Origin of the sequence: Rathayibacter caricis DSM 15933 (assembly GCF_003044275.1) — a bacterium.
Classification (GTDB): Bacteria; Actinomycetota; Actinomycetes; order Actinomycetales; family Microbacteriaceae; genus Rathayibacter; species Rathayibacter caricis.
In genome coordinates this window covers 1,756,149-1,811,406 of record NZ_PZPL01000001.1, presented here as the reverse complement: position 1 = coordinate 1,811,406, position 55,258 = coordinate 1,756,149, and the positions used below count along the sequence as shown (strand labels likewise).

The window sequence follows — 55,258 nt, the reverse complement described above, 5'->3', positions numbered from 1 at the left end:
CCCCGTCGGCGGGATGGGCTCCGTCTCGGGCGCCCTGGACCGGGCCGCGCGGGACGCCGGAGCGAGGATCCTGACCGGCGCCGAGGTGACCGCGATCGGGGCCGACGGCGAGGTCGTCTACCGCCGCGGTCCGCGCAGCCGCCGCGTCCGCGCCCGGCACGTGCTCTCGAACGTCGCGCCGTTCGTGCTCGACGCCCTGATGGGCGGCACGTCCGGAGTCGGAACGGAGCGCCCCGAGGGATCGCAGGTGAAGGTCAACCTGGTGCTGCGGCGCCTCCCGCGGCTGCGCGACGAGAGCGTCGCGCCCGAGGCGGCCTTCGGCGGCACCTTCCACGTCAACGAGGGCTGGGACGCGCTCGAGACCGCTCACCGGGCCGCGGCGAAGGGGCGCACCCCCGAGCCGATCCCGTGCGAGATCTACTGCCACTCCCTCACCGACCCCTCGATCCTCTCGCCCGAGCTCGCCGCCTCGGGCGCGCACACCCTCACCGTCTTCGCCCTGCACACCCCCGACCGCTGGCTGACCGCCGAGAACAACGCAGCGACCCGCGAGCGCCTGCAGGAGGAGATCCTCGACTCGATCGACTCGGTGCTCGCCGAGCCGATCCGCGACCTGCTGCTGCGGGACGCCGACGGCGAGCCCTGCATCGAGACGCGCACCACGCACGACCTCGAGCAGAGCCTCGGCCTGCCCGGCGGCAGCATCTTCCACGGACCGCTGTCGTGGCCCTTCGCCGAGGACGACGACCCGCTCGACACCCCCGCGCAGCGCTGGGGCGTCGCGACGGCGCATCCCCGCATCCTCGTCTGCGGAGCGGGAGCGCGTCGCGGCGGAGGAGTCTCGGGGCTCGGCGGGCACAACGCGGCGATGGCGGTGCTGGAGGAGCGCGGCGCCTAGGCGTCCCGGCCCGGTCAGTGGCCGCGGTGGTCCTGGATCGTCATCCGCGGGCCGTGGCGGGGCTTCCTCGCACCGCTGCAGCCGATCAGCCGGATGATGCGCTGGCGGTGCCCGCGCCACGGCTCGAGCAGCTCCAGCATCCCGTCGTCGTCGACGCCCAGCCGCCCCGTCAGGGCGAAGCCCACGGCGGCGGCGAGGTGGTAGTCGCCGACGCTGACCGCGTCGGGATCGCCGTGCGCCCGCATCATGACCTCGGCCGCCGTCCAGGCGCCGATGCCGGGGACCGAGCGCAGACGCGACTCGACCTCCGCTCCCCCGCGGCCGAGGGAGAGCGTGCGCTCGAGGCCCGGAGCGACGAGCGCGGCGGTCAGCAGCGTGCGCGAGCGCCGCGGATCGACACCGGCCCGGTGCCACTCCCACGACGGGATGCGGCGCCACTGCTCGGCCGTGGGCGCCGCGTGCAGGGCGACGGGGCCCGGAGCGACCTCGCCGTAGCGGCGCACGAGCGTGCGGTAGGCGCGCCACGCCTCCGTGCTGGTGACCTTCTGCTCGAGGATCGAGGGCGCCAGCATCTCGAACACCAGCCCGGCGCGGGCGAGCCGCAGGCCCTCGACGCGGCGCAGCACCTCGGCGAGCGGGCGGTGGGAGGAGAGGTCGAGGCCGCTCCAGTCGTCGCCGTGCCCGAGCAGCTCCGGCACCTGGTCGATCAGCCATTCGGCGCCCTCGCCCCAGGCGCGCGCGTGCACCGCGCCGTCGGCCGCCTGCACGAGGTGCAGCGTGCCTGCGCCCCGCGGCGTGCGGAACGCCTTCCAGAACCCGGAGGCGTCGATCAGCATCGTCGGATCGCCGGTGCCGCGCAGCAGCGTCCGCACGGTGAGCGCGAGGCTCACCGGCACGGCCGGCGCGTAGACCGCGGCCCGGGCGGGCACGGGAGCGGGAGGGGCGGAGGTCACGCAGCGATGGTAATCGCGCCCTCCGACAGAGCCTCCGGGAGTGCCTCCGGCCACCCCGCCCGGCGTTCCTCCGGTGACAGGTCTTCGGAGCCGCGGCCCCGCCGGATTGGACCAGGACCGATGACCACATGCGCAATCTTTTCTCGCCGATTCCGCTGGTCAGCGCCGCATTCGCGGGCGTAGCTTCACGCTGTCGCGACGACGCGTTGAGTCGTCCGGCATCCCGCCTATCACTGGAGATGCGCACATGTTCGACACTTCCTTCATCCGCAACGCGATCGTCAAGAGCTCGGAGACCGCTCTCGACCGTCGCCGCTTCTTCGAGGCCACCGGCATCGCCGGCCTGGGCATCGGAGCGGCCGCCCTCGCCGCCCCCGCGGCCTCCGCCGAGGAGGTCGCTGCCAGCGGCCCCAGCGACGCCTCGATCCTCAACTTCGCCCTCAACCTCGAGTACCTGGAGGCCGAGTTCTACCTCCGCGCCGTCTACGGCACCGGCCTCGGCGGCTCGGACGTGACCGGCAAGGGCACCCCCGGCGGCGTCATCGGCGGCCGTCCCGTGCAGTTCAAGACCCCGTGGCTCAAGAGCTTCGCCACCGAGGTCGCGAACGACGAGAAGGCGCACGTCAAGTTCCTCCGCGCCGCGCTGGGCACGGCCGCGGTCGCGCGCCCCGCGATCGACCTCCGGTCCAGCTTCAACGCCGCCGCAGCCGCGGCCGGCGTGATCCCGGCCGGTGGCACGTTCGACCCCTTCGCGAGCGAGGCGAACTTCCTGCTCGGCGCCTTCGTCTTCGAGGACGTCGGAGTGACGGCGTACAAGGGTGCCGCGCCGCTCATCCAGTCGAAGACGTACCTGGACGCCGCCGCGGGCATCCTCGCGGTGGAGGCGTACCACGCGGGCGCCATCCGCTCGGCCATCTACGCGGCGGACCTGTCCGACCCGGCGAACAAGCTCTCGAACGCGCGCGACAGCCTCGACGGGAAGAGCGACCTCGACCAGGGAGTGAAGGTCGACGGACAGACGAACATCGTCCCCACCGACAAGAACTCGATCGCCTTCAGCCGCACCCCCGGCGAGGTCCTGAACATCGTGTACCTCACCCCCAAGGCCTCGCGCGTCGGCGGATTCTTCCCCCGCGGCGTCAACGGCACCCTGAACACCAGCAAGGCCAACTAGTTCCCCACGCGACGGGCCCTTCCTCGAGGCGGCGAGGAGGGGCCCGTCGTCGCGTCCGGGACCCGGACCGGCGAGCGGGGTGCGCCGGTCGCTCCGTCGTCCTCTACTCTGAGCGGGTGAAGATCGGGATCCTGACCTCCGGGGGCGACTGCCCCGGCCTCAACGCCGTCATCCGCGGTGCCGTGTACAAGGGCATCAAGGTGTACGACCAGGAGTTCGTGGGCTTCCGCGGCGGCTGGCGAGGAGTGGTCGACGGCGACCTGATGCCGCTCGAGCGCTCCGACATCCAGGGCATCGCGAAGCAGGGCGGCACGATCCTCGGCACGAGCCGGACGAACCCCTTCGAGGGCCCGAACGGCGGCCCCGAGAAGATCGCCGCGATGATGGAGAGCAACGGCATCGACTCGATCATCGCGATCGGCGGCGAGGGCACCCTCGCCGCGGCGAAGCGGCTGACCGACGCGGGCCTCAAGATCGTCGGCGTCCCCAAGACGATCGACAACGACCTCGGCGCCACCGACTACACCTTCGGCTTCGACACCGCCGTCGGCATCGCGACCGACGCGATGGACCGCCTCCGCACCACAGGCGACTCGCACGGCCGCTGCATGGTGGCCGAGGTCATGGGCCGCCACGTCGGCTGGATCGCGCTGCACTCCGGCATGGCCGCGGGCGCGCACGTCATCCTGATCCCCGAGAAGCGCACCTCGATCGACCAGATCGTCGAGTGGGTGCAGAGCGCGCAGGACAGAGGGCGCGCCCCGCTCGTCGTCGTCGCCGAGGGCTTCTCCCTCGACACCATGGACGACGCCCACTCCGAACGCGGACTCGACGCCTTCGGCCGCCCGCGCCTGGGCGGCATCGGCGAGATGCTCGCCCCGATGATCGAGGAGCGCACGGGCATCGAGACCCGCGCGACCACGCTCGGCCACATCCAGCGCGGAGGGACGCCCACGGCGTTCGACCGGGTCCTCGCGACCCGCCTGGGCATGGCCGCGATCGACTCCGTCGTCGCCGAGCACTGGGGCCGCATGGTGGCCCTGCGCGGCACGGACATCTACCACGTCGGCTTCGCCGAGGCCCTCGGCACCCTCAAGACCGTGCCGGACTCCCGGTACGAGGAGGCGCGCACGCTCTTCGGCTGAGCGGCGCGCCCCTCGGGCGGCTCAGCCCTTCGCGCCGTCCGGCGTCGCCGTGGCGACGATCTGCGCGCGGCCCAGCGTGTGGAAGTGGACGTTGAAGCCCAGGATCGCGGGCGTCGACTCCGGATCGAGGTCGAGCCGCTCGACGTCGAGGGCGTGCACGACGAAGAAGTAGCGGTGCTCGCGGTCCGGCGGCGCCGCTCCGATGAACTGGCGCAGCCGCATCTCGTTGGGCAGCGTCTGCGCCCCGGGCGGCAGGAGCTCGAAGCCGGCGGCGCCGGCGCCGGTCGGCAGCTCGGCCGTGTCGGCGGGCAGGTTGTAGAGCGCCCAGTGCCAGAAGCCGGAGCCGGTCGGCGCATCGGGATCGAAGACCGTCACGGCGAAGCTCTTCGTCCCCTCGGGCGCTCCCGACCAGGCCAGGTGCGGCGAGACGTCCTCGCCGCCCGAGCCCTCGCCGTAGTGGCGGGCGTCCAGCGGGGCGCCGTCGGCGATGTCGTCGCTGGTCAGCGCGAAGGACGGCACCTCCCCGAGGCGGGCGTAGGGGTCGTAGTTCCAGTCGGACATCCGGTTCTCCGTTCGGACGGGGCGACCCGCGATCGCGGGCCCTCTCCAGCGTACGAACGCCCGCGACGAGGGCCAGGGCTTGCGGAGCGGGTGCTCAGGAACCGAGGTAGCGGCCGGGCCGGTGGTTGAAGGCGAGCACGAGGTTGAGCACCACGACGCCCGCGGCCGAAATCAGCACGTTCACCGGGGGCACGACGAGCAGCGCGGCGACCACCACGCAGGCGTCCAGCGCCATCATCACGTAGCCGGCCCGCCAGCCGAGCCGCTCCTGCGCGATCAGCGCGACGATGCTGAAGCCGCCCAGGCTCGAGCCGTGCCGGAAGAGGATCAGCAGCCCGATGCCCGCGAGCACGTCGCCGGTGATCACTCCGTAGACCGGCTCGATGCTGAGGGAGCCGAAGGCGAGCGGATGCAGCCCCGCCAGCACCGAGACGAGCACGATCGAGAACATGGTGCGCAGGGTGAAGCGCCAGCCCTTCTTCCACAGCGACAGCGCGAGGAACGGGATGTTGACGACCACCAGGATCACGCCGAACGGGATCGGCAGCGGATAGCCCAGCAGCAGCGCGAGCCCCGCCGTGCCGCCCGTGACCGCCTCGCTCGCGCGCAGGAGGAACAGGCCCAGCGAGACGACGAACGCCCCGGTCACGAGTCCGAAGACGTCCTCGATCCGGGAGTGCGGCACGGTGGCGGAGGCGTCGGTCACCCGCCGATGCTGCCACAGCCGTGTTGCGGCGCCGTTTCGCGCGGTGCCAGCGCCTCGTAGGATGTGCCGGTGCTGCCGAAGATCCTCCTGTTCTACCGCTTCGTGCCGCTCGCCGACCCCGAGGCGATCCGCCTGTGGCAGCGCGAGCTGTGCGAGTCGCTCGGGCTGCGCGGGCGGCTGATCGTCTCGAAGGACGGCCTGAACGGCACGCTCGGCGGCGAGATGGGCGCGCTGAAGAAGTACGCGCGCCGGACGAAGGAGCATCCCGCGTTCCGCGGCATGGACGTGAAGTGGAGCGCCGGCACCGGGCTCGACGAGGACGGCGCCAGCCTCGACTTCCCCGGTCTCTCGGTGAAGGTGCGCGACGAGATCGTCTCGTTCGGCGCACCCGACGAGCTGCGGGTCGACGCGGACGGCGTGGTCGGCACCGGGACGAGACTGCAGCCCGACGAGCTCGACGCGCTGGTCGCCGAGCGCGACGACGTCGTCTTCTTCGACGGCAGGAACTCCTTCGAGGCCGAGATCGGCCGCTTCGACGGCGCGGTCGTCCCGGGGGTCGCGAGCACGCGCGACTTCGTCGAGCAGCTCGACTCCGGGGTCTACGACCACCTCAAGGGGCGGCCGATCGTGACGTACTGCACCGGAGGCATCCGCTGCGAGGTGCTCTCGAGCCTGATGACCGCGCGGGGATTCGGCGAGGTGTACCAGCTCGACGGCGGGATCGTCCGCTACGGCGAGGCGCGACGCGACTCCGGACTCTGGCGCGGAGCGCTCTACGTCTTCGACGGCCGCGGCTCGCTGACCTTCTCGCCCGACGCCGAGGTGCTGGGCCGCTGCGCGGGCTGCGCCGCGCCGACCAGCCGGATGCGCAACTGCCTCGATCCCTCCTGCCGCACGCAGCTGGTGGTGTGCGGGGAGTGCGACGAGCTCGTCTGCGCGGTGCACGGAGGCACCCCTAGTCTCGGGGCATGAGCATCGAAACGCGCGGACGCACCCTCGTCGACCTCCACACCGACCCCGAGCTGCTGAGCGTGGTGAACGTCTGGGACGCCGTCTCGGCGACCACGATCGCCGCGCTGCCCGCGACCCGGGCGCTCGCCACCGCGAGCCACTCCATCGCCGCGTCGTTCGGCTACGAGGACGGCGAGCGGATCCCGCTGGACCTGCACCTGGGCATGATCGCGCGCATCGTCGCCGCGGTCGAGGTCCCCGTCTCGGCCGACCTCGAGGCGGGCTACGGCGACGCCGGCGAGACCGTGCGCCGGGCGATCGAGGTGGGCGTCGTCGGCGCGAACCTCGAGGATCAGGCGAAGCCGCTGCCGGAGGCTCTGCGCGCCGTCGAGAAGGCGGTCGCGGCGGCCGAGGCCGAGGCGGTGCCCTTCGCGCTGAACGCCCGGACCGACGCGTTCCTCCGCGCGGGCGAGCGGGACCGCTCCGAGGTCCTCGCTGACGCCGTCGAGCGCGGCCGTGCCTACCTCGACGCCGGGGCCACCTGCTTCTTCGTGCCGGGTCTCCTCCAGGACGCCGAGATCGAGGCGCTCGTCGCCGCGCTCGGTCGACAGCGGATCAGCGTGATCGGCATCCCCGGGTCGCAGTCGCCCGCCCGCTTCGAGGAGCTGGGCGTCGCCCGGATCTCGTACGGGCCGTGGACGCAGCGCGTGGCGCTGACCGCCCTGCAGGACGCGGCGAGTGCGCTCTACGAGGGCGGCTCCCTGCCCGAGGGGACGCGCGCGCTGAACTGAGCGATCGGGCGGACTGAGTGATCGGGCGGGACGGCGACCGCGTCCCGGGCGTAGCGTGGGCCCATGTACCGAGCCATCGTCGTCGAGCAGCATGACGCCTCCGACACCGACACCCCGAACCGCGCCGCGCTGATCGAGCGCGACGAACCCGATCGGTCGCACGGCGACGTGGTGATCGCGGTGGAGTACTCGAGCGTCAACTACAAGGACGCCCTCGCGCTCGCCGGGCGGCCCGGAGTCGTCCGGCGACCGCCGCTGGTGGCCGGGATCGACCTCGTCGGCACCGTCGAGTACGCGGACGGCGCGGCGGCCGAGCGCTTCGACTCCGGCGACCGGGTCGTGCTCACCGGCGCCGGCCTCGGCGAGCGCGTGGACGGCGGGCTCGCCGAGCGCGCCCGGGTCGACTCCGCCTCGCTGCTGCGTCTGCCGGGGGCGATCTCGCCGGCCCGGGCCGGCGCGATCGGCACGGCCGGGTTCACCGCGATGCTGGCGGTACTCTCACTCGAGAAGCACGGCGCCCGCCCGGGTTCCGGTCCCGTCCTGGTGACGGGCGCGGCGGGAGGGGTCGGCTCCCTCGCCGTCGCCCTGCTCGCGCGCCTCGGCCACGAGGTCGTGGCGTCGTCGGGTCGAGCGGTCGAGGAGGGCGACTTCCTGCGCCGCCTCGGGGCCGCCGAGGTGATCGACCGCGCGGAGCTGCAGGAGGCGGGGAAGCCGCTGCAGTCCGAGCGCTGGGCCGGGGCGGTCGACTCCGTCGGCTCGCACACGCTCGCGAACGTGCTCGCGCAGACCCGCCGGGGCGGCGCGGTCGCCGCGTGCGGACTCGCGCAGGGGGCCGACCTGCCGACGACGGTGATGCCGTTCATCCTGCGCGGAGTGACGCTCGCGGGGGTCGACTCGGTCGAGGCGCCGCGGAAGCTCCGCGAGGAGGCCTGGCGCAGGCTGGCGCACGACCTCGACCTCGAGCTGCTGGACGGGCTCACCTCGACGGTGTCGCTGAGCGGCGCGCTCGACATCGCCGGGGACGTGCTCGCCGGGAAGGTGCGCGGGCGCACGCTCGTCGACGTGCGGGCCTGATCCGCCGGCTCCCGATCGCACCGCGGCCGGTAACCGCGTCGAAACAGCGTCTGCGTAGGGTCGGCCCATGACTGCAGTCGACAAGAGCGCCGCCGGACTCGGCGAGCGCCAGTACCACATCGGGATCGCACCGGGAGAGGTCTCGACCGTCGCCCTCCTCCCGGGCGACCCGTTCCGCGTCCCGATGATCGCCGAGTTCCTCGAGGACGTGCGCGAGATCGCGCACAACCGCGAGCACCTCACGATGACGGGGACCTACAAGGGCCATCCGATCACCGCGACGAGCACCGGGATGGGCTGCCCCTCGACCGCGATCGCGGTGGAGGAGCTCGCGCGGGTCGGAGTGACCTCGTTCATCCGCGTCGGGAGCTCGGCGGCGACGCAGCGCGGCATCGAGCCGGGCGCGCTGCTGGTGAGCGAGGGGACGCTGCGCAACGACGGCACGAGCGCGGCGTACGCGCATCCGGGCTTCCCCGCGGTGCCCGATCTGGCGCTCACCTCGGCGCTGCTGGAGGCAACGCGCGAGATCGCCGACCGGGAGGGAGTGCCGGTGCACTCCGGCATCAACGCGAGCGACGAAGCGTTCACAACTGACACACTCCCGGCGCTCGCCGCGTAAAGTCACCCGATACAAACCGTGACCAGGGGTTTCCCCTCCTCCTGGTGGAGTCCACGCGCTCCCAGGTAGGTTCAGAGGGTGATTCAGGACCCAACTCCGGAGTACCAAACGTTCCTTGACTCCACAGACGACTGGAAGCAGAAGGAGAGAGCGCGAGAGCGTCGGGTGATCCATGAGCACATAGGAGCCTTCGTCGCGGCATGGACCTATCTGGATAACCAGATCATTACTACTCTGGCCTTTTGGACAGCACCGGACAAGCTTCCTGAAATGAAAAAGAAGTTTCGGTCAATGCGGATGTATGACAAGATTGAAACGCTTAGAAAGCTTTTCCCGAAAGATTGGATAGACGGTCAGTGTCTTCTAGAACAATTGGTAATAGTAAACCGCTATAGAAATACCATGGCCCACGAGGACTTAGTTCCCGGAGGAGTACATGAAGACGATTACTTCTTATGGGCCTTCTATTCAGCAGGAGCCGGAAAGAAGCCCACAAAACTGGACTTATCTGACCTGAATAATCGAATCCTAGAAGTTAAAGTCACTACCGCAGCAGCGCAAATGGCAGCCGCTCCGCCCTATATCTATACGGTAGATACGCCTTTGAGAAATATCAGTGATCCAGCGACTTTCAACGATCACAGTCTCGCATGGAGGCTGATCCTGTGGCCGAACGTATGGGAGTCGAAGAGCGAGCGGCAGGACTACATCAATAAAGCGTTCAAGATGTTTCCGCCCGCTCCCGGGGTGACGCTGCCCTCTCCCAAGAAGAACCTCTAGTCACCCCGCGCGATCCAACACGCCCGAGATGCGCCCTAGTCTTTCAGGGCCCGGAAGACGCTAGCTCGGCTGACTCCTGTCGCCTCCACGATCTTGGGGACCGTCATGCCCCCGGCGCGCATGGCCCTGATCTTCTCAACGTTGTCAGGAGCAGTAGCAGTCTTAGAACGGCCTGTAAGGGTACCTACTGCCTTCCTCGCAGCCCTGGCGTCGGCTGCACGCTCAGCGGTGTTCTCCCTCTCCCACTGAGCAATGCTCGCCATAAGATTCCTGATCAGTCTGCCGGTGACACCTGAGAAGTCCTCACCCGGCTTCAAGCTGCGAACGGTGATCCCCTTTTCCTCTAGCGACTCCATCGTCTTCAAGGTGTCGAGCACAGTCCTGCCGAGCCTGTCGAGTGAGGAGACGAGGATCACGTCACCCCTGCGAGCTACCTTCAAAAGGTTATTGAGCCCGGGCCGGTCCATCCTGGCACCCGTGATCTTGTCCTCAAAGATTCGATCCTCAGGGACCCCAGCAGCAAGCAGGGCAGAGGTCTGCCTCTCGTATGACTGCTTGACCGAGCTGACACGACGGTAACCGAAGGTGTAACCGGTCTCAGTGGCGGGGGTGTTGTTCTCCATGCGGAAACAGTATCAATTGCTGCTCCTGTGACGCAACATCTGACACCCGTCTCAGGTGCTGAGATTGTGACGTGATCCGCTTCCGGCTGAGACTGATTCTCCTCCTAGTAGGACCGTCTCAACTGGCATGCACTTGATACTCCCCGAATGGGGGACGGTGACCCCCTCCCGGTGATCGAACAGAGAGAGGGTCACCCCCGTGGAGGTCCGGACCCCCCGACAACATCGCGCACCCCGGTGGAGAGGCCAAAGCCCACGGAAAGGTGGATGAGTGCGCGATGTTGACGGCAGGACCGGGGCTCACCGGCGACGGAGACTGAGAGGGACCGAGCTAGCTAAAGCTTTCTCATCGGAGCTAGTCAGGCGTACTGGCCCCTGTGGCCCGAAGAGACGGGCTCCACCGTTGGGAAGCGCAACGATCACGCCGCGCGGGCTAGTTCTGAAGCGAGAACCAACAGGTAGAGCAACGGTGTACTTCTCATAGAAGACAACTGCCCAATGGTGCCTCCTGTAGCGCTCAGGCTTCTGAGTGATCTTCCAGGGCTCGACGTGAGGAGTCTCCTCTACGGGCTCAGGATCGACCTGCACGCCGAACTTCTCCAACATGCTGAGGGCGATTCCCTGAGGAACGTCCACTTCATGCACTTGTGAGAAGGCACGAATATTATTACCGGGCTCCATAATCCACAAAAGACGAGCCTCAGGATCGACCTGCCCGACACTCCCCGCGGCAACCTCGAACTTGACGCTTCCCGGTGTCGGATAGACCGCAATCACTTCTCCGCAGCTTCCAGACGGGCGGCAATCTCCGCAAAACTGTCCAGGCTCATCGTCACGTGCGATCCGCTGAGAGGGGCGTCAGGGGCCTGCTGGATATAAATCCCGTATCTCTTGCCGTCGAGACGTGCTGTCCCTGTTGCCAGGGGTACGTAGGTCCCCGGGCGAAATCGTCTCACTGCATTTACTATAAAACTAAAGTTCTTTAGGCCGTAAATATCACCTAGTTCGGCCAGCTCTTCCTCTAAGAAAGACTTTGCTAAGGTGCCCTGTTTCTTCTTTTGGCGTGCAGTTACCGGCAATCCAAAAGCAGAAAGATATGTAGCTACGGCGTCAGCGAATCGAGTATTTTGTATCTCTAAGTTCGGACTAGTCATCATCGTCCTTTAGTAATTGTAGACGTTGTGGTTGTCAGGAACGGCTAGACCCAGCTCGCGGTTGATTGCGACAACTGCCTTTTGCCTCTCAATGGGATCGGCAATATCTAAAGCTGCACCCAAACGGCGGCGGCGCTCGTCTAGCCAGGCAAGCTCCCCGCGGATAAATGGGCTCTTGTCCTCCGGCCAACTCCCTAGGGCCGCGATAGGCTCTTCTTCTGCAAAAGGATCAGGCTCTGCAAGATTCTCGACCCACGCAGGGAAGTTCCCGAATCTATCTTTAAGCTCGTCCAGTAGGTCTGGAGTAAGAACTACTTCTTGTCCACGTCCAAAAGTAAGAGGCTTTCCCATTGGGCTAGCGGGATTGGGAATCGAAACTCCCTGATAGAAGTGGACAAGGATTTCATCTGAAACATCTTCTACGAGAACCTCTTCAACTGCCTCAGTCTCGATATCTTCTACAGGGGCGACCTCTAGATTCTCGTTTATGTCTGTCTTGCTCATTCTAATTCCTTGGTGTTGTTGGTGAGGGTCTTGAATGCTTCCACTAGGTCTTGGGATGCATCCTGTTGGTCGAGCTTTGACGCTATTTCTAGTATCAATTCATTAGGTAATTGTGGTGCGACGGATAATAGGACGCCTGCAAGCTTTTGAGCATCCGAGACGAGTTCAAGCGAGTCCGTATCCCTAATTCCTAAACGGGTCAAAAGAAGATTCAAGAGCTGAGCTTCCGCAAGAGAAGCTTTAATTGACGCTGAGAAATTGTTTTGCTCCTGCGCTGCTTCCCGTGTTTCCGCGAGATTGTCCGCAATGCTGAGGAGTCTTGTTCCGAAGTCACCGGGTCCATTTGTATTACTGATCCGTCTAGAACTTCTTATGTCCGCATGGAGATGGTTACGAACGTGACGGCGGAGAGCAGCCTCAGAAAAATCATTTTGCGTCGCTATGCGTCGGTATGAATCTGTCTGGTCGAGCACGGCATTATTGATGTTGTCCCTGTTCAGTGAGGAACATACGGAACATCTTCTGCCTAAACTCATAAGCTTTCTCCTTTCTTCTCTATTACTATCGACACATCGAAAACTCAATGGTGTTTCTGGTCACAGCCGCTATTTCTACTTTTGGGTCTCCTGGCGTAGCTGAGCACGTAAGCGCTTGACGGTGGCCGTGGAACATCCCACAGCCTGGGCCTGAGCGGCCACAGATAGCCCCAGGAACGGTCGTAAGTGCTCAGGGGTGTACTGGGGCGGTCTGACGCTCTTCAAGCCTCCTAGACGCCCTCTAGCGGGTGCCTCGCTGACGTAGGTGGAGGACCAACGGAGCATTACCTTTTCGGAAGCATCCCGGATCATCTCGTCCAGTTTGCTGTAGCTAATGCGGTGATACTTGTCTGAGCCTGCAGAGTTGTGGTCGTAGTCAGGGAAGAAGTCTTTGTAGCCTCTGTGCATGCAGACCTCAAAGAGCATCCCTTCAAGGTCGTGAATAGTAGAAACAAGTTCTGTGTTATCCAAGTCGTACATAAGTCTCTCGTTGAGGTAATGGAGTCCGGTGCTCAGAAGGAAGCTAAAGAGTTGATTGTTAAATTCAGAGGACTTTGCTTTAGCTGTGTAATCTCTCCGAGTAGGCCAGTCTTCTCTAAAAGTAGAAGAGAGAGTAGCTACATCAATCTTCTTACTGAGTGATACGGAGGAAGAAGAGGAGAGAGAAGGATCAGTGGAGGTAGTATCTGGGATAACTAGGTTATTTGATCCCTCTACTTCCACTCCATTTAGGAAGAAGTGTCCACCCTCTAGAAGGTCTTGAAAGTCGTTCTGTATCGTCTGCATGAGGTTCTCCAACCCATTGTTTACTTGTAACTAATGTTCTGCTCACGCAGGATGCGACGGTACCTAAAGACAGTGGCTTGGCTCAGCTTCAAGACTTTCATTGTCTTTGAAACCGACAAGCCGAAAATATCAGGTCGAGTAAGTACCTGGGGGTCGTAGATGGGTGTGCGTGCCATTGAATATCCTTTCGCTACTTGTACCATCGGCATAACGAGAGGATCGCACTAAAGTATTCCCAACGATGAGAAGATACTTTCTCGCTGGAGCCACTATTTTTAGAAATGACAAAGGCCCCGCTTCTGGAAAAGAGTGAACAGAAGCGGGGCCTTAGCTTTGGTGGAGAACCACATTTATTCTAACATAAAGAAGGCCCCCGGATCAGAGACTATGAAAAACTGATCGGGGGCCTCGCGTCAATAGTGCTGTGCTCTACTCCTACGAAAACCACAGCACCACTAACACGTTAATACTATCGGTTGTGGCAGGGTGTCAGTTCACGGCGAACTTTCCATTGACTCTCCGCCGCTCAATAGCCGCGGTTCTCCGAGTCTTAAGTTTTCCGGCGTCTCGTGCCACCGCAATAACGTAGCTCGGGTCAATCGCTACAGCCCCGTAAAAGGCTTCCAAAAGGTTTAGGTCAGCCTGTGTCGGGCTATATTCCTGCAGAACGTCATCCATGAAGCCAGTTTAACATGAGAGTCTCTCTAAAACAGGCGTTATCGGCCCTGTGTGGCGATCTGCGGGCCGAAGGGGTCGATCTGACACAGATGCTTACCGAATGGCAAAAAGTCTCTTACGTGGCATCCTGAGACTTCCACTTTTCTGCATGGAGATCAATTTCTGGCAGATCGTCCGGATACTTTTCTTCACCGTTTAGGGTCTTCACGATCTTGTGATGCACCTGCACTCGACTAGCACCCTTACCAGAAAGAGAAACCTTCACTTCTAAGAACTGGCGAGCCAGTTCCCGCTGCGTCTCAATCGGTAAGCCTTCAAGCCGCTGGATAAGTTTCTTCTTAGTGTCCGCGACCTCAGATATTTTGATCGTGCCCGGCTTAAAGAGTCCTTCTCGAAGGTCCACTAGGAGAACACGGCTCGCGGACTCCCTCTGCTGTTCGGCTATTTTTACTTCTAGCGCTTGCTCCTGCGCTGCGAGCTGGTTTAGATACACTAGGGAGTCGGCTCCGGTATTTTTGAGCTGAACGGCGAACTTGAATGCTTCTTGATACTCCTCGCGTACCTTCGAAAGCTCAACAGTAAGATTCTGAGTGCTGGCATCTTCGGACTTCGGTAGCAACTCCTTTGATCCGAAGAGGAACGCGGCTGCGATAGCTTCTCGTCCAACCCGATCAGCAATATGTATCTGTATAGCGGTGTGCTTACGAGTGTCGCCTGCCGCATGAGAGCGGCATCGGTACGTTCCAATCTTGGCTGTCTTGTCGGCATTGGTTGTACTATTCGAGGATCGGAGGGGTGCTCCACAAGTGCCACAACGGATGATCCCCGCGAGGAGGTACCTCGGCTTGCTCCCCGGTCCCGTCTTCCGCTTCGGGTCCCCCAGGATCGCCATTACGGCGTCGTACTCGTCCTTTGACACGATGGGCTCCCAGGCACCGACGATGCCCTCGACGTAACCGGGCTGAGGAATCTTCCTACGCCTGTTGTCCGTTGTCCTCTCGATCTTGTCGGGGAGACGGACCAAACCGGCATTCTTAGGTCTACGGAGGACGGATACGACGGCGGCGTGACTCCACCTGTCGGCCTTCCCTGCTGTAGGGACTCCGCGACTGTTGAGGTCGGTCAGAATGCTGTAGATCGTGCCGCCCGACAGGATCGTCTTGTACATCTTGCGTATCTCGTCTGCCTCCACGGGATCGAGGGCGAGGCCGTCGGCGGCGTACCCAAATACCTTTTGAGACGCAGTGAGACGGCCAGCGGATCGCAGACGGTCGTAGTGGTTGAGTAGACGCTCTGACTTTAGAACTGACTCGTACTCGGCAACGGCGGCTGTCATCTTCGCGACGAGTCCACCTGACGCCGTCCACGGCTCCACCAGGGTTCCCCCCTGAGTGACTACCGGCACCTTCGCCCGTGTCAGTGCGTAGCGGAAAAGGTCAGCCTCCTGCTCGTTGCGGGCAGGGCGGTCCATGTGTCTCGTCGCGACTAGATCAAGTTCTCCGCAGTCGAGCGCGGCGAGAAGAGCCGAAAACCCAGGACGACGACCACCAGAGAAGCCACTGACGCCGGAGTCCACGAACTCCTGCACTTCCGTTGCTCCGTGGCTCGAAGCTAGGCCCCTGCATACCGCTAGCTGACTCTCAATGGAGCCGGAGGAGTCGTACTCGGTCTTACCGTCCTTCGCCTTGACGACGGAGACGCGGGCGTAGATGCCGACTCGAAGAGTGCTCACTGTCAGATGCTAACGCGAGCGACGACGCGTTCTACGCCGAGACTCCGGAGTGGATCGCGACGCTCGAGCGGCACGGGGTCCTGAACGTCGAGATGGAGTCGAGCGCGCTGTACGTCGTCGCGCGGCTGCGCGGGCTCCGGGCGGGCATGGTCTGCGCGTGCTCCAGCAACCTGGTCGACGGAGCGAGCCTCTACTCGGGCACGAAGGACCGGCTGGCGCAGGGCTGGCGGCTGAGCATCGAGGCGGCACTCGAGACGGCGGTGCGGCTGAAGCTCTGAGGGCCGCTCGCGAGGCCGGAGGCGCTACTCGGCGGCCTCGGTGGCTCCGCTGGGCTCGGCGGAGGCGTGTCCCATGGAGGAGTCGGGGCGCGGGGTGCGGGCGCGGGGCTTCACGGCGGTCGCCTCGGGTGCCTCCGGGGCGGGGGTCTCCGCGGACGCCTTCGCCGCCGGCTTCTTCACAGCCGGCTTCCTCTTCGCGGCGGGCTTCTTCGCGGGCGCCGGGTCCTCCCCGATCGCCTCGGCCACGGCGGACGTCTCGGCCACCGCCTGCTCCGTGTCGAGCGACGCGTCCTCGGCGGGCGAAGCGGGTGGCACGGCGGGACGGTCCGCGTCGGCCGCGCCGACGGCCTCGGTCTCGCGGGCCGTGGCGGCGTCGTCGGTCGCGGCGAGCCGGGCCGCGGCCTGCTCCGCCACCTCGGGCACCACGACCAGGTCGTCCGTCTCGATGATCGGGATCGCCGCCGTCGTCGGCCCGAGCTGCAGGGCCGCGATGAGCTCAGGGGCGTGCTTCGTGCTGATGATCAGGCGCGACCAGTCCTCGTCGACGAGGTCGAGCACGACGGCCGACGCGGTGCGCTTGATGAGCAGGAAGTCCTTGCCGCCGTGGAACTTCCACGTGCCGGCGGCGATGGTCAGCGGCACGGCGGTGCCCGGGGCGCGGATGCCGCGGACCCAGATCCAGGGATCCTCGGTGACGGTCGCGGAGCGGATGCTCGATCGGTCGATCACGACGTCGCCGCGGTGGAAGGCGAGCAGTCGCTCGGCCCTCGTCAGGCGCAGTTCGAGGCGGTCGGGGAGCACGGTCACGACGGGCATGCCTCTAGTCTGCCCCGAGTCGCGGTGCCGTCGGGGGAACGGATCGTGCGGCCGGTGCGACCATGGTGGGATGCCGATGGACCAGGAGGAGCTGCGCCGGCTCGACGCGCTGCTCGCCGAGCGTCAGGCCGAGGCGCGCAGCAAGGCCGTCCGGCTCGACGAGGCGCTGGCCGAGCTGCTGCTCGCGCGCGGCGACGGCACGGCCGACGACGAGCACGATCCCGAGGGCACCCCGCTCTCGGCGGAGTGGTCGCGGATGGCCGGGGTGCGCGACGCTCTGATGCGGTCCGAGCGCGAGCTGGCCGACGCCCGCCGCCGGGTCGGGCAGGGGGCCTACGGCGACTGCCTCCGGTGCGGGCGCCCGATCGGCGCCGATCGACTCGCCGCCCGCCCGACCGCCGAGCTCTGCATCGACTGCGCGCGCCTCGCCGAGCGCGCCCGCTGACCCTCGCGCGCGGGCCACGGATCTGAGGGCGTGCACAGACGGCGGCTCGGGGAAGCGCGGCTGCGTCTGCGAGAGTTCGCAGGTTGTGCCGCCGTGCCCCCGCGGCCCGTCGCTCCCCTCCGCGCCCCCCCTCCGCTCGAAAGGCCCCTCCCATGACCGAGACGTCGACCGACCGCGGCGCGACGGGCGCCCATCCCGCCCCCGACCGGCGCGCGTGGCGCTCGCTGGTCGTCCTGCTGGCGGGCATGTTCATCGCGCTGCTCGACACCACGATCGTCAACGTCGCGCTGCCGACCATCCGCACCACCCTCGACGCCTCCGAGTCGACGCTGTCGTGGATCATCTCGGGCTACGCGCTCGCGTTCGGGCTCGCCCTCATCCCCTCCGGGCGCCTCGGCGACCGCTTCGGCCACAAGTGGGTCTTCGTCAGCGGAGTCGCGCTGTTCACCGTCGCGAGCTTCGCGTGCGGACTCGCTGCCGACGACCTGCAGCTCGTCGTCGCGCGCGTCGTGCAGGGCCTCGCCGGCGGCATGTTCGTGCCGGCCGTCAACGCGTACATCCAGCTGCTCTTCCGCGGACCCGCGCGCGGCAAGGCCTTCGCGATCATGGGCGCCGTCCTCGGCGTCTCGTCGGCGCTCGGGCCGATCATCGGCGGACTCATCATCCAGGCGTTCGGCGACGAGAACGGCTGGCGCCTGGTGTTCTGGGTCAACCTGCCGATCGGCATCGTGACGCTGATCGCCGCGGCACGCCTGCTCCCCGCACGCCGCGAGCTCGAGTCGGGCGATCGCGCACCGAGCGGCGGTGTCGACTGGCTCGGCCTCGTGCTCGTGTCGGGTGGTCTGGTCGCCCTGCTGGTGCCGCTCATCCAGGGGGAGGACGAGGGCTGGCCGCTCTGGACGATCCTCTCGATCGTCGGCGGAGTCGTCCTGCTCGCGGCGTTCGGCGCCTGGGAGGTCCTCTACGTCCGCCGCGGCCGCACTCCCCTCGTGCCTCCGTCGCTGTTCCGCCACCCCGCCTTCACCGGCGGCGTGATCCTGGCGCTGGTCTACTTCGCGGCCTTCACGAGCATCTTCTTCACCATCTCGCTGCTCTGGCAGTCGGGCCTCGGGCACACCGCGCTCGAGTCGGGGCTGGTCTCGATCCCCTTCGCGATCGGCAGCATCATCAGCTCGTCGCAGAGCAACCGGATGACCGCGCGGCTCGGCCGCAACGTCCTGGTCATGGGCAGCGGGCTCCTCGCCATCGGCCTCGCCTGGGTGTGGCTCGTGCTCCTCACGGCGACTCCCGACTCGATCACCAACTGGCAGCTGCTCGCTCCGCTGCTGATCGCCGGGCTCGGCAACGGCTTCTTCATCGCCCCGAACGTCCAGTTCATCGTCGCGACCGTCGATCCGCAGGACGCCGGAGCGGCCAGCGGAGTGATCTCGGCCATCCAGCGCATCGGCTCGGCCGTCGGCATCGCCGTGATCGGCAGCGTGCTGTTCGGCGGGCTCGTCATCACCGGGCCGGACACCGTGGCGTCCGGATTCCTCGACGCCGCGGCGCCCGCGATGCTCCTCAGCACGCTGATGGCGGTCGCGGCCTTCGCCCTGGTGTTCGTGCTGCCGAAGTCGGTCTCGCGCCGCTGAGACCGGAGGGGGCGGCTCGCGCCGTCCCCTCTACGCGCGTGCTGCCGCCGCCGCCTTCGCCGCGGCCGGCAGCGCTCCGACGATGCGGTCGATCGCCGCGTCGTCGTGCGCGGCCGAGACGAACCACGCCTCGAACACCGACGGCGGGAGCGAGACTCCGGAGTCGAGCATCGAGTGGAAGAACGCGGGATACCGGAACGCCTCCTGCGCCTGCACCTCGGCGTAGTCGCGGACGGGCCGGCCGAGGTCGGTGAAGACGAAGCTGAACAGGTTGCCCGCCGTCTGGACCGTGTGCGCCACGCCCTCGGCCGACAGCGCCGCCGACACCTCGCGCTGCAGCGTCGCCGCGGTCGCGTCGAGAGCGGCGTAGACCGCGTCGTCGGCGAGCTGCAGGGTGCGGATGCCCGCCGCGACGGCGACCGGGTTCCCCGACAGGGTCCCCGCCTGGTACACCGGGCCCAGCGGAGCGAGATGGTCCATCACGTCCGCGCGGCCGCCGAGCGCGGCGACTGGCATGCCGCCTCCGATGACCTTGCCGAACGTGTAGAGATCGGCGCGGTACGGCGTCTCGGACGCCCGGTTCTCGAGCCCCCACCAGCCGCCGGCGCTCACTCGGAAGCCGGTGAGCACCTCGTCCATGATGAGCAGCGAGCCGTTCGCGTGCACCAGCTCGGCGAGGGCCGCGTTGAAGCCCGCCTCGGGAGCGACGACGCCCATGTTGGCGGCCGCGGCCTCGGTGATCACCGCGGCGATCTCGGAGCCGCGCTCGGCGAGGACGGCGCGCACGGCGTCGAGGTCGTTGTAGGGCAGGACGATCGTCTGCGCGGCCGTCGCGGCCGTCACTCCGGCCGAGGCGGGCAGCGACAAGGTCGCCAGACCCGAGCCCGCGTCGGCGAGGAGGCCGTCGGAGTGGCCGTGGTAGTGGCCCGAGAACTTGATCAGCAGGTCGCGGCCGGTGACGCCGCGAGCGAGTCGGATCGCGGTCATCGTGGCCTCGGTGCCCGTCGAGACGAGCCGCAGCTTCTCGATCGGCGATACTCCGCCGGCCGTGATCCGCGCCTCGACGAGCTCGGCGAGCTCTGTCTCGGCGGGCGTCGACGCGCCGAAGGAGAGGCCGCGTGCGGCCGCCTCCTGCACCGCCGCGACGACCTCGGGGTGCGCGTGGCCGAGCACGGCCGGCCCCCAGGAGCAGACGAGGTCGACGTACTCGCGGCCGTCGGCGTCGGTGATGTGCGGGCCCGACGCCGAGACCATGAAGCGCGGGGTGCCGCCGACCGAGCGGAAGGCTCGGACGGGCGAGTTCACGCCGCCGGGGATCGCGTGGCGGGCACGCTCGTACAGGGTGTCGTTCGCCGAGGTGGTCACGGATCCAGGGTACGCGGGCGGCCCGGGGCGCTCGGGCCGAACGCTCCCGTTCGGACGAGATGCCGAGCTTCGGCGGGCGGATCGCTCGCGATCAGCGCTCGAGCAGATCCCGAGCGATCAGCGCTTCAGCAGATCGCGAGCGATCAGTTCTTCAGCAGATCGCGAGCGATCTCGACCGCCCAGTACGTCAGCACGGCGTCGGCCCCCGCGCGGAGGATCCCCGTCACCGACTCCAGGATCGCCGGCTCGCGCGAGATCCAGCCGTTCGCGGCGGCGGCCTCGATCATCGCGTACTCCCCCGACACCTGGTACGCCCAGACGGGCACGTCCGAGACGGCGGCGACATCGGCCAGCACGTCGAGGTAGCTCATCGCGGGCTTCACCATCACGACGTCCGCACCCTCGGCGAGGTCGAGCGTCGCCTCACGGAGTCCCTCGCGGCGGTTGGCCGGATCCTGCTGATACGTGCGGCGATCGCCCTCGAGGGTCGACTGCACCGCCTCGCGGAAGGGCCCGTAGAAGCTCGACGCGTACTTCGCCGAGTAGGCGAGGATCGCCGTGTCGAGATGGCCCGACTCGTCGAGCGCCCCGCGGATCGCGCCGACCTGGCCGTCCATCATCCCCGAGAGGCCGAGCAGGTGGGAGCCCGCCTCGGCCTGGGCGAGCGCCATCTCCTCGTAGCGGAGGAGAGTCGCGTCGTTGTCCACGCGGCCGTGCTCGTCGAGCACCCCGCAGTGGCCGTGGTCGGTGAACTCGTCCAGGCACAGGTCGGTCTGCACGACCAGCGCGTCGCCGACCTCCTCGACGACCGCGCGGGTGGCGGCGTTGAGGATCCCGTCGGGGTCCGTCGCACCGGATCCGACCGCGTCCCGTGTGGTGGGCACGCCGAACAGCATGACGCCGCCGAGACCGGCGTCGGCCGCCTCCGTCACCGCGCCGCGGACGCTGTCCAGCGAGTGGTGCATCACCCCGGGCATCGACCCGATCGGTCGAGCCTCGGTGATGCCCTCCGCGACGAAGAGGGGGAGGACGAGCTGGGCCGGGTGGATGCGGGTCTCCTGCACGAGCCGGCGCATCGCCGGGGTGGTGCGGAGTCGCCGCGGACGGATGGCGGTCATGCCTCCAGCCTAATCCGGCGTGGAGCGGCGGCCGCTGGAGCAGGACATCGGCCGGAAGAGGTCTCAGCCGTCATCGTGGCCGTCGAGGTGGTCCAGGTCCTGTGCCGCTCCTTCCCAGCGTCGAGGGCGCCCGGATCCTCCCCTGACGACGTCCTAGCCGACTTCTGCAGCACACCGGATCGGCAAGGTACCCGCATGCACGAGCTCATACTCCCTCTCCGCTCCGGCGACGGGTTCGCCGCCGCATCCGCCATCGTCTCCGCCGGGATCCCGCGATCAGTTGTCCAGCGCGCTCTCGACGATCGCGCGGTACTCCGCGTCCGGCGCGGCTGGTACGCACTCGCCGATGTGCACCCACTAGAGCTCGCGGCCGTGCGAGCTGGAGGGGTGCTCACGTGCGTCGCCCTCCTCCGGCACCTCGGCCTCTGGACGACGGAGCGACCCCGCCTGCACGTGGCCCTCGGGAGTTCGTCGGTGCACGACCTCCGCCCCGGCGAAGTCGGCCACTGGAGGACCTGGCCCGGACAAGGCCGCCGATCCGCCTCGCAGGACGGGATCGGAGCTGCGATCCTGCACGTCATGACCTGCGCGAGAGAGGACGACGCGAACGCGACCATCGACTCCGCTCTGAACAGCGGCCTGCTGCCTGCGGCGGAGCTCCCTTCGCTCCGGGCGATCGCGCCGATAGGCAAGCAGCTGCTCCTCGACCGGGTCGACGGACGGAGCCAGTCAGGACTCGAGACGAAGACCCGCGTGAGCACTCGCCGGCTCCGGGTCCAGGTCCGCTCGCAGGTCGCGATCCCTCGGGTCGGCCGCGTCGACACCGTCGTCGGTGAACGCCTCGTCCTCGAGAGCGACGGCCACCGCTACCACTCCTCGCTCGAGCAGTTCCACGAGGACCGCCGACGCGATCTCGAGCTCGCCGCCCAGGGCTACCTGTGCCTTCGGCTCGACAACCACCAGATCATGCACGACTGGCCACGAACCGAAGCGGTGATCGTCTCGCTCATCCGGCGACGAGAGCACTTGTGGACCCCGGCACAGAGGCGGCGGCACGACCTCAGCTGAGATCACTCCTCAGCCACCATCATCGCTGAGCACCGCTTCTGGCTGAGGTTCTGCAGCGGTGCCCTCGAAACGGACCACTCGGCGCCCCAGCAGGAGCCCCGGGCTCAGCGGCTCGCGCGCTCCGTGGCGACGCGGGCGACCGCCTCGATCAGGGAGGACGCCGAGCGCTCGTCGGCGACGACGTCGACGCGCAGGCCCGAGGCACGGGCGTCCTTCGCGGTCTGCGGGCCGATCGCGGCGACGAGGGTCGACTCCGGGACGGGGCCGAGCTGCTGCTGGACCTGCTCGGCGACGCTGCCCGAGGTGACGAGGATCGCGTGGACCGCTCCGCTCGCCACGTCGTTCACGACCCGGTCCTCGACCGGGACTCCCACCGTGCGGTAGGCGACCACCGAGCGGACGTCGTGGCCGATGCGCTTGAGGCCCTCGGTGAGCAGGGGCTTGGCGATCTCGGAGCGCAGCGTGAGGACGCGGAGCGGGTGCTTCCCTCCGGTCGCCTCCTCCCACTCGGCCAGGAGACCGCGGGCGGAGTTGTCCTCGGACGGCACGAGGTCGACGGCGTAGCCGGCGGCGACGAGGGCGGCGGCGGTGGTCTCGCCGACCGCCGCGATGCGGGTCGACGGCGGCACCGTGGTGCGCAGGAGGGACAGGACGTCGACCGTCGTCGCACTCGTGACGGTCATCCAGTCGAAGGCGCCGCCCTCGAGATCGGCGAGCGCCCGCTCGAGCGCGGGGAAGTCGTCGGTCGGCGCGAAGTTGATCATGGGAGCGACGACGGGCGAGGCTCCCTTGGCGCGGAGAGCTGCGGCGACGCCGTCCCCCCACGGGCCTCCGCGGGGGACGAGGACGCGCCAGCCCTGCAACGGCTTCTCCCACTGGGAGTAGGCGGCGGGCACGATCACGAAGGGGCTCCCAGGGGTGCGAGTTGGGCGGCACCCGCACCGAGAAGCGCGTCAGCGAGCAGAGAGCCGCAACGGAACGCGGCTTCGACGACGGGCAGTTCGCGACCACCATACTGCGAATCCGCCACATGTCGACCTCCGCCGGAGGAACCGTTACCGACCCGCTCCCTCACCTCGCGGGCGAGGGACGCCGATCCGTCCGTCGCGAAGACGACGCCGCTCAGCACGACCTCGTCCCCCTCGACCGCGGCGGTGGCCCCGATCGGAGCGGCGCAGCCGGCCTCCAGCGCGGCCAGGAGGCTGCGCTCGGCGGTGATCGCGGCTCGCGTGGGAGTGTGCTCGACGGCCGCGAGGGCCGCGCGCAGCTCGTCCGACGGCTCCTCGTCGCGCACCTCGATCGCAAGCGCGCCCTGACCGGGCGCGTGCGGCGAGACGCCGAAGTCGAGCAGCTCGGTGATCGCCTCCGTGCGGCCCAGGCGGCGAAGCCCCGAGTAGGCGAGGACGATCGCGTCCAGTGCGGAGTCGCCGTCCTCGGTCACCCGGCGCAGGCGCGTGTCGATGTTGCCGCGGATGTCCACGATCTCGAGGTCGGGGCGGGCGGCGAGCAGCGCGGCGCGGCGGCGCGGCGATCCCGTGCCCACCCGTGCGCCCGGAGGCAGCGTCGCGAGGGTGCGCCCGTCGCGCGCGCACAGGGCGTCGCGCGGGTCCTCGCGTTCCGGGACGGCCCCCAGGAGGAGGCCGTCGACCGGCGCGGTCGGCAGGTCCTTGAGCGAGTGCACGATCGCGTCGCAGCGCCCCGCGAGCAGGGCGTCGCGCAACGCGCTCACGAAGACCCCGGTGCCGCCGAGGGACGCCAGGGAGCCCTTCATACGGTCGCCGTCCGACTCGATCCGCACCAGCTCGACGGGCACACCCGCCGCAGCCGACATGAGGTCGGCCGTCATGCTCGTCTGCGCGACCGCGAGAGCGCTCGCGCGCGTGCCGATCCGGATGCTCATCGAGGGCCTCCCGTCACGGGGCGACTCCCGCGAGCGCGGGCTTGAAGCCGGCGCGGACGTTCTCGCAGCAACCGGGACGGCAGACGTCGTACCAGGGGCCGAGCGCCGTCATCGACGGCCGCTCCTCGGTCGGCGTGCCGTTGACGCGCTCGAGCACGAGGTCGACGAGCCCGGCGACGTAGACCGGGTCGGTGCCGGGGGTCGCCACGCGGATCGCGACGAGCCCGTTCTCCTCGGACGTCTCGAGCGCTTCGTTGTCGAGGTCCCACATGACCTCCATGTGGTCCGACACGAAGCCCAGCGGCACGATGAGGACGGCCTTGCGGCCCCGGGCGGGCAGCTCGGCGATCGCGTCGTTGATGTCGGGCTCGAGCCAGGGCTGCGTGGGCGGGCCGGAGCGCGACTGGTAGACGAGCTGCCACGGCACGTCCTCGGTGGTGGCGGCCGCCATGACGACCTCCGCCACGGCGAGGTGCTGCGCCTCGTAGGCGCCGCCCGCGCCGAAGCCGTGCACGTCGACGACGGTGCCGTCGTCGTGGCGCTCGTGCGGCCCGCTGCGCTCGGCGTCGGCCATCGGGATCGAGTGCGTCGAGAACAGCACCTCCACCTCGGTGGTGAGGTCGATGCCCGGCAGGCGCCCCTGCAGCTCCTCGAGACCGTCGTGCACGGCCTTGACGAACGGCATGACGAAGCCCGGGTGGTCGAAGAACTGGCGCACCTTGTCGATCCGCAGCTCGCCCTCGAGGCCGGTGGCGTCGAGCGCCGCGGCGTAGTCCTCGCGGTACTGACGGCAGGACGAGAAGGAGGAGTAGGCGCTGGTCGCGATGGCGATCAGGTTCGAGAAGCCGCGCTCCTTCGCCTCCGCCACCGCCTCGCTCATGTAGGGCGCCCAGTTGCGGTTGCCCCAGATCACGGGAAGGTCGATGCCGCGCTTCTCGAGCTCGACCTCGAGGGCCGCCTTCAGCGCGCGGTTCTGCGCGTTGATGGGGCTGACGCCGCCGAAGTGCCGGTAGTGGTGGGCGACCTCCTCGAGGCGCTCCTCCGGGATCCCGCGGCCGCGGGTGACGTTGCGCAGGAACGGGATGACGTCGTCCTGCCCCTCCGGTCCACCGAAGCCGGCGAGCAGGATCGCGTCGTACGCGACGGGCACCTCGACGTGCTCCGGTCCGGATGCGGCGGCCGGGGTGGCCCCGCGGACCAGGACGCCGGAGTCGCTCATCGGGGAGTCGGGAATCGTGTCGCTCATCGGAGCACCTCTGCGATCTGGTCGGCCTCGATACGCCGACCGGTGAAGAACGGGACCTCTTCGCGCACGTGACGACGCGCCTCCGTGGCGCGCAGGTCGCGCATCAGGTCGACCAGATTGACGAGCTCCTCGTCCTCGAGCGCGAGGATCCACTCGTAGTCGCCGAGCGAGAAGGACGCCACCGTGTTCGTGAGGACGGAGCGGAAGCGCGAGCCCTGACGGCCGTGCTGGGCGAGCATCGAGCGGCGCTCCTCCTCGGGGAGGATGTACCACTCGTAGGAGCGGACGAACGGGTAGACCGTGAGCCAGCGCGCCGGCTCCTTGCCGCGCATGTAGGCGGGCAGGTGGTTCGAGCTGAACTCGGCGTCGCGGTGCACGCCCATCGCGTTCCAGGTGGGCAGCAGGGCCGACAGGAGGTCGGTGCGTCGCAGCACGCGGTAGCCGCGCTGCAGCTCCTCGGGCTGGGAGCCGACGAGCCAGAGCATGATGTCGGCGTCGGCGCGGAGGGCCGAGACGTCGTAGGTGCCGCGGACGGTGACGCCCTCGCTCGCGAGCTGCGCGACGACGCGCTCGTACTGCTCGGCGGCCGGGGCGGCGGAGTCCTCGGAGAGGCTGAGCGGACGTGCGGGATCCCTGCGGAGGACCGCCCAGAGCGTGTATCCCAGAGGCTGATCGGCGGGAGCCTGATCGGCGGGGGGCTGCGGCGAGGAAGCGGCAGCGGTCTCTTCGCGGGCGGACTGAACGGGACCCGCCGTTCCGGCGGTCTGATCGGTCATTGATCCATCATCCCTCCGCTCGTGCGGATGCACAAAAGCGGCGACGGCTCTGGCGCCGGGGGCTCCGGCGCGCTAGCGGACGACGAACGGCCGCCCCCGTGGGGACGGCCGTTCGGAGAGGGGGTTCAGTCCTCGGTGATCTGCTTGACGACGCCCCAGGCGATCAGCCCGACGGCGGCGGCGACTCCCGCGGCAACGGCGATCAGCGCCGACGGGTTCTGCCGGCCGACGACCCGGAACTTCCGCTGCAGGGTGCGCTGCGCGTTCTTCACCTTGCGCGGCACGTTGATCTTGAACTCGATGGCGTCGAGCGTCGCGGCCAGCTCCTGGCGGGCGCGCTCGATGTCGGCCTTCAGCTGGTCGGGCTTCAGCTGGGCCGGGTCGACGAAGCGGGGGGTGGTGGTGCTCACGTCAGTGGTCATAAGTGCCGACTCCCTTGAACGCCTGGACGTCCTTCTTGATGCTCTCGATCGAGTCCTGCGGAACGGGCGGGACGGCCTTCTTGATCGACTTGACGCCGACCAGCGCGAGCACGACGGCCACGACGAGGAAGAACACGGTGACGATCAGCGCCGACAGCCACGCGGGCAGCCACGACGAGATGCCGATGATCGCGAAGGTCACCAGGGTGGCCCAGGCGGTCAGGAGGAGGAAGGCCGCGACGGCGAACAGGGCGACCGCGAGGCCCGCGCTCTTCGCCTTGCCGGACAGCTCGTTCTTCAGGGAGGCGAGCTCGGCCTTCACGAGCTCGATGACGAGCCCCGGGAGGTCGCCGACGAGCTCGCCCAGTGATCGGGCGTTCTTCGGATTGCGTTCGTTCACCACGGGGGCTCCTCGAGGTCGGGACGTGCCGGCCCGGCACCGGTCGATGGGGCCGAGCGGATGAGAACTACGCCTTGCTCGTGGAGGTCGACGACGCCGATCCTCCCGAGCCGGCCGAGGCCGCGGCCTCGTCGACCTTGGCGGCCGCGCGGCGTGCTGCGGCGGTGGCCTCGGCGTCGCTCGCGCCCTGCGACTTCTTCCCGCCGGCGACGGCCTTCGAGACGACCGTGCGCACGATCTCGTACGCCTTGTCCGAGACGGTGCCGAGCTGCTGCTTCGCCGCTCCGCCGACCGCTCCCGCGACATCCTGCACCGGCTGGGTCTGCCAGAACCGGTTCGCCGCCGCGGCGATCTGCTCGTACCGCTTGCGGCCCGCGCGTGCTCCCAGCACGTATCCGGCTGCGGCTCCTGCCACGAAGATGATCTTGCCCTTCACGCCTACTCCTCGTCCTGGGCCGCTCTCGCGGCTCGTTCACGCGGTCGATGACCACTCGTGTCGGGGCGCACCGCACTCACGCGGGCGCCTGCGACCCAGAGTAGCCGCCGCCGTCGGGTTCTTCGCGCGGGAGCCCGACGCCTTGACGCACCAGGCGGCGGCGGACTAGGGCGGCGGTCTCGGCCGCGTGCGGCAGCACCGATGCGAGCCCGGTCCCGGCGATCCAGGTGCCCGTGACGGCGAGGCCGGGCACGGGGGCGAGGGCTTCCCGGAACGCCTCGAGGTGGTCGCGCCGGCCGAGGGCCGCGGCGGGACGCACGTTCGCCCAGCGCACCCGGGCGGAGGCGACGAGCGCGGCGGGGTCGAGGTCGACTCCCAGCAGGATCGACGCGTCGCGGAGCGCGGTGGCGGCGGCACTCGCGTCGTCGGCTCCCGCGAGCGGCGGCGCCTCGCCCGGCCTGCCGTAGGAGAGGCGGAGCACGTGGCGGCCGCGCGGCAGCGTGTCGGCCAGCCAGGACCACTTCGCGGTCGCGTGGGTGAGCGCCTTCGCCACGACGTCGTCGGCGGTCGGGGCGACCAGCACTCCGGATCCGCGCGGCGCCGCGTCGAGGCGGGCGTCGTCGATCACGAGGGTGACGAGCTCGACGGTGTCCTCGCCCGGCTCGTCCGCGTCGCGGGCCGCCGGTACCAGATCGGCGAGCAGCGCGCGCGCATCGTGCTCCGGAGTCGCGACGATCACGGCGTGAGCCGTGAGGTCCGAGCCGTCGGCGAGACGGAGGGAGAAGGGAGCGTCCTCTGCGGGGCGCTCGAGGCTCGCGACACCGGTGCCGGTGCGGATCTCGCCGGAGAGGTAGTCGATCCGCTCGACGAGCGCGGCGACCAGGCGGTGCATGCCGCCGTCCAGGCCCCGCACGGCGACGCCCGCCGGGACGTTGGCACGCAGAGCCGCCACCGCTCCCGCGAGGGAGCCCCGTCGGGTGATCGCGCCGTTCAGCCCGGGAGCCGCGAGATCGACGTCGATGTCCTCGGGGCGGGAGGAGTAGACGCCCGAGACGACCGGGGCGACGAGGTCCTGGAGCACCCGCTCGCCCATCCGTGTGCGGACGAGTTCGGCGAGCGAGTGGGCCCGGCCGATGCGCAGCACCGGCATGAGGGTGTCGAGCCAGGCCCGCGTCGCGGCCCGCCGGCCGATGGCGCGGACCACGTCAGGAGCCAGGGGCGTGCTCGGGATCCCGAGGATCCCGGCGCGCGGAGACGGGACGGAGCGGCCGCCGGACAGGTGCAGCCAGGATCCGCCGGTGCTCGGCTCGACGACCGACTCGGCGAGCGGATGACCGCCGAGGGTGAGCCCGGCGAGCACCTTCTCGACGTGCCCGCCGCGGGTCGCGAAGCTCTCGGCCCCCGCGTCGAGCACGGTGCCGGCGAGGTGCAGCGGCGCGACCGAGCCGCCCACCCGCTCCCCCGCCTCGAGCACGACGACGCGCAGGCCGATCCGGAGGCACTCCGCGGCGGCGGCGAGCCCCGCGACCCCCCCGCCGATCACCGCGACGTCGTGGTCGACGGGACGCTCGGGACTCACGGCCGCCAGTCGTGCGCGAAGGCGACGAGTCGCGTCAGCACGTCCGGGTGGGTCTCGGGCGGCACGCCGTGGCCGAGGTTGAGCACGTGCGCGGGCGCGCTGAGACCGCGGCGGAGGACGTCGTCGACGTGCGCGGCCAGCACCTCCCAGGGCGCCGAGAGCAGGGCGGGATCGACGTTGCCCTGCACGGGCACGAAGCCGCCGAGGCGATGGTTCGCCTCGTCCAGCGGGATCCGGTAGTCGACTCCGACCACGTCGGCCCCGATCGCGTGCATGGCGCCGAGCAGCTCGCCGGTGCCGACGCCGAAGTGCACGATCGGCACGTTCCGGCGGACGCCGCCGCTCTCGAAGGCCAGGTCGCGCACGTGGGTGAGCGCGCGGGTCGAGGCGGGAGCGACGTGCGCCGTGTAGTCGGCGAGGGAGAGCGCCCCCGCCCACGAGTCGAACAGCTGGGCGGCGCTCGCCCCGGCCGTCACCTGCGCCCGGAGGAAGCGGCCGGTGACCTCGGCGGTCCACTCCATCAGCCGGGCCCAGGCCTCGGGGTCGGCGTGCATCAGCGTGCGGGCGCGGATGTGGTCCTTCGACGGACCGCCCTCGACGAGGTACGCGGCGAGGGTGAACGGGGCTCCCGCGAAGCCGATCAGCGGAGTGTCGCCGAGGCCCGCGACCGTGCGGCGCACGCCCTCGCGGATCGGCTCGAGGGTCTCGTCGAGCACCGAGGGGTCGATCGCCGTCAGCTCGTCGACATCGGCGGAGGTGCGCACCGGCTTCTCGAGCACCGGGCCGCGACCCGGCACGATGTCGACCGCGACGCCCGCGAGCCGCAGCGGGATCACGATGTCGCTGAAGAAGATGCCCGCGTCGGTGCCGTGGCGCCGCACCGGCTGCAGGGTGATCTCGCTCGCGAGCGCCGGATCGAGGCAGGCGTCGAGCATCTTCGTGTCGGTGCGCAGCGCCCGGTACTCGGGCAGGCTGCGGCCCGCCTGCCGCATGAACCAGACCGGCGTGCGCTCCGGCCGCTCCGAGCGGTACGCGCGCACGAGCGCCGAGTCGGCTGTGCGCCCGGCCGAGAGGGGGTGCAGCGGATCGAGCAGGCCGTCGAGTGGGGAGGTCACCGCGGCATTATTCCAGGCTTCCCCGAGCGTTCCTCCCGGATCCCGGGCCCGCTCCCCCGGGACGGCGCGTAGACTGCTGAGGTGCTTCTGTGTCTGACGGCGTCGCACAAGAACGCCAGCTTCGATCTCCTCGAGAAGCTCTCCGTCGACTCCTCCGCCGTCACCTCGGCGCTCGCGGACGGCATCGACTTCGTCTCGGGGGCCGTCGTCGTGGCCACCTGCAACCGCTTCGAGGCCTACCTCGACATCGACGAGCCGCTCACCGCCGCCCGCGCGGTCGCCGTCGAGGCCGCCACGGCCGCCGTCAGCGCCGCGACCGGAGTCGAGCAGGAGCAGCTCCGCGGCAGCGTCGACGTCGTCTCGGGCGACCGCGTGGCCGAGCACCTCTTCGCCGTGTCCAGCGGGCTCGAGTCGGTCGTCGTCGGCGAGGGCGAGATCGCCGGCCAGGTGCGCCGCTCCCTCGAGGAGGCCCGCCGCCTGGGCACCACCTCGTCCGAGCTCGAGCGCCTCTTCCAGCGCGCCTCGCAGACCTCGCGCGGCATCAAGAACCGCACCGGCCTCGGCAGCGCCGGCCGCTCGATCGTCCGGCTCGCGCTCGACCTCGCCTCCAGCCGCATCACCGACTGGCGCGCGGCCCGCGTGCTCCTGATCGGCACCGGCAGCTACGCCCGCGCCACCGTCGCGGCCCTGCGCGATCGCGGCGTCGTCGACATCGCGGTGCACTCCCCCTCCGGCCGCGCCGAGGGCTTCGCCGCGCGGCGTGCCCTGCGCCCCATCGAGGGGGCCGACCTCGCGGCCGAGGCGGTCGGCGCCGACGTCGTCATCACCTGCACCACCACCGAGGCGCCCGTGCTCGACGCGGCCCTGCTGATCGACGGACGGCTCCACTCCGCCGCCCGCGAGCGCCAGCTCGTGATCGACCTGGGCCTGCCCCGCAATGTCGCCGCCGACGTGACGAGCGTCACCGGCGTGGAGCTGCTGGACCTCGAGACGATCAGCCTGCACGCGCCCCTCGAGGTGCTCGACGCCTCCGAGAAGGCGCGGGCCCTGGTCGACAAGGCGGCCCGCAAGTTCTCGGACGTGGCCGACGAGAAGAGCCTCACCCCGGCGGTCGTCGCCCTCCGCGCCCACGTGTTCGACGCGCTCGACGCCGAGATCGAGCGGGCCCGCTCCCGCGGCGACGACGACGGGCGGACGGAGCAGGCGCTGCGCCACCTCGCCGGCGTGCTGCTGCACACCCCGAGCATCCGTGCGCGCGACTACGCCCGCGCCGGGGCCCAGGAGGCGTACCTCACCGGTCTCGAGGCTCTCTTCGGCATCGAGGTGCCCGCCGAGCCCGCCGTGGCGCGCCCGCGGAGCGACGACTCCGCGGCGACCGCCTGACCCGTGTCACTGCGGCTCCCCTTCGACGCCGAGCCGATCCTGACCGACCGGCTCCTGCTGCGGCCGCTGCGCGTGGAGGACGCCGCCGATCACGCGCGCTACCAGGGGCACTCCGACGCGGTGCGCTACCTCCGCTGGCCGGTGCGCACTCCGGAGGAGTCGCACGCGCACCTGCTCACCCGGCTGCCGTCCGCGCGGCTCGCCGCCGACGGCGACGTGGTGGTGCTGGCGATGGTGCCGCGCGAGGGGCCGCTCTCGGGGCACGTGGTCGGCGATCTCACGCTCATCGCCGTCTCGGTCGAGCAGGGGGCGGTCGAGATCGGCTGGGTGCTGCATCCGGACGCGCAGGGTGAGGGTCTCGCGACGGAGGGGGCCCTCGCACTGCTCGACCTCGCGTTCGACCGGCTCGGCGCCCACCGTGCGATCGCCCAGCTCGACGACCGCAACACCGCCTCCGCCCGCCTCTGCGAGCGCCTCGGGATGCGGCGCGAGGCGCACCACGTCGAGGACGAGTACTGCAAGGGCGAGTGGACGTCGACCCTCGTCTACGCACTGCTGGCGCGGGAGCACCGGACCCTCGGCTGATCGAGCAGCCCGCGCAGCGGGCGTACCGAGATCCGCCGGCGCTGGAGCCGGAGGTCTCGATACGCCGCTCCGCGGCTACTCGACCAGCGAGAGGAAGAGGCTCACGCTCCGCGCAGGCCCGAGAAGAGGTGCGCCTCGAGCTGATCGAGCGGGACGCGCTCCTGCTTCATCGTGTCGCGGTCGCGCACCGTCACGGCGTCGTCCTCGAGGGAGTCGAAGTCGACCGTCACGCAGAACGGGGTGCCGATCTCGTCCTGGCGGCGGTAGCGGCGGCCGATCGCGCCGGAGTCGTCGAAGTCGACGTTCCAGAGCTGGCGGAGGCGGTCGGCGACCTGACGGGCGAGCGGCGAGAGCGCCTCGTTGCGCGAGAGCGGCAGCACCGCCACCTTGACCGGCGCCAGGCGCGGGTCGAGGTGCAGCACCGTGCGGGTCTCGACCTTGCCCTTGGCGTTCGGGGGCAGCTCCTGCTCCTCGTACGCGTCGACGAGGAACGCCATCAGCGCGCGCGTGAGCCCGAACGACGGCTCGATCACGAACGGCACGAAGCGCTCGTTGCGCGTCTGGTCGAAGAACGAGAGGTCCTTGCCCGAGTGCTCCATGTGGGTCTTGAGGTCGAAGTCGGTGCGGTTCGCGACTCCCATCAGCTCGCCCCACTCGCCCGACGCGAAGCTGAAGCGGTACTCGATGTCGACCGTGCGCTTGGAGTAGTGGGAGAGCTTGTCCTTCGGGTGCTCGTACTGCCGGATGTTCTCGGGATCGATGCCGAGGTCGACGAACCAGTCCCAGGCGAGCTGCATCCAGGTCTCCTGCCACTCCTCGTCCGTGCCGGGCTCGACGAAGAACTCGAGCTCCATCTGCTCGAACTCGCGGGTGCGGAAGATGAAGTTGCCGGGGGTGATCTCGTTGCGGAACGCCTTGCCGATCTGGCCGATGCCGAACGGCGGCTTCTTGCGCGCGCTCTGGAGCACGTTGGCGAAGTTGGTGAAGATGCCCTGCGCGGTCTCGGGGCGGAGGTAGTGCAGTCCGGACTCGTCATCGACGACGCCGAGGTAGGTCTTCATCAGCCCCGAGAACTGCTTGATCTCGGTCCACTGGCCTACCTTGTCGGGGTGCTCCGGGTCCGGGATGTCGGCGAGGCCGTTCACGGGCGGGTGGCCGTTGACCTCCTCGTACTTCTCGAAGAGGTGGTCGGCGCGGTAGCGCTTGTGGGTGATGAGCGACTCGGTGAGCGGGTCGGAGAAGACGCCGACGTGACCGGAGGCGTTCCAGATCGCGGTGGGCAGGATGACGGCGGAATCGAGTCCGACGACGTCGCCGCGGCCCTGCACGAAGGCCTTCCACCACTGGCGCTTGATGTTCTCCTTCAGCTCCACTCCGAGCGGCCCGTAGTCCCACGCCGAGCGCGTGCCTCCGTAGATCTCTCCCGAGGGGAAGACGAACCCCCGGTGCTGCGCGAGGGTGACGACTTTGTCGAGGGTGGTGGGTTCTGCCACGGGTTGCTCCTCAGCTGTTCGGGCGCACGGGGCCCCGACGCGCGCCGGCTGCGCGCGTCCTGTGATGTGTGCACCCATGGTAGCCGCGGGGCGCCCGGGCGCCGGGTGCAGGCGGGAGGCGGGAGGATGGCCGCATGAGCAGTCACCCGCCGATCGTCGTGTCCGCCGTCGTCGTCCTCCGCGAGCGCCGCGTGCTGATGGTGACGGCCCGAGGGCGCGACGTGGTCTACCTCCCCGGCGGCAAGGTCGACGCGGGCGAGACCGGCGAGCACGCGGCCGCGCGCGAGGCGCAGGAGGAGCTCGGCACAGCGACCACCCGGCTCGAGGAGCTGTTCGTCGTCCGCACCCAGGCCCACGGCGAGCCGGAGGGCCGCGAGGTGCACATGCGGGTGTACCTCGCGGAGCTGGCGGGCGAGCCCTCGCCGAGCGCCGAGATCGACTCGCTGCACTGGATCGGGACGGCCGACGCGCACCGGTGCCCGCCTGCGGGCGTGGCGACGCTCGAGCGCCTCCGGCTGCTGGATCTCGTCGACTGAGACGGCGACGCGCCCGGCCCGCCGAGCCCGCCGCGCTCGGAGACGGCCGCCGCCGCCGTCGCTCCGCGCCGACGGCTAGCCTCGTGCCGTGGAGACGAGACGACGCGCACGGGAAGAGTCGACGCCGGGCGGGGCCTCGCGGCTCGAAGCGGTGCGGATGGAGGCGGCGGTCCCGATCCTGCGCATCTTCTCGGTCGCAAAGGCGGGCGAGTTCTACGTCGACTACCTCGGCTTCACCGTCGACTGGGAGCACCGCGCGGGCCGCGACGCTCCCCTCTACCTCCAGGTGTCGCGCTCGGGCCTGCGCCTGCACCTCAGCGAGCACCATCGCGACGGCAGCCCCGGAGCGGCCCTGCACGTGTCGCTGCGCGGGGTGCGCGAGCTGCACGCCGAGCTCGACGCCAAGGCCTACCCGTACCTGAACCCGCGCATCACCCGGACGCCCTTCGGCTTCTCCCTCGAGGTGATCGACCCGTTCGGGAACCAGCTCCGCTTCGCCGAAGCCGTGCCGGAGCCGACTAGCGCCTGAGAACGGCGGAGGTCAACCGTTCACGCCACGTCCATCCGTTTCGAAGAGCGGTCGCCTAGCGTGGCTGCGATGGCTGCACAGGTGACGACCGGACGACCAGGCGCGGTCGAGGCGTCGGAGCGGACCTCCCGCGTCCCGCTCCGAGCCCGCCGACTCGCGCAGCACGCGTCGCGCGTCGCCCCGCTGGCGATGGGCACGGTCGCCTCCAGCGCGATCCTGGTCGGCTCGCTCGGCGTCGGGTACCTGCCCGGCGACTCGCCGATCCGGCAGTGGCCCCTCATCGCGACCCTGCGCTCGACCGCCTCCCTCACCGAGATCTGCGCCATCGCCGTGCTCGGCGGCGGACTGCTCCTGCTGCTCGCGTGGCTGCGGCTCCGCTCGACGGCGCGGAGCGGGGACCCGCGCGCGCTGCGCACGATCCTCGTCGCGGCGCTCTCGTGGTGCGCGCCCCTGCTGATCGCCGTCCCCCTGTTCAGCCGCGACATGTTCTCGTACGTGGCGCAGGGGCGGCTGATGGTCCAGGGGATCGATCCCTACTCGAACGGCGTCGCGACACTGCCCGGCTGGTTCATCCTCGGCGTCGATCCCGTCTGGGCCGATTCGCCGACCCCTTACGGCCCCCTGTACCTCCTGGCAGAGAGGACCGTGGTCCAGCTGGCCGGCTGGTCCTCCCCCGAGCTCTCGGTCGCCATGCTGCGGGCCGTGTCGGTGGCCGGAGTCGTCGTCATGGCCGTCTACGCGCTGCGGCTGGCCCGGTTGCGCGGCCTCTCCGTCCCGCTGACCGCGTGGACCGTCGTCGCGAATCCGCTCACGCTCGTCCTCTTCGTCGTCGCCGGGCACAACGACTCGGTGATGCTGGCGCTGATCCTCGCGTCGCTGTTCTATGCGAGCACCGACCGTAGAGTGCTCGCCGTCGTGCTGATGGGCGCGGCGATCGCGGTGAAGCCGGTCGCCGTGATCGCCCTGCCGGTGGTCGCGCTGCTCTGGCTGCGGCGCGACGCGAGCCTGCGGGAGCGGGTGCGCGCCTGGCTCTGGACGGGTCTCGGCGCCCTCGGGCTCGTCGTGGCGGCGGGCTTCGCCGTCGGAGTCGGAGTGGGCTGGGTCGCGGCGATGATCGTTCCCGGCACGATCATGCACTGGTACGCGCCGATGTCGCTCGTCTCGATCCTCGTCTCGACCTCCGTCGAGCTGACGGGGCACGACCCCGCCGCGGCCGTCACCCTCGTGAAGCTGCTGGTGCTCACGCTCGCCGGAGTCGTCGCGGGGTGGCTGATGCTGACGCGCCGCTCGATCGATCCGGTGGCGCGGCTCGCGACCGCCCTGCTGGCGTTCGTGACCGCGTCCTCGGCGATCCACCCGTGGTACGCCCTCTGGATCCTGCCCGTCGCCGCGCTCGCGCGCCCGTGGAGGACGGTCCACGTGCACCTCGCGGTATACGCGACGATCTTCCTGATGTGCGTGACCCTCGCCGAGCCCGTCGAGGGCAACGGCGGGATCCTCGACCAGCTGCCCGGCAGGGTGGCCACGATCGCGGCCATGGCCGTCGTGGGCCTCTACGTGCTGCTCGGCTACACCGACGCCGAGCGCGTCGAGGTGCGCGGGCTCGTGCGCGGTCTGCCGCTGGGCGGCGAGATGCTCGCGCGCGGCTCCGATCTGCTGCAGCGGGCGACGAGGGGCCGCGTCGGCTCGCGGCTCGACCGGCGGTACGTGAGCGCTCGGGCGCGCGACTGACGCCCTCGCGCGACCGGCGCTAGGCGCCCGACTCGTCGCTCCGGCGCCGGCGGCGCTCGATCGCGGCCTGCGCCGCGACAGCGGCGGCCTCGGGATCGCCGGAGCCGAGCACGCTCGAGAGCGAGGACAGCCAGCGGGCGTCGTCGCGGCTGCCCTGCAGCGCGTTCGAGAAGAGCGGCAGCTCGGTGCGGGTGGCGTGGATCGCGTAGGACTCGCGGCTGTAGCCGTTGTCCGGGACCACGGGGGCGCGCCGATCGGCGGATCGCGCGTCGTCCTGGGGGTCGGCCTCGCGCCCGGACCGCCTCTCGACGGTGTCGTCTCGCTGGTTGTCCTCGACCACGGGTCCTCCTCGTCTCACCGCGACCGCGGCGAGCGGGCGGGCGACCCGGCGACGGTGCCGGGCGCGACGGTCAGAGTACCCCGATCACAGGCCGTCCGGCTCGTCGTCGTCCGGTGCCGCCTCGTCGCGCGGGCGAGGAACCGGGCGCCACACGACGACCTCGGTGCGACGCTGCGCGCGCGTGCCGTGACGCAGGGTCACCACGTCGCCCTCGAGTCCCGCCGCGAAGACGCGGCGCCCCGGCCGGTTGAGGAGCTCGTCGGCCAGGGCCGACTCGAGTTCGCGCACCCGCTGGGACAGCGACTGCACCTGGTTCTCGAGCTGGAGGATCCTCGCGATGCCCTCGAGGGAGACCCCCTCGGAGGACAGCCGTGCGACCTCGCGCAGCTGGACGACGTCGCGCATGGAGTAGCGGCGCGACTTGCCCGCGGTGCGGGTCGGCCGGACGAGTCCGAGCCGGTCGTACTGCCGGAGGGTCTGCGGGTGCATGCCGGCGAGGTCGGCGGCGACCGCGATCGCGAACACGGGGGTGTTCTCGTCCACCACCGCCTCCTCTCCGGCCTCTCGGCCCGTCGCACTCGTGCGCTCTAGTAGCGGGCCTTCTCCAGGAGGTCCTCGCGGGGGTTCTCGGCGGGCTCGGCGGCCGCGTAGGCCTCGAGCGCGGCCTTGGCCGCGGCCGACAGGTGATCGGGGACCGCCACCTGGACGATGGCCAGCAGATCGCCGGTGCCCTTGCCCGTCTCGACGCCGCGCCCCTTGACGCGCAGCACGCGTCCGCTGGGCGTTCCGGGAGCGACCCGCAGCTTGACGGGCTCTCCCCCGAGGGTCGGCACCTCGATCGTCGCGCCGAACACGGCCTCGACGAAGGTGACCGGGACGTTCACGCGGAGGTTCAGTCCGTCGCGCTCGAAGACGGGGTGCTTGCGGACGGCGACGGTGAGCACCAGATCGCCGGGCTCGCCTCCGTCGGGGCTCGGCCGCCCCTTGCCGCGGACGCGGATCTTCTGCTGGTCGGCCACTCCGGCCGGGATGCGGACCGAGAGCGGTCGCCCCTCGCCGGTCTGCAGCTGCACGGTGTCGCCGCGGGTCGCGGTGAGGAAGTCGATGGTGGTGCTGGCCGTGAGGTCGGCGCCCTTCTGCGGGCCGCCGAAGCCGCGGTACCCGCCGCTGGGCTGGCCGAAGCGGCCGCCGGCGCCGCCGAACATCCCGCCGAGGAGGTCCTCGAAGCCGGGAGGCGGGCCCTGCTGGGCACTGTATCCGGAGCGCCCGCCCTGGCCGAAGACGTTGCCGAACACGTCATCGAAGCCGCCGGGCTGTCCGCCCGCGGTGAAGCGCGCTCCGCCGCCCATCGCGCGGATCTGGTCGTACTCCTTGCGCTGATCCGCGTCCGAGAGGACGGTGTACGCCTCGCTGATCTCCTTGAAGCGCGCCTCCGCGCGGGCGTCGCCCGGGTTCGAGTCCGGGTGGAACTGCCGCGCGAGCTTGCGGTAGGTCTTCTTCAGATCCGCCGCGGAGACGTCCTTGGACACGCCGAGGACCTTGTAGAAGTCCTTGTCGAACCAATCCTGGCTGGCCATGTGCCTCTTCCTGTGTCGAGTGCGGCGAGGGACCCCGCTCCCGGATCCGCCGGGAGCGGCGGGAGGAGCGGGGTCCCACGCGGTGGTGCGGAGGGTGTCAGTCGGCGGGGACCGCGACGACCACCTTGGCGGCGCGCAGGAGCGTGCCTCCGAGGTAGTAGCCCGCCTCGACGACGTCCGCGACCGTGGAGGTCTCGGCGCCCGGAGTGGGCTGCTGGAAGATCGCCTCGTGGATGTTCGGGTCGAACAGGTCCCCGACGGCACCGGTCTTCACCAGACCGAGCTTCTCGGTCCCGCCGCGCAGCTTCTGCGCGATGGCGGTGAAGGGGCCGCCCTCGGGCAGGTCGCCGTGCTTCTCGGCGCGGTCGAGGTCGTCGAGCACGGGGAGGATGACCTTCACCGCGTCGCCGATGGCCCGCTCCTTCTCGGCCTGCCGGTTCGACTCCGTGCGCTTGCGGTAGTTCGCGTACTCCGCGGTGACCCGCTGGAGGTCGGCGAGGTGCTCCGCAGCGAGCGTCTCGGCGTCGGACTGGCCCGAGAGGAACGAGAGGTCGGCGTCCGAGAGCGTCGTCTCGACGTCCGGGCCCTCGGCCTCGATCAGACCCTCGGTGTCCTGAGCGGCCTGCGCCGCCTCGGCTCCGGTGGTCGGCTCCTGCTCGGGAGCGCCCTCGGTCGGCTCCTGGTCCTGCTCGCCGGCCGTCACTTGGCGTCCTTCGGCTCGTCGTCGTCGATGACCTCGGCGTCGACGATGTCCTCGTCGTCCTTCTTGTCACCGTCGGCGGGAGCGTCCTGCGGGGCGCTCTGCGCGGCCTGGTCCTGCGAGTAGATCGCCTGGCCGAGCTTGGTCTGCGAGGCGTTGAGGGCGTCGAACGCGGTCTTCACCGCGGCGTCGTCGTCTCCGGCGAGCGCGGTCTTCAGCGCATCGACGTCGCCCTGGACCTCGGACTTGACGTCCTCGGGCAGCTTCTCCTCGTTCTCCTTGATCAGCTTGTCGATCGAGTAGGCGAGGGTCTCGGCGTTGTTGCGGATCTCGGCGGCCTCGCGGCGGGCCTTGTCCTCGGCGGCGTGCTCCTCGGCCTCGCGGACCATGCGCTCGATGTCGTCCTTCGGCAGCGACGAGCCGCCGGTGATCGTCATCGACTGCTCCTTGCCGGTGCCCTTGTCCTTCGCGGACACGTGCACGATGCCGTTGGCGTCGATGTCGAAGGTGACCTCGACCTGCGGGATGCCGCGGGGCGCCGGCGCGATGCCGGTGAGCTCGAAGGTGCCCAGGTTCTTGTTGTCGCGGGTGAACTCGCGCTCGCCCTGGAAGACCTGGATCGCGACGGACGGCTGGTTGTCGTCGGCCGTGGTGAAGGTCTCGCTCCGCTTGGTCGGGATCGCGGTGTTGCGCTCGATGAGCTTGGTCATGATCCCTCCCTTGGTCTCGATGCCCAGCGACAGCGGGGTGACGTCGATGAGGAGGACGTCCTTGCGCTCGCCCTTGAGGACACCGGCCTGCAGGGCGGCGCCGACGGCGACGACCTCGTCCGGGTTGACGCCCTTGTTGGGCTCCTTGCCGCCCGTGAGCTTCTTGACGAGCTCGGCGACGGCCGGCATGCGGGTCGATCCGCCGACGAGGACGACGTGCGCGATGTCCTCGACCTTGACGCCCGCCTCGGCGATGACGTCGGTGAACGGCTTGCGGGTGCGCTCGATGAGGTCGCTGGTGAGCTCCTCGAACTTGGCGCGGGTCAGCGTCTCGTCGAGGTTCGCCGGGCCGTTCTCGGTGAGCGAGAGGTAGGGCAGCTGGATGCTGGTCGAGGTGCTCGAGGAGAGCTCCTTCTTCGCCTGCTCCGCAGCCTCCTTGAGGCGCTGACGGGCGATCTTGTCCTTCGACACGTTGACGCCGGTGGAGTCCTTGAAGCGCTTGACGAGGTGGTCGACGACGCGCTGGTCCCAGTCGTCGCCGCCGAGGCGGTTGTCGCCGGAGGTCGAACGCACCTGGATGGTCGAGAAGTCGTCGTCCTTGCCCACCTCGAGGAGGGACACGTCGAACGTTCCGCCGCCGAGGTCGAAGACCAGGATGAGCTCGTCCTCCTTCCCCTTGTCGAGGCCGTAGGCGAGGGCGGCCGCGGTGGGCTCGTTGATGATGCGGAGGACGTTCAGTCCGGCGATCTCGCCGGCGTCCTTCGTGGCCTGGCGCTCGGCGTCGTTGAAGTAGGCGGGGACCGTGATGACCGCGTCGGTCACCTTGTCGCCCAGGTACTGCTCGGCGTCGCGCTTGAGCTTGCCCAGGATGCGGGCCGAGATCTCCTGCGGCGTGTACTTCTTCTCCTCGACCCCGAAGGTCCAGTCGGTGCCCATGTGGCGCTTGACCGACGCGATGGTGCGGTCGACGTTGGTGACGGCCTGGCGCTTCGCGGTCTCGCCGACGAGCACCTCGCCGTCCTTGGTGAACGCGACGACGGACGGGGTGGTGCGGAAGCCCTCGGCGTTCGCGATGACGGTGGGCTCGCCACCCTCGAGGACGGCCACGACCGAGTTGGTGGTTCCCAGATCGATGCCTACGGCACGGGACATAGCGTGTTTCTCCTTCGCGACCGGCCGGCCGTGAAGGCGGTCGATCAGTTGTCGTGAGTGGTGCTGACGTGAGTGGTGCAAACCTCTGCGGGAGTTGAGTCCCGCACGCTCAAGTTTACGCGGACCGTTCCTGGAGTCAAGCCGGGAACGGAGAAGTTGAGTCCAGCGGGCTCAACTCTCGGTGGCAGCTTCCCGCCGTTCACCTCCACGCCCTACGGTGAGCGCATGACCGAACGCGCCGGCCGTCGACCCGTCCTCGCCTGGGGCCTGTGGGACTGGGGCGGATCCGCCTTCAACGCCGTCGTCACCACCTTCGTCTTCACGGTCTACCTCACGACCGACGGCCTCTTCGGCACCCCCAGCGGAGTCTCGGCCGCGCTCGGCTGGTCGCTCGCGGGGGCGGGGCTGGTCGTCGCCCTGATCGCTCCGATCACCGGCCGCCGGGCCGACCTCGGCGGACGCCGCCGGCTGTGGCTCGGGATCCACTCCGCCGTCGTCGTGGCGTGCATCCTGCTGATGTTCCTCGTCCGCCCCGATCCCGGATACCTCTGGCTGGGCCTCGGGCTGCTCGCCGTCGGCACGGTCTTCTTCGAGTTCGCGAGCGTCAACTACAACGCGATGCTCACCCAGGTCTCGACGCGCGCCACCATCGGCCGGGTCTCGGGCTTCGGCTGGGGCATGGGCTACGTCGGCGGCATCGTCCTCCTGCTGATCGTCTACTTCGGCTTCATCTCGCCCGAGGTCGGGCTCTTCGGCGTGACCGGGGAGGACGGACTCGACGTCCGCGTCTCGATCCTGCTTGCGGGCGTCTGGTTCGCCGTCTTCGCGATCCCCGTGCTGGTCGCGGTGCCCGAGCTGCCGGCGCGGGCGGGCTCGCGCGAGCGCGTCGGCGTGATCGCCTCCTACCGCGCCCTGTTCCGCCAGATCGCCGCACTGTGGCGCGAGAGCCGCACCACCGTGCTGTTCCTGATCGCGAGCGCCGTGTTCCGCGACGGGCTCACCGGCGTCTTCACCTTCGGCGGGGTCCTCGCGCAGGGCACGTTCGGCTTCACCGCCGGCGAGGTGATCCTCTTCGCCATCGCGGCCAACGTGGTCGCCGGAGTCGCCACCATCTCGGTCGGCGCCCTCGACGACCGCCTCGGCCCCAAGACCGTGATCGTCGCCTCGCTGGTCGGGCTGCTCGTCTGCGGCACCGCGGTCTTCGTGCTGCACGACGGCGGCGCCACCGTCTTCTGGATCTTCGGCCTGCTGCTGTGCCTCTTCGTCGGCCCCGCTCAGTCGGCGAGCCGCAGCTACCTCGCGCGGCTGATCCCGGAGGGACGCGAGGGCGAGATCTTCGGGCTCTACGCCACGACCGGCCGCGCCGCGTCCTTCCTCGCCCCGGCCGCCTTCGCGGCCTTCGTCTCGATCGCCGCGGCGACCTCGGGCGGCGACGAGGCGAACGTGCAGTACTGGGGCATCCTCGGCCTCGTGCTCGTGCTCGGCGTCGGGCTCCTCCTGCTCCTCCCCGTGCGCCGCCCGCCCGCCGCGGCGCCGGTCGCGCCGACCGAGCCGCGAGGAGCGGCACTGCCCTAGAGTGTCGGAGCCGTCGCCCCGACGGCCCCCCGCCCGCAGAACGACGGCGGGCGACCCGGAGGAGCGGCATGGCACGGCGGACGACGAACGAGGATCCCGCACGACGCGGACCCGAGCGGCACACCAGGAGTGCCGAGCAGGCCGTCGACGCTCCTCGCACGAGTCCCGCCGACGGCTGGCCCACCGCTCCGGCGCAGGGCGCCCCCGCTCCGGCGGCCGACCGCCCGGCGACGATCCGCGTCAAGAAGAAGCGCCGCGTCCCTCGTCGCACCCGGATCGCGAAGACCGCGAAGCGGATCGGCTACGGGCTGCTCGTCGCAGCGCTCCTCGCGGGCCTCGCGGTCGTCGTCGTGCTGATCGTCGCTCCGCACCAGCTCTTCTGAGCGGACGGGGTCACCCTCAGGTGGCGAGCCAGAAGACGATCAGCAGCAGCGTGACCAGGAACCCGGTCAGGAAGTTGAGCGCGAGGAACCGCTTCCAGCCCGCGTTCGCCCGCTCCGCCTCCGCGTCGCTCAGCGAGCGGTACGGCCAGATGCTGAGCGCGTACGGCACGGCCAGGATCACGGCGAGCGTCCCCGGCCACGGCAGCAGCAGGAGCAGCAGGCCGCTCGCGACGTAGGCGGCGATCGCGAAGCGCGTGGTCGCCTTCGCCCCGATGACCGTGGCGATCGATCCGATGCCCGCGGCACGGTCGGCGAGGATGTCCTGCACCGCTCCGAAGGCGTGGCTCGCGATTCCCCAGAGGAAGAACGCGACGAGCAGGGCCACCAGAGGCCCGGTCACCGTGGTGCCGGCCAGCGCGATGCCGTAGACGGCCGGGCTGACGAAGTGGGTCGCCGAGGTCAGCGAGTCGACGAACGGGCGCTCCTTGAAGCGCAGTCCCGGCGCGCTGTACGCGATCACGGCGAAGACGCTGATCGCCAGCACGAGCCACGAGACCGGCGAGCCGAGGATCACGAGGGCGACGAGGAACGGCACGTTGGTCGCGACGGCCGCGATCAGGGTCGCGCGGTGCTCGCTCCGATCGAGGACGGCGCCCTCGACGCCGCCCTTGCGAGGGTTCCGCAGATCCGACTCGTAGTCGAAGACGTCGTTGATCCCGTACATCGCGAGGTTGTAGGGGATGAGGAAGTAGAGAGTGCCGAGTACGAAGGCGAGATCGATCTCGCGGGTGGTCAGCAGGTAGGCGGCCGCGAAGGGGTACGCCGTGTTGACCCAGCTGAGGGGCCTGCTCGAGACGAAGAGGGCGCGGAGTCGGTTCACGAGGTGCTCCCGGTGGTGCGTCGGCGGGCCGGCAGGATCGACCAGAGCGCCGGGAGCGCGACGGCCGCCGCGATGGCGTAGGCGAAGTCCTCGATCGGCGCGACGCCGATCCTGATCCCCGAGATGAGCGAGTCGTCGTAGGCCACCAGGAGTCCGACTCCGATCATCACGTTGTCGAAGACGGCCGTCATCACGAGCAGGACGACGAGCGTGCCGGCGAGGGGGCCGAGGCGGAGCCGACCGCGGCGCAGGGCGATCACGAGGACCACCAGCACCACGGCCAGGAAGACCGTGTTCAGGAGGAGGTAGGTCACGCGCGCGCCTCCGCCCGCTTCTCGAGCACCCCGTGGACGTCCATCGACAGGTAGCAGAGCAGGGTGAGGAAGAGGACCTCCTCGACCGGGAGCTCGGGGGCGAGCTGCAGTCCGGTCATGTACGGGGTCTCGCCGCGGAAGAAGACGCCGAGCCCGATCCCGAACAGGTCCCAGATCAGGAAGAAGACGACTCCCGCGGGCAGCACGATCGCGGCCCGGCGGGCGTCGTTCCAGAAGAACAGCCCGAAGCGCCTGTCGAGCACGACCATGCCGGAGATCGAGACCGCGAGCGCGAGCAGGTAGACGACGCCCACCGGCTACTCCGCCGGGCCGGCGAGCACGGCGTCGCGCACCTCGGCTCCGACGGTCGGAGCCACCGGGGCGTCGGGCGCGCCGCGCACCGGGATCGGCTCGGTCGAGACGTCGCCGCGGACGCGCTTGAGCATGACCTCGGCGCTGATGACGCACATCGGCAGGCCGATGCCGGGGATCGTGGAGCTGCCGGCGAAGAGGAGCCCGTCGACGTGCGCGCTCGCGTTGCCGGCGCGGAAGAACGCGCTCTGCTTGAGCACGTGCGCAGGGCCCAGCATCGAGCCGCGCCAGGCGCCGAGGTCGGTCTCGAAGTCGGCCGGGCCGATCGTGCGCCGCACGACGATCCGGTCGGCGAGGTCCGCCGCTCCGGTCCAGGTCGCGATCTGCCGGATGGCCGCGTCCGCGATCGCCTCGACCCGCGCGTCACCCTGGCCGTCGACTCCGCCGTGGCCGATCGAGGTGTCGGCCGGGATCGGCACGAGCACGAAGAGGTTCTCGTGCCCGTCCGGAGCCACGCCCGGGTCGGTCGCGCTGGGACGGCAGACGTAGAGGGAGGCGGGATCCGGCACCGAGGGGTTCTCGCCGAAGATACGGCCGAAGTTGTCGCGCCAGTCCTTCGTGAAGAGAAGGGTGTGGTGCTCGAGCTGCGGCAGCTCGCCGCGCACGCCGAGGAGGATCAGCACGGCGCTCGGACCGGGATTGCGGTCCTCCCAGTACTGCGGCGGGAAGGTGCGCTGCTCGTCGGGCAGGAGGGACTGCTCCGTGGTGAAGAGGTCGGAGGCGTTGACGACGAGCTCGGCGGGCAGGCGCTCGACTCCGTCCGGGCCCTCGAACTCCACTCCGACGACCTCGGCACCGCGACGGCTGCCGCGGGGGGCGCGGGCGGTGAGGATGCGCGTGGCGGGCGACGAGGTGCGGATCGTGACGCCCGCCTCCTCGCCGACCTCGGCGACGGCCTCGATCAGTCGCGTGAATCCGCCCATCGGGTAGAGCACGCCGTCGGCCAGGTCGAGGTGGCTCATCAGGTGGTACATGCTCGGCGCGTCGTACGGCGAGGAGCCGAGGAAGACGGCCGGGTAGCCGAGGATCTGCCGCAGGCGGGTGTCGGTCACCGCGGTACCGGCGAGGGAGTCGAGCGAGGTGAGCAGGAGCTTTCCGAGGGTCGCCGTGCGAGCGAGGACGTCCTTGCGCAGCAGCGGGACGAAGGACGCGAAGCTGGTGTAGAGGAAGCGGCGCTTGGCCATCTCGTACGTGTCGCGCGCCGATTCGAGGTAGGCGCGCATCCGCTCGCCCGAGCCCGGCTCGACGCTCTCGAACAGGGCGATGTTCGACTCGAGGTCGGCGAGCACGTCGAGCGGCTCCTCGACGCCCTCGCTGTAGACGCGGTAGCCCGGGTCCAGCTTCACCAGGTCGAGGCGCTCGTCGGCGCTCGTGCCCATCAGGCGGAAGAAGTGGTCGAAGACCTCGGGCATGAGGTACCAGGACGGACCGGTGTCGAAGCGGAACCCGTCGCGCTCCCACGAGCCGGCGCGGCCGCCGACGACCTCGCGCTTCTCGAGCACGGTCACGTCCCAGCCGTCGCGGGCGAGGAGCGCGGCGGAGGCGAGTCCGCCGATGCCGCCGCCGATCACGACCGCGCGGTGCGGTCCGGAGGCCGAGCGGGAGGCGCGGGCCGGTCCCCGGCCGAGTCGCGGAGCGAGAGTGGACGCGGCGGCGCGGGCGGCGAGCGCCGTCTTCGTGGCCGTCGGCACGCTGACGCGGGCCCGGAGCAGCTCCTCGGCCGGCGTCTCGCGGATGCGGTCGGCGAGCGCCTGGAAGAGCGAGTGCGCGAGCACGACGGCCCGGCGGCTCGACCGGGGCAGCTCCGGGATGATCGCGGCGGCCTCGGCGAGGTCGTCGTCGAGGTCGGCGAGCAGCACCGCCTTGTCCGTCTCGGAGAACGCGCGCGGGTCGACACCCGGGAAGTAGCTGCGTCCGAGGCCGTCGACGTCGGCCGCCAGATCGCGGAGGAAGTTGACCTTCTGGAACGCGGAGCCCAGGCGCCGGGCACCGGCGACCAGGCGCTCACGGGCCGCGGGCGCGACGTGTCCTGCATCCGGGGCGGCGAGGAACACGTGCAGGCACATCAGCCCCACGACCTCGGCGGAGCCGTAGACGTAGCGCTCGAACGACTCGGGCGTGTGCACGGTCTCGCGGAGGTCCGCCCGCATCGAGGCGAAGAAGGGGCGGGTCAGCTCGGTGCCGAACCCGGTCGCCCTGGCGGTCCTGGCGAAGGCGTGCACCACGAGGTTCGAGCTGTAGCCGGAGTCGAGGGCGCGGTCGGTCTCGGCCTCGAACGCGTCGAGGGCCTCCTCGACGGCCGCGCGGTCGAGTTCGGCCGCCTCGGCGACGCCGTCGACGATCTCGTCGGCCACGCGCACCAGGGCGTAGACGTCCTCGACGCGCTCGCGGACGCCGCGCCCCAGCAGCCGCGTGGCGAGTCCGAACGACGTGGAGTAGCTGCGGATCACCTGCGCGGACGCCTCGTGCGCGACTCGGTCGTACAGTTCGCTCTGCCGGGTCATCGTGCCACCGTACGGGTCGTGGATGTGCGGGGGGTCATCGGTGCGGAGGGCCGCGCGTGGCGGCCGCGCACGACGAGGGTCATCGGGTGCGTCCGACCACGCTCGCGACGAGCGGGCGGACCTCGACGCGGAACGCCTCCGAGACCGCGGGAGTGTTCAGCGCCTCCCAGGCGCGGTTCGCGAAGTCGCCGGCGAGGGACTCGGCGAACCCGCGGGCACCGCACTCCTCGAGGATCCGGCGGACGCGCTCGGCGGTCTCGCCGCTGAGGTGCTCGTCGCCGATCAGACCCTCGATCTCGGGCCAGCAGTCGGTGCCCGCCGCGTGCGCGATCAGCACTGTGCGCTTGCCCTCGCGCAGGTCGCCCAGCGTGGTCTTGCCGGTCTGCCCCTCCGAGCCGAAGACGCCCAGCAGGTCGTCGACGATCTGGTAGGCGATGCCGATGCAGCGGCCGAACTCGCCCAGCGCCTCGACGGCCTCGTCGGAGGCCCCCGCCAGGATCGCGCCCGCCTGCAGCGGCGCCTCGAACGAGTAGACGGCGGTCTTCAGGCGCTCCATCTCGAGCACCTCCTCGACCGAGGGCATGCCGGGCATGAGCGAGAAGTCGACATCGGCGAGCTCGCCCGCTGCCGAGGCGAAGACGGCCTCGTCGAGCAGCGTGAGCAGGCGGGCGCGGACGGCGTCGTCCGCTCCGACGCCCTCGATGAGGCGGTGGGCGCCGGTCAGCGCGAGGTCGCCGGCGATGACGGCGACGGAGGTGCCGCGGTGCTCGGCGATGGGGATGGAGAGACCGGCGGTGGTCGCCTCGTCGCGGTAGCTGCCGGAGACGTTGGGTCCGCCGCGGCGGACGAAGTCGCGGTCGATCACGTCGTCGTGCACGATCAGCGCGGTGTGGAGGAGCTCGAACGCGGCGCCGAGATGCGCGGCGGCCTCCGGGTCGCGCCCGCCGAGGGCCTCGTACGCCGAGATCACCATGAGGGGGCGGAAGCGCTTGCCCCCGCGGGTGTTGGCCTCGAGCGTCTGCCACAGGGTCGTGTACCGCGTCCCCAGCCGCTCAGCCCGGGCGCGCGCCAGGGAGAAGAACCGGTCGAGCACGGCATCGACGTGTTCCTGCCGCTTCCGGGAGAGAACCACGGGGTCGCGTGTATCCACGAGGGAGAGGCTAACAAGTTCGGTCTTCTAGCACTAAGCCGGCTGAGTTCCCTCCTCGTGCTTGACTTACAGCCATGACTTCGGGAGGAATCGCCTTGCGCGAGGACGAGATCGAGCAGGTCGTCCTGCTGGACGAGACGGGCGGCGCCATCGGCGTCGCCGACAAGGCGACGGTGCACGACACCGAGACGGCCCTGCACCTGGCGTTCTCCTGCCACGTGTTCGCACCGGACGGCGCCCTGCTCGTGACGCGCCGCGCGCTCGGCAAGCGCACGTGGCCCGGCGTCTGGACCAATTCCTTCTGCGGTCACCCCGCCCCCGGTGAGCGGATCGAGGACGCCGTCGTCCGCCGCGCCGAGCGCGAGCTCGGTGCCCGACTCGAGACGCTGGAGGTGGCGCTGCCGGACTTCCGCTACCGCGCGGTGGACGCCTCCGGGATCGTCGAGAACGAGATCTGCCCGGTGTACACCGCGACCCTGTCGAGCCGCGAGGCGCTCTCGCCGCGGGCCGACGAGGTCATGGACTACGAGTGGGTCGACCCGGAGGCCACGCTGGCCTCCGTGCGTGCGGCGCCGTGGGCGTTCTCGCCCTGGCTCGTGCTGCAGCTCCCCCGGCTCCTGGGCTGAGAGGCGCCCCGCTCCGTCAGTCGCCGTAGACGTCCGTGCGGTGGAAGTTGAGGGAGGAGCGGGACGCGGTCGGGCCGCGCTGGCCCTGGTAGCGCGAGAAATACTCCGCGGATCCGTAGGGCTTCTCGGCCGGAGAGCTGAGGCGGAAGAAGCACATCTGGCCGATCTTCATCCCCGGCCAGAGCGTGATCGGCAGCGTCGCGACGTTGCTGAGCTCGAGCGTGACGTGGCCGGTGAAGCCCGGATCGATGAACCCGGCCGTCGAGTGCGTCAGCAGCCCCAGGCGCCCGAGCGAGCTCTTGCCCTCGAGCCGCGCCGCGATGTCGTCGGGCAGCGTGACCGCCTCGTACGTCGATCCGAGCACGAACTCGCCCGGGTGCAGGATGAACGGCTCGCCCTGCGGGGTCTCGACCAGCCGCGTGAGGTCCGGCTGGTCCTCGGCCGGATCGATGTAGGGGTACCGGTGGTTGTCGAACAGTCGGAAGAAGCGGTCGAGGCGCACGTCGACGGACGAGGGCTGGATCATCGCCGGATCGTGCGGATCGAGACCGACGCGGCCGGAGGACAGTTCGGTCTGGATGTCGCGATCGGAGAGCAGCACGAGGCGATCCTAGGGCGTGGGGCGGCGCCCGCGACGTGGTGCGCGCGCAGGCCTTGCTACGATGATCGAGTGCGCCTCCGAGGCGCCGCGCGAGTGTAGTTCAATGGTAGAACTTCTGCTTCCCAAGCAGATGGCGCGGGTTCGATTCCCGTCACTCGCTCCGCAGCTCTCCTCCCCCTCCGTCCTCCTCAGGCGCCCTCATCGGGCGACACGCCGAGGCGATCGCCGCGAACGCGCGGAATGCCGGACGTCGCGGTGCAGGGTGGAGGAGTGACAGAGCTCGTCCAGATCCCGTCGCCGGGCGTCGCCCTCGAGTACGGGCGCCCCGGCCGCCCGATCGTCGTCGTGCTCCACGACGTGTACGGCCGGCTCCCGTGGATGGAGCCCTTCGCCGAGGCCGTCTCGAAGCACGGGTACCACGTGCTCGTCCCCGATCTCTACGACGGCTGGGCGACGCTCGCCCCGGAGGACGCCCGCGACCTCGCCGCGATGACCGCGCAGGACCGCGCGATGGCCGCGATCGCCGACGCGGTCCGCTCCGGAGCGGCCGAGGGCCCGCAGCGCAGCGCGATCATCGGATTCGGCTTCGGCGGACGGCTCGGCCTGCTCGCCGCCGCCACCGGGCTGGTCGACGCGGTCGTCGCGTACTACGCGACCCTCGGGCAGGAGGAGCACGCGCTCGTGCCGTGCCCGACGCTGCTCCACTACGCGCAGAGCGACGAGTGGCCCGAGGGCGACGACCCCGAGGCGTTCGTCGGCCGGCTGAAGGAGGCGGGGACGCCCGTCACGGCGCACACCTATCCGGGCACCGTCCGGCACTTCGCGAACGGGACCCTGCGCGAGGCCGTCGACCCCTCCTCCGCGGCGCTCGCCTACGCGCGGACGGTGTCGTTCCTCAATCCGCAGCTCATCGACTACTGAGCGGGCTGCGCGCTCAGCCGCGGACGTCGTGCAGGTGGTGCTGGACGTCGTGCAGGTAGTAGCGCGCCATCGTCTCGACGGTGAAGACGGCTCCGTCGCTGCGGCGGCCGGGGTACTGCCACTGGGCGCCCGTGACGCCGTCGAAGGCGTCGGCGATCAGGCCCGCCTCCTCGACGAGCTCGCGGCCGACGACGGCCGGATCCTGCTCGGAGTAGCGGTCCTCGACGGCGGTGACGTCCTGGTCCCAGTTGGGGAACAGCGGGTCGTCGCCGGCGAGCATCAGGCCCAGGCGCGTGCGGTAGATGCGGTGCACGTCGCGCACGTGCGCCGCGTACTCCAGGGGCGACCACGTCTCGTCGTCGGGCCGGCCCGCGGCGTCGTCGCGCTCGAGGACGTACGGCCAGGCGGCGGCGTTCTCGCGGATGAGGTGGGAGACGTCGGACGCGTCGACGAGCGAGGCGTCGAAGCCGCACTCGAGGCAGGGGCGCTCGGCGGCCCAGGTCCAGTCCTTGGTGTCGGGGGTGATCGGCATGACCCCACAGTAGGACCCAGGCGTCGGCCCCACGGCGCGGTGGACGGTCAGGGATCGGCGATCCCCTGCCACCCGCTTCAGCAGCGCTGGTGCACGGTGAGCGCGGCGACGCGCTCGCCCTCGGCCGTCCACGGCAGGACGGGCAGGTCCGCCGCTCCCGACGCGGCGCCCTGCTCGACGGCGACGGCCGCCATCGCCCGCGCGACGTTCCCGGCGAAGTCGGCCCCCGCGGTGGAGCTGTTGAACGACACGGCGACCGTCAGTCCCGACACCGGGTCGGAGTAGGCGGCGGTCACGAATCCGGGCGCCACGCCGGAGAAGCCCCGGAGCGGGCCGGCTTCGTGCCCGCCCAGGCCGGCGAGGAGCCACTCAGCGCGGCCCTGACCCTGCGGGACCGGGTCGGACCACACGGCGTCGCCGGAGGGCGAGGCGGCGAGGCCGCTCGCGAGCCGGCGGAGATCCTCGAGGTCGGTCACGACTCCGCCCGCGGCACCGAGCGCCGACGGCGACGCCGAGCCGACGTCGCGGCGCACCTCGCACTGCACGGCTCCGGTGCGGAGGTCGAGGCCGGCCGCGTACCCGCGCGGCGCCGGAGTGGGCAGATCGAGCGTCCGCGCCGAGGGCAGCACCGTGCTGCGCAGGCCGTACCGCGGCACGACGTACTCGCGGTAGAGGTCGGCGACGCTGCGGCCGGTCGCCTCCGAGGCCGCGAGTCCCGCCAGCAGCGGCCCGGTGGCGGAGTCGGACCAGGCGGCTCCCGGAGGTGCCACGGGCGCGCGCACCTGGGCCGCCGAGATCAGCTCCATCGTCGGCCACTCCCTGACCGGGTTCTGCAGGACGGTCGGCCAGAGCGCGGCGCGGAAGTCGGCGAGTCCGGAGGTGTGCGCGCAGAGCTGGCGGAGGGTCGTGCCCTCGATGCCGGGCAGGGAGCCGAGCGACTCGGAGATGTCGGCGTCGAGGTCCAGGCGGCCCTCCTCGGCGAGCGCGACGACCACGTCGCAGGTCATCGCCTCCGTCCCTCCTGTACCCAGGCGCACGTGCGCGTCGGTGGTCAGCGGAGTGGGGTCGGCGTCCCCGACGACGCCGAGCGCCGTCTCCCAGCCACCCGCCCAGGGCGACCAGACCCCGGCGACGGCCCCCGTCGCTCCGGCCGCGCCGCGCGCCTCGTCGACGAGGCCGGAGAGCGCGATCGCGAGGTCGTCGGACACGGGACCGGGCGGCGCCTCGGGGACGACCGAGGCGGCCCCCTGCGTGCAGCCGACGAGGGCCAGGACCAGTGCGGGAACGGCGAGAGCCGCGACCCGTCTCCGCTTGCGACGCACGACCATGACCTTCGGCTCCCCCCGGAACATCCTCTGGAACGGACCCCACTGTACGGGCGCGCCCCGACTCGAGGACCGCCCGGGCCGGTGTCCCGCCGGTTCGTATCCGGACCGTGACCCGAGACGTCCACCCCGTTTCCAAACCGACTCGGCGCGGGTTACGAAGAAGGGGTGTCGGCACAGGGCCGTCGCGTGAAGGAGGTCCAGTCACATGCGCAGATCACCCAACCGCCTGCTCGCCGTAGCCTTCGGAGCGGTCTACCTCGTCGTGGGGCTGCTCGGCTTCGTCGTGACGGGCGGCGTGCAGTTCCTCGCCACCGACGGAGGGCTGCTCCTCGGGATCTTCGAGGTGAATCCGATGCACAACATCGCCCACCTCCTGATCGGCGGAGCGCTGCTGATCGCCGGGCTCTCGACAGTCGCCGCCGCGAAGACCGTGAACACGGTCGTCGGAGCCGCGTACCTGCTCCTGGGCATCGTCGGCTTCTTCGTGGTGAACACGTCGCTGAACGTGCTCGCCCTCAACACGGCCGACCACTTCCTCCACCTCGGCAGCGCGATCGTGCTGCTGGGCGTCGGGCTGGGAACCGAGAAGTCGACCCGGTCGCGAGCGGCCACCGCCTGAATCCGGGCGGCGACAGCCGCCCCCTCCCACTCCGTCCGCCGCGGGCCCGCCGTTTTCCGCGGCGGACGGACTCCACGGCCCCGGACGACACGATGCGGTGTGTCGATCCGGGGCCTTCCTCTTCTCCCGGAGGCGCGCGTGAATCCTCTCGTCCGCGGCTGGGCCGCCTCGGCCGCCCTCGGTGCCGGTCTGGTCCACCTCTGCCTGGCCTCCGTGCGGGACGACGCGTGGCTCGCCGCGCTCGTGCTCCTCGGCGCCGGCGAGCTCGCCTGGGCCGTCGCCGTGCTGGCCCGTGGCCGGATCCTCCTGCCGCGGGTGGTGCTCGCGGTCACCGTCGCCACCACGGTCGGCTCGGCTCTCGCCCTCACCGCGGGGCTCCTGCGCGATCCGCTGCCCTCGCTCGCGGGCGGGGTGCTGCAGCTCGCCGCGGCGGGCCTCGTGGCGGCGTCCCTCCGACGCGCCCCCTCCCCCGATCGTGTGGTGCCGGCCGGCCGGACGGTGCTGGGTCTGCTGGCCGGGGCCCTCGTCGTCTCGGCGCTCGCGACTCCGGCGATGGCCGCGACCTCGGCCGGGCCGGGCGGTACCGGAGGGATGCACGGCGTCGTCCAGGACGGGCACGGGCACTGAGCGGTCTCCGACGGCCTCTGGCCTCGCTCCGCGCGGTCGGCTAAGGTAAGGCCAACCTAAGAAGCCGATCGGAGGCCCTCGTGTCGAACGTGATCCCGTTCTCGCAGGCTCTCCGCGAGCGCGTCGGCCAGACCGGTGCCGCGGACGACGAGGGCGCCGCCTTCATGACCGCCCTGATGACCGGCGCCGGCAGCCGCGACGACTACATCGCGCTCGTCTCGCAGCACTACTTCGTCTACGAGGCGCTCGAGGCGGTGGCCGATCGCATGGGCGACGACCCGGTCGCGGCCCCCTTCATCTCGGCCAAGCTCACCCGACTGCCCGCGATCGCCGAGGACCTGCGGTTCCTGATCGGCGAGGACTGGCGCGAGCGCATCCGTCCGCTGCCCTCGACGGCGGCGTACGTCGAGCGCATCACGACCGTGGCCAGCGGATGGAGCGGTGGATTCGTCGCCCACCACTACACGCGCTACCTCGGCGATCTGTCGGGCTGCAGCATCGTGCGCACCCTGCTCCAGCGCCGCTTCGGCTTCGAGACCAACGGCGTCGGCTTCTACCTGTACGGCGAGATCGCGACGCCGTCGGCGTTCCGCGCCGTGTACCGCGAGCAGCTCGACGCGGTCGACTGGGACGACGCCGAGCGCGACCGGGTCATCGCCGAAGTGGCCGAGGCCTACCGGCTGACGACCGAGCTGTTCCGCGACCTCGCCCGCTCCCGCGTCGCCGCCTGATCGCGCCCCGCGACGTCAGGCCGACGCCGCGCCGCCCTCGGCGGTCGCGACGGCGGCGGGCTCGGCCCGGCGCTCGGACATGAACCGCAGCACGTCCTTGTCGACGATGATGTCGCTCGGCCTCAGCGGCCTCGTGAGGTACAGGCCCTCGAGGCTCGTGATGCGGCTGAGCGCGACGTAGGTCTGCCCCGGGGCGAACGCGCGCTGGCCGAGGTCGACCACGGCCGAGTCGTAGGTCTTGCCCTGCGACTTGTGGATGGTGACCGCCCAGGCGAGCCGGAGCGGGAACTGGGCGAACTCCGCCACGATCTCGCGGGTGAGCTTCTTGGTCGCCGCCGAGTAGGAGTAGCGGTAGCGCTCCCAGGTGGCCGGCTCGACCTCGTGCACCTCGCCGTCGACCTCGACCCAGACGGTGCCGGCGACCTTCTTCACGATCCCGATCGTGCCGTTGACCCAGCGCTGCTCCGCATCGTTGCGGAGGAACATCACGTGAGCGCCGATCTTGAGCTCGAGGTTCTGATCGGCCGGGTAGGTTCGGCCGCCGAAGTCGCCGCTGATCTCGGCGGTCGCCGTCTTGAGCGGTCCCTTGAGGCGCGCGAGCGCCGTCTGGTTGATCCGGTTCACCGTGTCGTTGCGGGTCGCGAGGGTGATCGCCCCGTCCGTCGGAGGGGTGCGCGCGCCGGCCTCGTTGAGGACGTCGGCGATCTCCTTCGTGACCATGCCGAAGCGGACGGCGTTGAGCATCCACTTGAAGCGCTCGTCGCTCTGACGGTGGATCCGGCCGAGCTCCACGATGCGCAGCGGAGCCTCCTGCCAGACCAGCGCGTCGAAGAACCACAGCGAGCGGTAGCGGTCGGCGAAGTACGCGCGCTCCTCGGGGTCGCCGGGGACGGGGGCGAGCTGGAACGGGTCGCCGAAGAGGACGACCTGCACGCCTCCGAACGGCTCGGCCCGCCGCTGGCGCGCCTGGCGGAGGCTGCGGTCGATGCCGTCGAGCAGATCGGCGTTGACCATCGAGATCTCGTCGATCACGAGGGTGTCGATGGTGTTCAGGAGCTTGCGCAGCTCGGGCGGCTGGTCGAGATCGGAGTCGGCGATC

At 70.1% G+C, this 55,258-nt stretch carries 61 protein-coding genes and 1 tRNA gene (2 of these 62 only partly in view); 25 read left to right on the top strand and 37 right to left on the bottom strand.

All coding sequences use genetic code 11. From position 1 onward, the window contains the following. Positions 1-898: the 3' portion of a phytoene desaturase family protein gene (locus C1I63_RS08340; protein ID WP_107574484.1), read on the top strand. 776 nt of this gene lie to the left of the window's left edge; only the last 898 of its 1,674 coding nucleotides appear in the window; its start codon lies off the left edge, out of view; the stop codon is at positions 896-898. Positions 899-912: 14 nt separating this feature from the next. Here C1I63_RS08340 and C1I63_RS08335 read toward each other — a convergent pair whose 3' ends face one another. Continuing rightward, positions 913-1,851 carry a DNA-3-methyladenine glycosylase family protein gene (locus tag C1I63_RS08335; protein WP_107574483.1) on the bottom strand — a complete coding sequence of 313 codons (939 nt, stop codon included), beginning with the start codon at positions 1,849-1,851 and terminating at the stop codon, positions 913-915. A 247-nt stretch (positions 1,852-2,098) separates the two neighbouring features. Between C1I63_RS08335 and C1I63_RS08330 the strand changes: the two genes are divergently transcribed. Both C1I63_RS08330 and C1I63_RS08325 read left to right on the top strand, forming a co-directional pair. Continuing rightward, positions 2,099-3,025 (top strand): ferritin-like domain-containing protein, encoded by a 927-nt coding sequence (locus C1I63_RS08330; RefSeq protein ID WP_107574482.1) that lies wholly within the window; start codon positions 2,099-2,101, stop codon positions 3,023-3,025. A gap of 116 nt (positions 3,026-3,141) precedes the next feature. Next, complete coding sequence (locus C1I63_RS08325; RefSeq protein WP_055786505.1) at positions 3,142-4,170, top strand: 6-phosphofructokinase; 1,029 nt, start codon at positions 3,142-3,144, stop codon at positions 4,168-4,170. Positions 4,171-4,191: 21 nt separating this feature from the next. On the opposite strand, the gene C1I63_RS08320 is transcribed toward C1I63_RS08325, so the two are convergent. Continuing rightward, positions 4,192-4,731, bottom strand: coding sequence for a YbhB/YbcL family Raf kinase inhibitor-like protein (locus C1I63_RS08320; RefSeq protein ID WP_055786501.1), 540 nt, complete (start codon positions 4,729-4,731; stop codon positions 4,192-4,194). A gap of 94 nt (positions 4,732-4,825) precedes the next feature. After that, positions 4,826-5,437, bottom strand: a complete 612-nt coding sequence (locus C1I63_RS08315) for a YitT family protein (RefSeq protein ID WP_243591224.1) — start codon at positions 5,435-5,437, stop codon at positions 4,826-4,828. 72 nt (positions 5,438-5,509) lie between these two features. Between C1I63_RS08315 and trhO the strand changes: the two genes are divergently transcribed. From trhO to C1I63_RS19425, 5 genes are all read left to right on the top strand, one after another. After that, positions 5,510-6,409 (top strand): oxygen-dependent tRNA uridine(34) hydroxylase TrhO, encoded by a 900-nt coding sequence (trhO, locus tag C1I63_RS08310; RefSeq protein WP_211315662.1) that lies wholly within the window; start codon positions 5,510-5,512, stop codon positions 6,407-6,409. Continuing rightward, positions 6,406-7,179 carry an isocitrate lyase/PEP mutase family protein gene (locus C1I63_RS08305; RefSeq protein ID WP_107574480.1) on the top strand — a complete coding sequence of 258 codons (774 nt, stop codon included), beginning with the start codon at positions 6,406-6,408 and terminating at the stop codon, positions 7,177-7,179. The genes trhO and C1I63_RS08305 overlap by 4 nt, the downstream gene beginning before the upstream one ends. A 63-nt stretch (positions 7,180-7,242) precedes the next feature. Then, positions 7,243-8,253: an MDR family oxidoreductase gene (locus C1I63_RS08300; protein WP_107574479.1), complete on the top strand. Its 1,011-nt coding sequence runs from the start codon at positions 7,243-7,245 to the stop codon at positions 8,251-8,253. A gap of 67 nt (positions 8,254-8,320) precedes the next feature. Beyond that, positions 8,321-8,872 carry a nucleoside phosphorylase gene (locus C1I63_RS08295; protein ID WP_107574478.1) on the top strand — a complete coding sequence of 184 codons (552 nt, stop codon included), beginning with the start codon at positions 8,321-8,323 and terminating at the stop codon, positions 8,870-8,872. Between the two features lie 78 nt (positions 8,873-8,950). After that, complete coding sequence (locus tag C1I63_RS19425) at positions 8,951-9,652, top strand: hypothetical protein (RefSeq protein WP_146168410.1); 702 nt, start codon at positions 8,951-8,953, stop codon at positions 9,650-9,652. A gap of 35 nt (positions 9,653-9,687) precedes the next feature. Here C1I63_RS19425 and C1I63_RS08290 read toward each other — a convergent pair whose 3' ends face one another. The 7 genes from C1I63_RS08290 to C1I63_RS08285 all read right to left on the bottom strand — a co-directional run bounded on the left by C1I63_RS08290 (position 9,688) and on the right by C1I63_RS08285 (position 15,665). Then, entirely contained in the window at positions 9,688-10,275 is a 588-nt protein-coding gene (locus tag C1I63_RS08290; RefSeq protein WP_107574477.1) for a recombinase family protein, read from the bottom strand. 773 nt (positions 10,276-11,048) lie between these two features. Then, positions 11,049-11,429: a hypothetical protein gene (locus tag C1I63_RS19420; protein WP_170116354.1), complete on the bottom strand. Its 381-nt coding sequence runs from the start codon at positions 11,427-11,429 to the stop codon at positions 11,049-11,051. Positions 11,430-11,438: 9 nt separating this feature from the next. Beyond that, the gene (locus tag C1I63_RS19415; protein ID WP_146168408.1) at positions 11,439-11,933 is read right to left on the bottom strand and encodes a hypothetical protein; all 495 of its coding nucleotides are present in this window, start codon (positions 11,931-11,933) and stop codon (positions 11,439-11,441) included. Further along, positions 11,930-12,406 (bottom strand): hypothetical protein, encoded by a 477-nt coding sequence (locus C1I63_RS19410; protein WP_146168407.1) that lies wholly within the window; start codon positions 12,404-12,406, stop codon positions 11,930-11,932. Before C1I63_RS19410 ends, C1I63_RS19415 begins: the two co-directional genes overlap by 4 nt. A 138-nt stretch (positions 12,407-12,544) precedes the next feature. Next, positions 12,545-13,255, bottom strand: a complete 711-nt coding sequence (locus C1I63_RS19405) for a hypothetical protein (RefSeq protein ID WP_146168406.1) — start codon at positions 13,253-13,255, stop codon at positions 12,545-12,547. Between the two features lie 489 nt (positions 13,256-13,744). After that, a complete protein-coding gene (locus tag C1I63_RS19735; RefSeq protein ID WP_170116353.1) occupies positions 13,745-13,933 on the bottom strand; it encodes a hypothetical protein in 189 nt (62 codons plus the stop codon). A 115-nt stretch (positions 13,934-14,048) separates the two neighbouring features. Further along, a complete protein-coding gene (locus tag C1I63_RS08285; protein WP_107574476.1) occupies positions 14,049-15,665 on the bottom strand; it encodes a recombinase family protein in 1,617 nt (538 codons plus the stop codon). Here C1I63_RS08285 and C1I63_RS08280 point away from each other — a divergent pair. Continuing rightward, a complete protein-coding gene (locus C1I63_RS08280) occupies positions 15,665-15,943 on the top strand; it encodes a phosphorylase family protein (protein ID WP_107574475.1) in 279 nt (92 codons plus the stop codon). The two genes, C1I63_RS08285 and C1I63_RS08280, sit on opposite strands and share 1 nt — an antisense overlap. 24 nt (positions 15,944-15,967) lie before the next feature. On the opposite strand, the gene C1I63_RS19940 is transcribed toward C1I63_RS08280, so the two are convergent. Beyond that, positions 15,968-16,759, bottom strand: coding sequence for a hypothetical protein (locus tag C1I63_RS19940; RefSeq protein ID WP_211315599.1), 792 nt, complete (start codon positions 16,757-16,759; stop codon positions 15,968-15,970). Positions 16,760-16,829: 70 nt separating this feature from the next. On the opposite strand from C1I63_RS19940, the gene C1I63_RS08270 reads away from it, so the two are divergent. Both C1I63_RS08270 and C1I63_RS08265 read left to right on the top strand, forming a co-directional pair. Beyond that, on the top strand, positions 16,830-17,204 hold the full coding sequence (locus C1I63_RS08270) for a TraR/DksA family transcriptional regulator (protein WP_146168405.1): 375 nt from the start codon (positions 16,830-16,832) through the stop codon (positions 17,202-17,204). Between the two features lie 152 nt (positions 17,205-17,356). After that, positions 17,357-18,835 (top strand): MFS transporter, encoded by a 1,479-nt coding sequence (locus C1I63_RS08265; RefSeq protein ID WP_107574473.1) that lies wholly within the window; start codon positions 17,357-17,359, stop codon positions 18,833-18,835. 30 nt (positions 18,836-18,865) lie between these two features. Here the strand turns inward: C1I63_RS08265 and hemL are convergent, their stop codons facing one another. Together hemL and hemB are read right to left on the bottom strand one after the other, a co-directional pair. After that, on the bottom strand, positions 18,866-20,200 hold the full coding sequence (hemL, locus tag C1I63_RS08260; protein ID WP_107574472.1) for a glutamate-1-semialdehyde 2,1-aminomutase: 1,335 nt from the start codon (positions 20,198-20,200) through the stop codon (positions 18,866-18,868). Positions 20,201-20,343: 143 nt separating this feature from the next. Beyond that, positions 20,344-21,318 carry a porphobilinogen synthase gene (gene hemB, locus C1I63_RS08255; RefSeq protein ID WP_107574471.1) on the bottom strand — a complete coding sequence of 325 codons (975 nt, stop codon included), beginning with the start codon at positions 21,316-21,318 and terminating at the stop codon, positions 20,344-20,346. Between the two features lie 579 nt (positions 21,319-21,897). On the opposite strand from hemB, the gene C1I63_RS19730 reads away from it, so the two are divergent. After that, positions 21,898-22,386, top strand: a complete 489-nt coding sequence (locus C1I63_RS19730; RefSeq protein ID WP_170116352.1) for an endonuclease domain-containing protein — start codon at positions 21,898-21,900, stop codon at positions 22,384-22,386. A 104-nt stretch (positions 22,387-22,490) separates the two neighbouring features. On the opposite strand, the gene C1I63_RS08245 is transcribed toward C1I63_RS19730, so the two are convergent. The 9 genes from C1I63_RS08245 to hemE all read right to left on the bottom strand — a co-directional run bounded on the left by C1I63_RS08245 (position 22,491) and on the right by hemE (position 30,260). Continuing rightward, positions 22,491-23,285 carry a uroporphyrinogen-III synthase gene (locus C1I63_RS08245; protein WP_107575789.1) on the bottom strand — a complete coding sequence of 265 codons (795 nt, stop codon included), beginning with the start codon at positions 23,283-23,285 and terminating at the stop codon, positions 22,491-22,493. Next, the gene (gene hemC / locus C1I63_RS08240; protein WP_107574469.1) at positions 23,285-24,286 is read right to left on the bottom strand and encodes a hydroxymethylbilane synthase; all 1,002 of its coding nucleotides are present in this window, start codon (positions 24,284-24,286) and stop codon (positions 23,285-23,287) included. The genes C1I63_RS08245 and hemC overlap by 1 nt, the downstream gene beginning before the upstream one ends. 13 nt (positions 24,287-24,299) lie before the next feature. After that, positions 24,300-25,532 carry a ferrochelatase gene (locus C1I63_RS08235; protein WP_244907009.1) on the bottom strand — a complete coding sequence of 411 codons (1,233 nt, stop codon included), beginning with the start codon at positions 25,530-25,532 and terminating at the stop codon, positions 24,300-24,302. After that, entirely contained in the window at positions 25,529-26,308 is a 780-nt protein-coding gene (hemQ, locus tag C1I63_RS08230; RefSeq protein ID WP_107574468.1) for a hydrogen peroxide-dependent heme synthase, read from the bottom strand. Before hemQ ends, C1I63_RS08235 begins: the two co-directional genes overlap by 4 nt. Positions 26,309-26,433: 125 nt before the next feature. After that, positions 26,434-26,718 carry a DUF3618 domain-containing protein gene (locus C1I63_RS08225; protein WP_244907008.1) on the bottom strand — a complete coding sequence of 95 codons (285 nt, stop codon included), beginning with the start codon at positions 26,716-26,718 and terminating at the stop codon, positions 26,434-26,436. Between the two features lies 1 nt (position 26,719). Next, on the bottom strand, positions 26,720-27,130 hold the full coding sequence (locus C1I63_RS20125; RefSeq protein ID WP_243591236.1) for a phage holin family protein: 411 nt from the start codon (positions 27,128-27,130) through the stop codon (positions 26,720-26,722). A 67-nt stretch (positions 27,131-27,197) separates the two neighbouring features. Continuing rightward, entirely contained in the window at positions 27,198-27,566 is a 369-nt protein-coding gene (locus C1I63_RS20120) for a hypothetical protein (protein ID WP_055786438.1), read from the bottom strand. Between the two features lie 76 nt (positions 27,567-27,642). Beyond that, complete coding sequence (gene hemG, locus C1I63_RS08210) at positions 27,643-29,145, bottom strand: protoporphyrinogen oxidase (protein WP_230672092.1); 1,503 nt, start codon at positions 29,143-29,145, stop codon at positions 27,643-27,645. Next, positions 29,142-30,260, bottom strand: a complete 1,119-nt coding sequence (gene hemE / locus C1I63_RS08205; protein ID WP_244907007.1) for a uroporphyrinogen decarboxylase — start codon at positions 30,258-30,260, stop codon at positions 29,142-29,144. The genes hemG and hemE overlap by 4 nt, the downstream gene beginning before the upstream one ends. 81 nt (positions 30,261-30,341) lie before the next feature. Between hemE and C1I63_RS08200 the strand changes: the two genes are divergently transcribed. Both C1I63_RS08200 and C1I63_RS08195 read left to right on the top strand, forming a co-directional pair. Next, a complete protein-coding gene (locus C1I63_RS08200) occupies positions 30,342-31,643 on the top strand; it encodes a glutamyl-tRNA reductase (RefSeq protein WP_107574466.1) in 1,302 nt (433 codons plus the stop codon). 3 nt (positions 31,644-31,646) lie between these two features. Continuing rightward, positions 31,647-32,228 (top strand): GNAT family N-acetyltransferase, encoded by a 582-nt coding sequence (locus tag C1I63_RS08195; protein WP_107574465.1) that lies wholly within the window; start codon positions 31,647-31,649, stop codon positions 32,226-32,228. 101 nt (positions 32,229-32,329) lie between these two features. Here C1I63_RS08195 and C1I63_RS08190 read toward each other — a convergent pair whose 3' ends face one another. Next, positions 32,330-33,721, bottom strand: coding sequence for a glycine--tRNA ligase (locus C1I63_RS08190; protein WP_107574464.1), 1,392 nt, complete (start codon positions 33,719-33,721; stop codon positions 32,330-32,332). Between the two features lie 134 nt (positions 33,722-33,855). On the opposite strand from C1I63_RS08190, the gene C1I63_RS08185 reads away from it, so the two are divergent. From C1I63_RS08185 to mptB, 3 genes are all read left to right on the top strand, one after another. Continuing rightward, entirely contained in the window at positions 33,856-34,257 is a 402-nt protein-coding gene (locus tag C1I63_RS08185; RefSeq protein ID WP_107574463.1) for an NUDIX hydrolase, read from the top strand. Between the two features lie 88 nt (positions 34,258-34,345). Next, positions 34,346-34,786, top strand: a complete 441-nt coding sequence (locus tag C1I63_RS08180; RefSeq protein WP_200930960.1) for a glyoxalase superfamily protein — start codon at positions 34,346-34,348, stop codon at positions 34,784-34,786. A gap of 69 nt (positions 34,787-34,855) precedes the next feature. Beyond that, positions 34,856-36,517, top strand: coding sequence for a polyprenol phosphomannose-dependent alpha 1,6 mannosyltransferase MptB (mptB, locus tag C1I63_RS08175; protein WP_107574462.1), 1,662 nt, complete (start codon positions 34,856-34,858; stop codon positions 36,515-36,517). A gap of 19 nt (positions 36,518-36,536) precedes the next feature. Here the strand turns inward: mptB and C1I63_RS08170 are convergent, their stop codons facing one another. The 5 genes from C1I63_RS08170 to dnaK all read right to left on the bottom strand — a co-directional run bounded on the left by C1I63_RS08170 (position 36,537) and on the right by dnaK (position 40,996). Then, positions 36,537-36,857, bottom strand: coding sequence for a hypothetical protein (locus tag C1I63_RS08170; RefSeq protein WP_107574461.1), 321 nt, complete (start codon positions 36,855-36,857; stop codon positions 36,537-36,539). A gap of 84 nt (positions 36,858-36,941) precedes the next feature. After that, positions 36,942-37,400 carry a heat shock protein transcriptional repressor HspR gene (locus C1I63_RS08165; protein ID WP_055786402.1) on the bottom strand — a complete coding sequence of 153 codons (459 nt, stop codon included), beginning with the start codon at positions 37,398-37,400 and terminating at the stop codon, positions 36,942-36,944. 44 nt (positions 37,401-37,444) lie between these two features. Further along, on the bottom strand, positions 37,445-38,434 hold the full coding sequence (locus C1I63_RS08160; RefSeq protein ID WP_055786395.1) for a DnaJ C-terminal domain-containing protein: 990 nt from the start codon (positions 38,432-38,434) through the stop codon (positions 37,445-37,447). A 97-nt stretch (positions 38,435-38,531) separates the two neighbouring features. After that, entirely contained in the window at positions 38,532-39,137 is a 606-nt protein-coding gene (locus C1I63_RS08155; protein WP_055786392.1) for a nucleotide exchange factor GrpE, read from the bottom strand. Continuing rightward, positions 39,134-40,996, bottom strand: coding sequence for a molecular chaperone DnaK (gene dnaK / locus C1I63_RS08150; protein WP_107574460.1), 1,863 nt, complete (start codon positions 40,994-40,996; stop codon positions 39,134-39,136). Before dnaK ends, C1I63_RS08155 begins: the two co-directional genes overlap by 4 nt. A gap of 225 nt (positions 40,997-41,221) precedes the next feature. Between dnaK and C1I63_RS08145 the strand changes: the two genes are divergently transcribed. Together C1I63_RS08145 and C1I63_RS08140 are read left to right on the top strand one after the other, a co-directional pair. After that, positions 41,222-42,571: an MFS transporter gene (locus C1I63_RS08145; RefSeq protein WP_055786388.1), complete on the top strand. Its 1,350-nt coding sequence runs from the start codon at positions 41,222-41,224 to the stop codon at positions 42,569-42,571. Positions 42,572-42,639: 68 nt separating this feature from the next. Continuing rightward, positions 42,640-42,954, top strand: coding sequence for a hypothetical protein (locus tag C1I63_RS08140; RefSeq protein WP_107574459.1), 315 nt, complete (start codon positions 42,640-42,642; stop codon positions 42,952-42,954). A gap of 16 nt (positions 42,955-42,970) precedes the next feature. On the opposite strand, the gene C1I63_RS08135 is transcribed toward C1I63_RS08140, so the two are convergent. From C1I63_RS08135 to C1I63_RS08115, 5 genes are all read right to left on the bottom strand, one after another. Beyond that, positions 42,971-43,834 carry a prenyltransferase gene (locus C1I63_RS08135; RefSeq protein WP_107574458.1) on the bottom strand — a complete coding sequence of 288 codons (864 nt, stop codon included), beginning with the start codon at positions 43,832-43,834 and terminating at the stop codon, positions 42,971-42,973. Beyond that, the gene (locus tag C1I63_RS08130; RefSeq protein WP_055786381.1) at positions 43,831-44,148 is read right to left on the bottom strand and encodes a lycopene cyclase domain-containing protein; all 318 of its coding nucleotides are present in this window, start codon (positions 44,146-44,148) and stop codon (positions 43,831-43,833) included. Before C1I63_RS08130 ends, C1I63_RS08135 begins: the two co-directional genes overlap by 4 nt. Next, complete coding sequence (locus tag C1I63_RS08125; protein WP_107574457.1) at positions 44,145-44,462, bottom strand: lycopene cyclase domain-containing protein; 318 nt, start codon at positions 44,460-44,462, stop codon at positions 44,145-44,147. The genes C1I63_RS08130 and C1I63_RS08125 overlap by 4 nt, the downstream gene beginning before the upstream one ends. A gap of 3 nt (positions 44,463-44,465) precedes the next feature. After that, complete coding sequence (crtI, locus tag C1I63_RS20325) at positions 44,466-47,024, bottom strand: phytoene desaturase family protein (RefSeq protein WP_107574456.1); 2,559 nt, start codon at positions 47,022-47,024, stop codon at positions 44,466-44,468. 79 nt (positions 47,025-47,103) lie between these two features. Beyond that, positions 47,104-48,156: a polyprenyl synthetase family protein gene (locus tag C1I63_RS08115; RefSeq protein WP_055786375.1), complete on the bottom strand. Its 1,053-nt coding sequence runs from the start codon at positions 48,154-48,156 to the stop codon at positions 47,104-47,106. Positions 48,157-48,248: 92 nt separating this feature from the next. Here C1I63_RS08115 and idi point away from each other — a divergent pair, with 92 nt between their 5' ends. Beyond that, positions 48,249-48,800: an isopentenyl-diphosphate Delta-isomerase gene (gene idi / locus C1I63_RS08110; protein WP_107574455.1), complete on the top strand. Its 552-nt coding sequence runs from the start codon at positions 48,249-48,251 to the stop codon at positions 48,798-48,800. Between the two features lie 16 nt (positions 48,801-48,816). Here the strand turns inward: idi and dcd are convergent, their stop codons facing one another. Beyond that, a complete protein-coding gene (gene dcd / locus C1I63_RS08105) occupies positions 48,817-49,401 on the bottom strand; it encodes a dCTP deaminase (protein ID WP_077224077.1) in 585 nt (194 codons plus the stop codon). A gap of 89 nt (positions 49,402-49,490) precedes the next feature. On the opposite strand from dcd, the gene C1I63_RS08100 reads away from it, so the two are divergent. Both C1I63_RS08100 and C1I63_RS08095 read left to right on the top strand, forming a co-directional pair. Then, positions 49,491-49,561: transfer RNA gene (locus tag C1I63_RS08100), tRNA-Gly, on the top strand. Positions 49,562-49,671: 110 nt separating this feature from the next. Further along, entirely contained in the window at positions 49,672-50,322 is a 651-nt protein-coding gene (locus C1I63_RS08095; protein WP_107575785.1) for a dienelactone hydrolase family protein, read from the top strand. 13 nt (positions 50,323-50,335) lie between these two features. Here C1I63_RS08095 and C1I63_RS08090 read toward each other — a convergent pair whose 3' ends face one another. Continuing rightward, a complete protein-coding gene (locus C1I63_RS08090) occupies positions 50,336-50,854 on the bottom strand; it encodes a DinB family protein (RefSeq protein ID WP_055786365.1) in 519 nt (172 codons plus the stop codon). Between the two features lie 77 nt (positions 50,855-50,931). Continuing rightward, positions 50,932-52,206 (bottom strand): serine hydrolase domain-containing protein, encoded by a 1,275-nt coding sequence (locus C1I63_RS08085; protein WP_107574454.1) that lies wholly within the window; start codon positions 52,204-52,206, stop codon positions 50,932-50,934. Positions 52,207-52,387: 181 nt separating this feature from the next. On the opposite strand from C1I63_RS08085, the gene C1I63_RS08080 reads away from it, so the two are divergent. The 3 genes from C1I63_RS08080 to C1I63_RS08070 all read left to right on the top strand — a co-directional run bounded on the left by C1I63_RS08080 (position 52,388) and on the right by C1I63_RS08070 (position 54,159). Then, positions 52,388-52,801, top strand: a complete 414-nt coding sequence (locus C1I63_RS08080; RefSeq protein WP_107574453.1) for a DUF4383 domain-containing protein — start codon at positions 52,388-52,390, stop codon at positions 52,799-52,801. 138 nt (positions 52,802-52,939) lie between these two features. After that, positions 52,940-53,428, top strand: a complete 489-nt coding sequence (locus tag C1I63_RS08075) for a hypothetical protein (RefSeq protein ID WP_107574452.1) — start codon at positions 52,940-52,942, stop codon at positions 53,426-53,428. 80 nt (positions 53,429-53,508) lie between these two features. Further along, on the top strand, positions 53,509-54,159 hold the full coding sequence (locus tag C1I63_RS08070) for a biliverdin-producing heme oxygenase (RefSeq protein WP_056866325.1): 651 nt from the start codon (positions 53,509-53,511) through the stop codon (positions 54,157-54,159). 15 nt (positions 54,160-54,174) lie between these two features. Here C1I63_RS08070 and C1I63_RS08065 read toward each other — a convergent pair whose 3' ends face one another. Then, on the bottom strand, positions 54,175-55,258 hold the 3' portion of the coding sequence (locus C1I63_RS08065; RefSeq protein WP_055786350.1) for an ATP-dependent DNA helicase. It continues 230 nt past the right edge of the window; the window shows 1,084 of its 1,314 coding nt (coding positions 231-1,314); the start codon falls outside the window, past its right edge — the gene reads right to left on this strand; its stop codon occupies positions 54,175-54,177.

What these genes read in the sequence shown, in the direction of transcription:
- C1I63_RS08305 (WP_107574480.1), top strand. Translation starts at nt 6,406, where the DNA reads ATGAGCATCGAAACGCGCGGACGCACCCTCGTCGACCTCCACACCGAC.
- C1I63_RS08160 (WP_055786395.1), bottom strand. Translation starts at nt 38,434, where the DNA reads ATGGCCAGCCAGGATTGGTTCGACAAGGACTTCTACAAGGTCCTCGGC.
- hemC (WP_107574469.1), bottom strand. Translation starts at nt 24,286, where the DNA reads ATGAGCATCCGGATCGGCACGCGCGCGAGCGCTCTCGCGGTCGCGCAG.
- idi (WP_107574455.1), top strand. Translation starts at nt 48,249, where the DNA reads ATGACTTCGGGAGGAATCGCCTTGCGCGAGGACGAGATCGAGCAGGTC.
- hemQ (WP_107574468.1), bottom strand. Translation starts at nt 26,308, where the DNA reads ATGACCGATCAGACCGCCGGAACGGCGGGTCCCGTTCAGTCCGCCCGC.
- dnaK (WP_107574460.1), bottom strand. Translation starts at nt 40,996, where the DNA reads ATGTCCCGTGCCGTAGGCATCGATCTGGGAACCACCAACTCGGTCGTG.
- C1I63_RS08330 (WP_107574482.1), top strand. Translation starts at nt 2,099, where the DNA reads ATGTTCGACACTTCCTTCATCCGCAACGCGATCGTCAAGAGCTCGGAG.
- C1I63_RS08185 (WP_107574463.1), top strand. Translation starts at nt 33,856, where the DNA reads ATGAGCAGTCACCCGCCGATCGTCGTGTCCGCCGTCGTCGTCCTCCGC.
- C1I63_RS08300 (WP_107574479.1), top strand. Translation starts at nt 7,243, where the DNA reads ATGTACCGAGCCATCGTCGTCGAGCAGCATGACGCCTCCGACACCGAC.
- C1I63_RS08290 (WP_107574477.1), bottom strand. Translation starts at nt 10,275, where the DNA reads ATGGAGAACAACACCCCCGCCACTGAGACCGGTTACACCTTCGGTTAC.
- C1I63_RS08085 (WP_107574454.1), bottom strand. Translation starts at nt 52,206, where the DNA reads ATGTTCCGGGGGGAGCCGAAGGTCATGGTCGTGCGTCGCAAGCGGAGA.
- C1I63_RS08265 (WP_107574473.1), top strand. Translation starts at nt 17,357, where the DNA reads ATGACCGAGACGTCGACCGACCGCGGCGCGACGGGCGCCCATCCCGCC.
- C1I63_RS08235 (WP_244907009.1), bottom strand. Translation starts at nt 25,532, where the DNA reads ATGAGCGACACGATTCCCGACTCCCCGATGAGCGACTCCGGCGTCCTG.
- C1I63_RS19405 (WP_146168406.1), bottom strand. Translation starts at nt 13,255, where the DNA reads ATGCAGACGATACAGAACGACTTTCAAGACCTTCTAGAGGGTGGACAC.
- C1I63_RS08320 (WP_055786501.1), bottom strand. Translation starts at nt 4,731, where the DNA reads ATGTCCGACTGGAACTACGACCCCTACGCCCGCCTCGGGGAGGTGCCG.
- crtI (WP_107574456.1), bottom strand. Translation starts at nt 47,024, where the DNA reads ATGACCCGGCAGAGCGAACTGTACGACCGAGTCGCGCACGAGGCGTCC.
- C1I63_RS19415 (WP_146168408.1), bottom strand. Translation starts at nt 11,933, where the DNA reads ATGAGCAAGACAGACATAAACGAGAATCTAGAGGTCGCCCCTGTAGAA.
- C1I63_RS08090 (WP_055786365.1), bottom strand. Translation starts at nt 50,854, where the DNA reads ATGCCGATCACCCCCGACACCAAGGACTGGACCTGGGCCGCCGAGCGC.
- C1I63_RS08295 (WP_107574478.1), top strand. Translation starts at nt 8,321, where the DNA reads ATGACTGCAGTCGACAAGAGCGCCGCCGGACTCGGCGAGCGCCAGTAC.
- hemB (WP_107574471.1), bottom strand. Translation starts at nt 21,318, where the DNA reads ATGACCGCCATCCGTCCGCGGCGACTCCGCACCACCCCGGCGATGCGC.
- C1I63_RS19940 (WP_211315599.1), bottom strand. Translation starts at nt 16,759, where the DNA reads ATGCCCGTCGTGACCGTGCTCCCCGACCGCCTCGAACTGCGCCTGACG.
- C1I63_RS08140 (WP_107574459.1), top strand. Translation starts at nt 42,640, where the DNA reads ATGGCACGGCGGACGACGAACGAGGATCCCGCACGACGCGGACCCGAG.
- C1I63_RS19735 (WP_170116353.1), bottom strand. Translation starts at nt 13,933, where the DNA reads ATGGATGACGTTCTGCAGGAATATAGCCCGACACAGGCTGACCTAAAC.
- C1I63_RS19730 (WP_170116352.1), top strand. Translation starts at nt 21,898, where the DNA reads ATGACCTGCGCGAGAGAGGACGACGCGAACGCGACCATCGACTCCGCT.
- C1I63_RS08145 (WP_055786388.1), top strand. Translation starts at nt 41,222, where the DNA reads ATGACCGAACGCGCCGGCCGTCGACCCGTCCTCGCCTGGGGCCTGTGG.
- C1I63_RS08080 (WP_107574453.1), top strand. Translation starts at nt 52,388, where the DNA reads ATGCGCAGATCACCCAACCGCCTGCTCGCCGTAGCCTTCGGAGCGGTC.
- C1I63_RS08270 (WP_146168405.1), top strand. Translation starts at nt 16,830, where the DNA reads ATGCCGATGGACCAGGAGGAGCTGCGCCGGCTCGACGCGCTGCTCGCC.
- C1I63_RS19420 (WP_170116354.1), bottom strand. Translation starts at nt 11,429, where the DNA reads ATGACTAGTCCGAACTTAGAGATACAAAATACTCGATTCGCTGACGCC.
- mptB (WP_107574462.1), top strand. Translation starts at nt 34,856, where the DNA reads ATGGCTGCACAGGTGACGACCGGACGACCAGGCGCGGTCGAGGCGTCG.